The sequence below is a fragment of the Burkholderia sp. ABCPW 11 genome, from assembly GCF_001523445.1.
Taxonomy (GTDB): domain Bacteria; phylum Pseudomonadota; class Gammaproteobacteria; order Burkholderiales; family Burkholderiaceae; genus Burkholderia.
This window is the reverse complement of the sequence record NZ_LOVM01000083.1, coordinates 57,672-112,607: the sequence shown is the minus strand read 5'-3', so window position 1 is coordinate 112,607 and position 54,936 is coordinate 57,672. Positions and strand designations below refer to the sequence as shown.

Genomic DNA, 54,936 nt, shown 5'->3' with positions numbered 1-54,936 from the left:
CTTTCAGGTCGCCGTTCGCGTCGAACGAATAGGTGCCCGCGACACCCGCGTAGCTCGACTTCGCGAGCTGCGCGATCAGCTTCGCCTTGTCGGTGGTCGTGCCGGCCTTGACCATCGCGTCGGCGAGCAGCTTCACGCCGTCGTAGTAATTGACGCCGTAGACTTGCGTATCGGTGTGATAGGCGTCGTGGTATTTCTTCAGGAATTCGCGGCCGGCCGGCGTCTTCTCGAGCGCGACACCGCCCTGCGCGCAATAGACGATCGACGCCGCCTCGCCCGCGACCTTGCCCATGTCGGCCGAGCAGATGCCGTCGCCGCCGAGCAGCTTCGCGCGCAAGCCCCGCTGCTTCATCTGCCTGGCCATCGGCGCGCCCTGCGCCGCATAGCCGCCGAGGAAGATCACGTCGGGGTTGGCGGCCTTGATCTTGGTGAGAATGCCGAGGAAATCGGTGGCCGACGAATTCGTGTATTCCTGGTCGACGATCTTGATGCCGTTCGCCTTCGCGACGTTCATGAACTGCTCGGCGACGCCCTGCCCGTATGCGGTGCGATCGTCGATCACGGCGGCGGTTTTCGCGTTCAGCGTCTTCGCGGCGAACGTGGCCATCGTGCCGCCGAGCTGCTCGTCGCTCGCGCCGATCCGGAAGATGTTCTTGAAACCCTGCCGCGTGAGTGCCGGGTTCGACGCGACCGGCAGGATCGGCACGCCGGCGTTCGCATACACGCGCGAGGCCGGAATCGCGACGCCCGAGTTGTACGGCCCGAGCACCGCGACGACACCCTTGTCGACGAGGTTCTGCGCGACCTGTACGCCGGCTTTCGGATCGGCCTGATCGTCCTCGGAAACCAGTTTGAACGTAACGGTCTTCCCGCCGACCTTCACGCCGGCCTTGTTGAGCTCGTCCACCGCGAGCCGCGCGCCGTTTTCGTTGTCCTTGCCGTTGGCGGCCTGCGGGCCCGTCAGCGGCGCCGAATGGCCGATCGTCACGACTTCCTGCGCGTGCGCGGAAGTCAGCGCGCCGACGGCAGCAGCCACCGAGAGCACGGTCGTGAGGTGTCGCATGATGTCTCCTGATTGGTTTTGTGTGAAACCAATGTAGGACACACGTGGTCGCATCGCAAGCAATTTCAAAATAATTCCGGATATTTTGGTCATTTATAGGACCAGATAGAAGTGCGTGCAGGCGTGCTACTTCGGCGCGATATCGCGCCGCACGCGGCGAATGTGCTGTTCGACATAGAACGCGGCCGCATCGGCGTCGCCGGACACGATCGCCTCGTAGATCAGCCGGTGCTCGGATACATAGAGGCGGATCCGGCCCGCGTCGTAGATGCCGTCGTCCTTCAGCCGCTTCCACAGCGGCTGGTCCATCGTCTTCGCGACTTCGTCCGCGATCTTCACGATCAGCGCATCGCCGGTCATCAGCGCGAGCTGCCGGTGGAACAGCCGGTCGCTCTCGTTCCACAGCGCACGCTGGTGCGGATCGTCGACGTCGGTGATGGTTTCCATCTGCGCGAGATAGCGCTCGGCGCCGGCGTCGGCGCGGGCATGGGCGGCCGCGAGGCGCGCGATCGCGGGCTCCAGGATCAGCCGCACGTCGAGCGTCGACGTCGGGCTGAAGTCGGCCTCTGATGCCGTGTGCGCGTCGCCGCGCTGCGCGAGCACGTCGAGCGGCGCCGCGACGACGTAGGTGCCCGAATTGCGCTTCGTGAACACGAGCCCTTCGTTCTGCAGCGCGCCGAGCGCTTCGCGCACGGCCGGCCGGCCAACCTGGAACAGCGCCGCGAGCTCGCGCTCGGACGGCAGCCGCGATTCGGCCGCGTAGCGTCCCGCGCGGATCTCGTCGCGGATCTTTTCGGCTACCTGCTCGTAGATCTGCAGCGGCCTGAAACCGCCTTCGAGTGAGTCGGGACGCGCGGACATCATCGTATGGCTCCTGCCCGTTCGCGGGCGTGGATCTGGAATGGGTTCGCACTATACCGGAGCGGCGCGGCCAGCGCGGCAGCGGCGAGCCTTCTGGCCAGATATTAGAACCAAAATCCACGAAACGCTTTATTTTCTGGGTTGCGGGTGCGCCAGAAAGTGGTATAGATTCGATCCACTGCCCTGTGTCACGGTATCCGGCAGATCTGTGGCGGGCGCGGCATGCGTCCGCCGTTCACGCTCACCGACGCCCACGACGTACACGATGACCGCCTCTTCCCCGCTTCCCGTTTTCGACGCGACCGACACGGCCGCGCTGCTCGACTACCCGGCGCTGCTCGCCACGCTCAGGCAAGCGGTCGTCGAATATGCGGCGGGCGACATCGTCAGCCCCGAACGCCTGGTCGTGCCGCTGCAAGGCGGCGGCGTGATGCTGTCAATGCCGTCGAGCGCCCACGACCTGGCGAGCCACAAGCTCGTGAACGTGTGCCCCGGCAACGGCGCACGTGGGCTGCCGACGATCCTCGGCCAGGTCACCGCGTACGACGCCACCACCGGCGCAATGCGCTTCGCGCTCGACGGCCCGACGGTCACCGGCCGCCGCACGGCGGCGATCACCGCGCTCGGCATCCAGGCACTGCATGGCGCCGCACCCCGCGACATCCTGCTGATCGGCACCGGCAAGCAGGCGGCCAATCACGCGGAAGCGCTCGCGGCGATCTTTCCGGAAGCGCGCCTTCACGTGCGCGGCACGACAGCGGACAGCGCGGCCGCCTTCTGCGCCGCCCACCGCACGCATGCACCGCGACTCGTGCCGCTCGACGGCGATGCGGTTCCCGATGCGATCGACGTGGTCGTCACGCTGACGACGAGCCGCACGCCCGTCTACCGCGAAGCCGCGCGCGAAGGCCGGCTCGTGGTCGGCGTCGGCGCGTTCACCGCGGATGCCGCCGAGATCGACGCGAGCACGGTGCGTGGCAGCCGGCTCGTCGTCGACGATCCGGCCGGCGCGCGCCACGAAGCCGGCGATCTGATCGTTGCGCAGGTCGACTGGCGGCACGTCGCATCGCTCGCCGACGTGCTGAACGGCACGTTCGCCCGCGGCGGCCCGCTGTTGTTCAAGAGCGTCGGCTGCGCCGCGTGGGACCTGGCCGCGTGCCGCACCGCGCGCGACGCGCTGGCCGCGCGCCGCGCCGGCTGACCCGCACGCGCAACCGTTCACGCCGCACGCGCGGCATCGCATCGCCGGAGCCACGCCGGCGGTTTCCCGTACGCGGTGTAGGAAACGCCCTACACCGTGTCGACGCGGCCTACACGAAGTTCCAATTCGGCCGATTTCAATTTCGGCGGCGCAACACGATACTGCCGGCATGAATGCCAGCCTGTCACCCACCGCGCTCAGGGTGTTCCTCGTCGATCACGCAGTCGCCGTTCGCCAGCGGATCGCGCTGCTCGTCGGCGCGATCCGCGGCGTCGTCGTCGTGGGCGAAGCGGAAGACGGCCAGGACGCGTGGACGCATATCCGCAGCAGTCGCGCGGACGTGGTGATCGTCGACGTGCGGCTCGCGGACGGCAGCGGCCTCGACCTGATCGGGATGCTGTCGAAGGCCACGCCGCGCATCGTCACGATCGTGCTGACGAATCACTCGGCGCCGGCATTCAGGGAGGCATGCGCGACGGCGGGAGCCGACTATTTCTTCGACAAGACGGTCGAATTCGACGCCGCGTGCCGTGTCATCGAATCCCTGGTGCACGCTCGCGTGCACCGCCCCTGACGAGCCGGAGCGACTCATGTCCACCGCCACCGCCTGCGCCGCCGACGTGTCCGTCGTATCCCGGCCCACGATTGCCCTGCGCCCGGCCGCACGCGCCGACGCCATCAAGCATCCGGCCGCCCGCTGCTCGGCGTGCGCGATGCGCTCGATGTGCCTGCCGCCGCACCTGACGGCCGCCGAATACGGCCGTCTCGACGCGATCATCTGCACGACGCGACAGGTTCGCCAGGGCGACGCGCTGTTTCGCACCGACGATCCGTTCCAGAGCATCTATGCGGTGCGCGCGGGTTCGTTCAAGACGGTGATGATGCATCGCGACGGCCGCGAGCACGTGACGGGCTTCCAGATCGCCGGCGAAACGCTCGGGATGGACGGCATCGGCGGCGGCCAGCACTGCTGCGACGCGATCGCATTGGAAGACAGCGTGGTGTGCATCATTCCGTTCGGCGCGCTCGAAGCCGCGTGCCGCGAAATGAAGCCGATGCAGCACTTCCTCTACCAGATGCTGAGCAGCGAAATCGTCCGCGAATCGAGCCAGATGCTGCTGCTCGGCACGATGTCGGCCGAGCAGCGCGTCGCGCATTTCCTGCTGAACCTGTCGTCGCGGTTCGAGGCGCGCGGCTATTCGGCGACGGAATTCAACCTGCGGATGACGCGCGAGGAAATCGGCTGCTATCTCGGGATGAAGCTCGAAACCGTCAGCCGGATGTTCTCGCGGTTCCATCGCGAAGCGCTCGTCGAAACGCGCGGCAAGCGCGTGCGCATCATCGACGCGCAAGCGCTCGCGCAGGTCTGACGTACGGCGCACCACCGCCGGCGCGGCATTACCGCATCGTGTCGCCCGTCGCCGCGTCGCGCAGCGCCGCCGTTGCGGCGCCCGCCTGCCACGCGATCAACGCCTGCTCGGCCTGCGCGAACGCGCGGCGCAGCGCATCGTCCACGTCGGCGCCGACGCACGGCGGCAGCGATCGGAGCGCTGCGTCGTGCATCGTCAGGTCTAGCCGCACGTCGTACAGACGCACGCCATCGGCCACCATGCGCGATTCGATCGCGAGTTGGCAGCCATCGATCAACGCGCGAAACCGTTCGAACCGCACCAGTTGCGCGCCGGCTTCGGCTTCGATCGCTGCCGACCCCGTGAATCCGAGACAGGCGATCTGCATGCCCATGCCCATGTCGCCCTCCTGACGTGGCCGCCTGCTCGTCGACCGCCTTGCATGTGCCGGCCGCCTCACGATGGCGCAGCACGTGTTTCCCGTGGCGCGGCGCGCATGTTTCGATCGCGGCCGGCCGATGGCCTGCCCGCGCGTCGCCGGCGCGGAACCGTTCATACGTTGAAGGTCTGCGACGCCTTCATCTCGATCCACGTCATGCCGGCCCGCAACCCTTCGATCATCGCCTCGCGCTCCGTCGGATACGCGTGGCTGTGCTCGAACGTATGATGAAACCGCGCGGCGCCGGCGCCGTGCTCGACCGACACGCGGCAGCGGAACTCGCCCGATTCGCACGGGCGCGTCTCCACTTCGACCGACCAGTCGCGTTCGTGAATGTTGCCCTGCAGTGTCATGCGCCCTCCTGCGGTATCAGCCTTCGAGCCGAAAGTGCCCGCTGTGCAGCAGCACCGGCCGGCCGCCGATTTCCTCGAGCATTCGTCGTGCCATCGCCTCGATGGCCGGCCGGTGCGCGTCGAATGCGCTCAGCAGATCGCGTTCGAGCAGCGACCGCGCGCCGAAATGGTCTTCCAGCGCCTCGGCGGTGACCGCGCACTGGACACAACGCCCGTCGACCAGCGCGGAAAACGCGACGACCAGGTCGCGCGCGCAGTATTCCGGCGGCTCGGGCGGGAAAGTGATGTGCATCTGTCGGCCTGTCATCGTCGCGATGGCTCCATGACGAGAGCATAGTGGTGCGCGCGACCGCGCGCTTGACCCACGTCAACCGGTTCGCTGCACCGCACGATCGCGGTGCGGCCGCCCGACGCCGCTTCAGCCCGCGTCGGGCTCGATCGCCGCGCCGCGCTCCGCGAGCAGCTCGCGCAGCACGCTTCGGTGGCAACGGCGCTCGTCGTCGCAGTAGCAGCCGATCGAGAGCGCGGTGGTTGCCGACAGCGCGGCCAGCAGGTCCAGCACCTTCGCCGGATCGCCGTGCGCCATCTCCGCGCGGAAGTGGCGCTTGAACGCCTTCCATTCGGCGTCGGTTTCGGCGGCCTGCGCCTGCGCGACGAGCTCGGGGCTCGGCGACAGCGTCGGCAACCATACATCATAGTAGTTGCGCGACGCGAATTCCGCCTTCGGCACGCCGCGCGGCGGCCGCCGCACCGTGCCGATCCGCAGGCCTTCGCCGGCCGCGCGCGGCGTGCCGAGCTGGATGATCCGAATGCCCATGTCGCTCCTCTGCTCCCCTGTCTTGCATGCGATCCCGTGATCGTACCGCCGCGTCTGCCCGCGCGTCAGCCGGGCACCGCACATGACGGCCGCCCAACAAAAAACCGGCTGCTCCCGCGACGGGATACAGCCGGTTCCGCATCGTGCGTGGCGCGCCGCCGCGCCGCGTTCAGACGCCGCTCTTCAGCACCTTGCCGATCGCATCCGCGACGATGCCGACGTTCGAGTCGTTCAGGCCCGCGACGCACATCCGGCCCGAGCGCAGGATGTACACGCCGTGCACCTCGCGCAGCGCGTCGACCTGCGATTCGGTCAGGCCCGTATACGTGAACATCCCGCGCTGCTTCACGTAGCGCGTGAGCGCTTCGCCGCTCACGTGGTCGCGCAGGCCGTCGTGGATCGACTGGCGCATCCGCGCGATACGGCGGCACATCGCCGACAGTTCCTCTTCCCACTGCTTGCGCAGCGCCGGCGTGCCGAGCACGGCCGCGACGACCTTCGCGCCGTAGGTTTGCGGGTTACTGTAGTTCGAGCGCACGGCGCCGGCCAGTTGGCCGAGCACGCGGTCGGCCGCGGCCGCGTCTTCGCAGACGACGCTCAGGCCGCCCACGCGCTCGCCGTACAGCGAGAAATTCTTCGAGAACGAATTCGCGACGAGCGTCGGCACGCCGCGGCGGGCCAGCTCGCGCACCGCGAACGCGTCCGCGTCGAGGCCCGCGCCGAAGCCCTGGTACGCCATGTCGACGAACGGCAGCAGCCCGCGCGCCTCGATCACGTCGATCAGCTTCTCCCACTGGCCTTCGTCGAGATCGACGCCGGTCGGGTTATGGCAGCACGCGTGCAGCAGCACGATGCTGCGCGCCGGCAGCGCGTCGATCGCCGCGAGCATCGCGTCGAACTTCAGGCCGCCCGTCGCCTCGTCGTAGTACGGGTACGTGTTCACCGTGAAGCCGGCGCGCTCGAAGATGAAGCGGTGGTTCTCCCAGCTCGGATCGCTGAGCCACACCTGCGAATCCGGGAAATAGCGCTTCAGGAAATCGGCGCCGACCTTCAGCGCGCCCGAGCCGCCGAGCGTCTGCAGCGTCGCGATGCGGCCGGCCGCGCGGGCCGGGTGATCGGCGCCGAACACCAGCGATTGCACGGCGTCGCGGTACGCGGCCAGGCCGACCATCGGCAGGTACGGCTTCGGGCCGCTGTCGCGCTGCAGCGCGGTTTCGGCTTCGCGCACGGCGCCCATCACCGGAATCCGGCCTTCGGCGTCGAAATAGATGCCGATGCTCAGGTTGACCTTCCGATCGCGCGGATCTTTCTGGAAGTTCTCGTTGAGCGTCAGGATCGGGTCACCCGGGTACGCGTCGATGTGTTCGAACATGGCTTGAATCGGTCTCGTTTGGAAGAAGGGTCGGTCGTGGCCTGCGTCAGCGTGCGGAAGCGCCGTCGTGCACCGCAAAGCCCGCATTCTTCTGACGGAAGCGATACCCGATCGCGAGCACCGCGAGCCATACGGGAATCAGGTACACCGACAGGCGGAGATCCGGCGTCAGGTACATCACGACGAGAATGCCGGCCATGAACGCCAGGCACAGGTAATTCGTGAAAGGATAGCCCAGACTGCGGAAGGAAGTCTCCTTCCCGGCAGCACGCTTGGCCTGGCGGAACTTCAGGTGGATCAGGCTGATCATCGCCCAGTTGATGATCAGCGCCGACACGACGAGGCCCATCAGCACCTCGAACGCCTTGCCCGGCATGAAGTAGTTGACCAGCACGCACACGCCGGTCGCGAGCGCCGATGCGCCGAGCGCCGCGAGCGGGATGCCGCGCTTGTTCACCGAGCACAGCACCTTCGGCGCGTTGCCCTGCTGCGCGAGGCCGAACAGCATCCGGCTATTGCAGTACACGCCGCTGTTGTAGACCGACAGCGCGGCCGTCAGCACGACGACGTTCAGCACGTTCGCGACCAGGTTGCTGCTCAGCGCGTGGAAGATCAGCACGAACGGGCTGCCGCCGCTGACGACCTTCTCCCACGGATACAGCGACAGCAGCACGGCCAGTGCGCCGATGTAGAAAATCAGGATCCGATAGATGACCTGGTTGGTCGCGCGCGGGATGCTGCGCTTCGGATCGTCGGCCTCGGCCGCGGTGATGCCGACCAGCTCGAGCCCGCCGAACGAGAACATGATCGCGGCCATCGACATCACGAGGCCCGACACGCCGTTCGGGAAGAAGCCGCCGTGCTGCCACAGGTTCCGGACGGTTGCCTCCGGCCCTGCGTGACCGCTCGCGAGCAGCCAGCCGCCGAAGCCGATCATCCCGACGATCGCGGCAACCTTGACGATCGAGAACCAGAATTCCGTCTCGCCGTACGACTTCACGCTGGTCAGGTTGATCAGGTTGATCGCGACGAAGAACACCAGCGCCGACACCCAGGTCGGCACGCCCGGCCACCAGTACTGCACGTAGATCCCGACGGCCGACAGTTCGGCCATGCTGACGAGGATGTACAGCACCCAGTAATTCCAGCCGGACAGGAAGCCGGTGAAGTGGCCGAAGTACTTGTTCGCGAAATAGCTGAACGACCCCGCGACGGGCTCGTCGACCACCATCTCGCCGAGCTGGCGCATGATGAAGAACGCAACGATGCCGGCCACCGCATAGCCGAGCAGCACGGACGGGCCGGCCATCTTGATCGTCTGCGCGATGCCGAGGAACAGCCCCGTGCCGAGCGCGCCGCCGAGCGCAATCAGCTGGATGTGCCGGTTCTTCAGCCCGCGCTTCAGGCCGTCGCTCTCGTTTCCAGAAACCATGTCTTCTCCACTCTGTCCGCCTCCGCCTGACGCGGTGCGGCGCGCCTCGGTGTGCCGGGCGCTGTTTTGCTGTGCCGGCGGCCGTTCGTGGAGCCGCCGAGTTGGGGGACTGCAATCCTCGCGCGGGGCGTCCGATTCGCGTCGGCGGGCGGCCAGATCGACCGCCGACTCGTTGCCCGCGCCGCATTGCTGCGGCCGCACACGAAAATCCGGCGTCAGTTTAGCGTTGCGACGGCGAAATCGGGTTGCGTAACCCGCTCATGCAAACCCTACATTATGAGATAAGATTGCATCCAGGAGACAGATGAGGAAACAAAAATGCCTGAACCGGTCCTCGATCGCATCGATCGCCATTTGCTGTCGGTGTTGCAGGAGAACGGCCGCGCGTCGAACCTCGACCTGGCGAAGGCGGTCGGCCTGTCGCCCGCGCAGACCTTGCGACGCCACCGCCGGCTGGAGGAGATCGGCGCGATCCGCCGTTACGAAACGCGGCTGTGCCCCGATACGCTCGGGTTCGGCGTCACCGCGTTCGTGCACGTGACGATGGAGCGCGGCCATATCCGCGATTTGTCGAAGTTCCAGAAACTCGTGTCGGATCTCGCGCAGATCCAGGAATGCTTCTCGGTGACGGGCGACATCGACTATGTGCTGAAGGTCGTCGCGCACGATCTGAAAGGGCTATCGCGCTTCCTGCTCGAAACGCTGATGCGCATTCCCGGCGTGAGCGGCGTGCATTCGAGCGTGTGCCTCGACGAGATCAAGTGCACGAGCGCGATGCCGGTGGAAGGCTGACACGCCCGGCGCGCGGGGCCGATGCGTTCAGCTCGCCGCCTCGAACGCACCGATCAGCAACGCTCCCGCTGCAATCACCGCGCAACCGGCCGCCCGGCGCGGCGTCAGCCGCTCGCCGAGATAGACGCGCGCGATCAGCGCCGCGAACACCACGCTCGTCTCCCGCAGCGCCGATACCGGCCCCATCGGCGCGCGATCCATCGCCCAGATCACGATGCCGTAGGCGAGCGCCGCGAACACGCCGCCGCATGCGGCCTTCGCCGTCTCGCCGACCTCCTGCGTCAACCGCAGCGGCCCCGCCCGCAGCCGGTAGTACGCGGCCATCAGCGCGCCCGTCAGCACGAACATCCACGCGGTATAGCCGACCGTGCTGCCGCTCTCGCGCACCCCGATCCCGTCGACCACGCTGTACGCCGCGATCGACACGCCGGTCGCGAACGCGGTCGGCAGCACCTGCATCATCCGGTGTTGCGCGCCGCGCCGGCGTTCCAGCCCGATCGCCATGATCCCTGCGCAGATCAGCACGAGCCCGCATTGCGCGCCGATGTTCAGGCGCTCGCCCGCAAACGCCGCCGCGCCGAGCGTGACGAGCAGCGGCGCCGTGCCGCGCGCGACGGGATACGCGACGCTCAGGTCGCCGTGTTCGTACGCACGAACGAGCAGCAGCGTATAGACGACGTGGATCACGGCCGATGCGACGACGCAGAGCCAGCTCGCCGGCGCGATCGGCACGGCAGCCGGCAGGAACAGCAGCGCGAACAGCCCGATCGCGATCTGCAGCACCGTGGCCGAACGCAGCCGGTCGCCGCTGCTGCGCACCAGTGCATTCCATGACGCGTGCAGGAACGCCGCACACAGAACGGCGAACAGAACGGGGATCGGCACGCTGAACACTCCCTGACGGTCGAAGGCGCGCGATGCGCGGCAGGCGTTCATCGTATGAATGCGTCACCGGATTGTCAAAAAAGCGACCGACGGCCCGCCGTAAAGGATTCGGCTGCCTGCCCCGGTCGCCCGCCCTGCAACGCGTGCGCCGCACTCGGCCTGCACGCTGCCCCATGTGACGCGAAGGTTGCCGGCTATCCACCCCTTTCCGTTCTCTTTCGCCTCGCACCGCGGCGTAATGGAATCGATACCACAGCGCAACCGTCGCGAAAACACTCCGTCCCCATATCTTCATACGCAGCTGTTCCAATGCGCGTGCTCCCTCACGAGCTTCGCGCCGAACCGACACGGCGACGGGGCCGTTCTCCACCATCGAAGACCTTACCCTGGAGTTTCCCGATGTTCCGTCAAGCCTTGCTCGTCACTGCCTGCGCAGCCGCAGCGCTGGCGCTGTTCGCCTGCGGCGGCAGCGACGATTCCACGCCGACGCCCGCCGTGTCGTCGCAGGATGCGCTGCAGACCGCCACGCCGATCAAGCACGTCGTCGTGATCTACGGCGAAAACATCTCGTTCGACCACTACTTCGGCACCTATCCGAACGCGACGAACCCGTCGGGCGAACCGGCGTTCACCGCGAAACCCGGCACGCCGACGCCGAACGGCCTGACGGGCACGCTGCTCACCGCGAACCCGAACTTCACGAACACGGCCAACGGCACCGATGCGGCGAACCCGTTCCGCCTCGACCGCACGCAGGCCGCGACGGCGGACCAGAACCACGCCTACACCGCCGAACAGCAGGCCGAGGACAACGGCCTCGCGGACCTGTTCCCGAAATACACGGGCAAGGGCTCGTCCGGCGGCGCCGGCGCGTTCGGCACGAAGGGCCAGGTGATGGGCTACTTCGACGGCAACACGGTGACCGCGCTGTGGAACTACGCGCAGCGCTTCGCGATGAGCGACAACACGTACACGACGGTCTACGGTCCGTCGACGCCGGGTGCACTGAACGTCGTGGCGGGTCAGACCAACGGGATGCAGATCGTCAAGACGTCGAAGCAGCCGTCGACGCTCGCCGCCAGCTCGTACTACATCAACGACGGCCAGGGCGGCTTCACGATGATCAACGACGTCGACCCGGGCTTCGACGTGTGTTCGAGCACGACCGACCAGGCGATGATGACCGGCAAGAACATCGGCGACCTGCTGAACGCCGCGAAGATCACGTGGGGCGGCTTCATGGGCGGCTTCAACCTGTCGACGACGAACGGCAACGGCACGACGGGCTGCGCGCGCAGCACGGTCGCCACCGCCGTGAACGCCGCGACGGCCGACTACATTCCGCACCACAACTGGTTCCAGTACTACGCGTCGACCGCGAACCCGCAGCACACGCGCCCGAGCTCGATCGCGGCGATCGGTTCGAGCGTCGAGACCGACGGCAAGACCCCCGAACCGGCGAACCATCAGTACGACACGGACGACTTCTTCGCCGCCGTGAAGGCCGGCAACTTCCCGTCGGTCAGCTATCTGAAGGCGCCGGCCGCGCAGGACGGGCATGCGGGCTATTCGGATCCGCTCGACGAGCAGGCGTTCGTGACGAAGGTCGTCAACTTCCTGCAGCAGCAACCGGACTGGCAGAACACGGCCGTGATCGTCACCTATGACGACTCGGACGGCTGGTACGACCACGTGTACACGTCGCCCACGCATGCGTCGTCGGACCCGGTCGATCAGCTCAACGGCGCCGGCAAGTGCGGCACGGGCGGCACCACCGGCGTGAACGGCGCGACCGTGAACGGCCGCTGCGGCCCGGGCGTGCGCATTCCGCTGGTCGTGATCTCGCCGTATGCGAAGCAGAACTACGTCGATCACACGATGCTCGACCAGTCGTCCGTCGTGCGCTTCATCGAGGACAACTGGCTCGGCGGCCAGCGTATCGGCGGCGGCTCGTTCGATGCGACGGCGGGCGACCTGCGCAACCTGTTCGACTTCACGTCGAAGCCGAACACGACGCCGCTCTATCTCGACCCGACGCTCGGCACCGTATTGAGCGCCGCACCGTCGATCTGACCGTCGCGGCCTGACCGCATGGCCGGCGCATGCAGATGCGCCGGCCGTTTCCATTTCAACGCGCCGCGTTGCGCGACACCCGTTTTTCGACCGACAGCATGACAGCTCGCCCCGCGTTTCCGTCTCCCGATGCCGCCGGCACGCCCGCGCCGCGTGCCCCTTCCCGCCTGCTGCGCCGCGCCGCATTCGTGCTCGGCACGGCCGCGATCGGCTATGGCGCGTTCGCTATCGCGTTTCCCGCGCGGGTACCCGCGGCGATCGGCGCCTTGGTCGCCGACTGGACCGGCGCGAACCCGCACCCGGTCGTGCTGCAACGGCCCGCCGTGCAGCCGCTGTCGGCGGTCGCCCAGCTCGGGCGCGCGCTGTTCCACGATCCGTCGCTGTCGGCGTCGGGCAAGCAGTCGTGTGCGTCGTGTCACAGCCCCGATCATGCGTACGGCCCGCCGAATGCGCTCGACGTGCAGCCGGGCGGCCTCGCGATGACGCAGCAGGGCTATCGTCCGCCGCCGTCGCTGATGTATCTGTACCGCCAGCCGAATTTCAGCATCGGCCCCGATGCCGGGGAAAACGACGCCGCGCCGAGCGTCGCGCAGCAGGCCACGGCGGCGGCCGGTGTCGTCAAGGCGCAGAAGGTGGCCGGCACGTCGGCCGCGCCTCAGCTCGTGCCGCAGGGCGGGCTGTTCTGGGACGGCCGCGCCGATACGCTGCAGCAACAGGCGTTCGGCCCGCTGCTGAATCCGGTCGAAATGGCGAACGCGAGCATCGACGACGTCGCGCACAAGCTCGCGCAGTCATCGCATCGCGCGCAACTGGAACAATTGTTCGGCGCGCGCGTATTCGACAGCCCGCAGCTCGCGGTGTCGGAGGCGATGTTCGCGATCGCGCGCTATCAGGTCGAGGATCCCTCCTTCCATCCGTACGACAGCAAGTACGACCGCTGGCTCGAAGGCCGCGCGCGTCTCACGCAGGCCGAACTGCGCGGGCTGCGCCTGTTCAACGATCCGGACAAGGCGAATTGCGCGGGCTGCCACTTGTCGAAACCCGGCAAGGACGGGCTGCCGCCGATGTTTACCGACTACCAGTACGAGGCGCTCGGCGCGCCGCGCAACCGCGCGCTCGCGCAGAACCGCAACCCCGCGTTCTACGATCTCGGCGTGTGCGGGCCGTTCCGCGACGACCTGAAGGACCAGACCCAGTACTGCGGGATGTTCCTGACGCCGACGCTGCGCAATTCGGCGACGCGCCACGTGTTCTTCCACAACGGCGTGTTCCACACGCTCGACGAGGTGATGGCGTTCTACAACGAGCGCAGCATCTCGCCGCAGAAGTTTTATTCGCGCGGCGCGGACGGCAAGGTCGACGAATACGACGACATTCCGCCGAAATATCGCGCGAACGTCGACGTGACCGATGCACCTTTCGATCGCAAGCCCGGCGACAAGCCCGCGATGACGGCGCAGGACATCAAGGATATCGAAGCGTTTCTCGGCACGCTGACGGACGCGCCGGCGCAGCACTGAGCGCTTGCCGGGGGGCGTGCCGCGTCAGCGGCGCGCTGCATCAGCAATTCGATCCGGACGCTCGAATAGCGTCGGCGAAACGGCACGCGGCGCGCCGTTGCATCGCGCAACGGCGTTCGATCGCTACTGCGGCTTTGGCGGATGCTCGGCCCGGTAGGTACGATTCTGGCGCGATACGAGTTGCTTCGCCGCGGCGTCCAGTTCCTTGCCGTGATACAGATCGATGCACTTCAGGAAGTCGAACTTCACATCCGCGACTTCCGATTCGACAACCGGATTCCGGTAATCGCGAGCCAGATACTTCGCGACCAGCGCGTGAATGACGTCCGGCGCACGTTCCATGTCGTAGTAGGTCCAGTCGCGCAACGCACGGGTACTGCTGCCGATGTCCTTGCTCACGCCGGGCGTCTGCTCGTATGCGGTAGCCAGACACTCCGCGAGCGCCATGTCCTTGAAGTTCTGGAGGTAAGTGCGTGAACCGGCCCCGGGCGACACCTGTCCGGCGTCCTTCGCCACGACCATCGCAGGTTGAAACGCGAGGCACGCCAACGCCGCAGCGATCCGGACTCCCCTCATGACAGGCTCCAAAAATTTGCGCGATCGGTACGATACCGCGTGCCCGGTTCGTTGAAGTAACAATGGTCGTAACATGTCCGCCCGTTGAACAGCGTGGCGTGCCCCTGTGCATCGCTCCACCCCGACACCTCGAACAGAATGACGCCCTGTCGACCGGCAAGTGGCCCTCCGTTCGCCGGCGGATATTTGACGCCCTCAGCCTTTCCCCATCGTTGCTCGAGAAAACGGATCAAGTCCCTGACACGAAAAAAGTATTGCCGATTGCCTCTGCCCGACACCGTTTGTTCGGGGATTCTCGGCATCACCATACCGGCTTCACTCAGGATATAACTCATCCTCACCGCGCATGTGTTGCTCCATCGCTCTGTCGAATTCGGACTGTTGACGTTCTTCTCGACGTATCCACCTATCACTTTCGCGACGCGTTCACCGGAATTTGCCGGGTCGTAGATTCGCTGGGATGCCCGCCCACGCAATGGCAAATGGCGGTCGTTTCACTTTGTTGGCTCCTTGTCGTTGAAATGAATCCGACTCGAGGAACGCATCGAAAACTCGCGACAGCTCTCCGAGTATCTTCGAGTCCTCGAATCAGGGGGCATGATGCGCGATTGAAATATTTTTGTAAGGATGGCGACTTTCCCGACGCCGATCCTCCCTCTGCTTCACCCCCTCGTTTTCCCCGATCCCGTTCGACTTGACTCCTGCGCCCCGATCGACAAAACTTCGCCCATCGCGAGTGTGATCACAGATCGCAGATCAAACCCAGGAGAACCCGCCTTGCCGCCTCGTATCGTCCCGCCCGCACTGAAAGCCATCGAACAGGAAACGATGGCCGACAAGGTCTACCTGCAATTGCGCGAAGCGCTGATGAGCGGCCGCTTCGCGCCTGGTCAGGCACTGAGCCTGCGCAGCGTCGCGGAGGCGGTCGGCTCGTCGACGATGCCCGTGCGCGCCGCACTCACGCGGCTGCGCGCCGAACGCGCACTGGTCGACGGCCCGAATCGGGCGCTCGTCGTCCCGCCGATGACGCTCGACACGCTCGACGAGCTGCGCGACGTGCGGATCGCGCTCGAAGGCTGCATCGCCGAGCGCGCATGCGCCCGAATGACCGATACGCAGATCGCGGCCGTGCGCAAGACCTGCGAGACGATGCAGGCGCACGTCGAGGCCGGCCGCTCGCGCGCCTACCTGCAAAGCAATTTTGCGTTCCACAGCGCGATCTACGCGCACGGCGCCAGCGAAAACACGCTCGCGATCGTCGAGAACCTGTGGATGCGCGTCGGCCCGTTCCTCAACATGGTCGCGCTCGACATCCCGCACATGCGGCGCTCGATGGACGCGCACCGCGCGATCGTCGATGCGCTCGAACGGCGCGACGGCGCCGGCGTGCGAGCCGGCATCGCGCTAGACATCGGCGGGGCCGCACACGATCTCGCCGAGACGCTGCGGGCCGAACAGACGCCGCGAACCGCGAACGCGAAGCCGTAGCGGCCGCTTGCCACGGCCGGCCTTTGCACGAGCGGCCGGCCACCCCCACTAGATCAACGATGGAGACAACCCGGCATGACAGCTTCCGACCTGCTGAAACCCTATGACGGCCTGCGCGTCCTCGTGACCGGCGGCGCGTCGGGCATCGGTCTCGAAATCGCCGACGCGTTCGCCGAATGCGGCGCGCGCGTGCACGTGTGCGATGCGTCGCAAGCCGCGATCGCGGCGCTCGCCGATCGGCCGCCGCACGCCGCGACGAGCGCGATCAGCGCAACGTTGGCCGACGTATCCGATCCGGCGGCGGTCGACCGTGTGTTCGCCGACATATCGGCCACGCTCGGCGGCCTCGACGTGCTGGTCAACAACGCGGGCATCGCCGGCCCGACCGGCGGTATCGACGAAATCGACCCCGCTCAATGGGAACAAACGGTCGCGATCAACCTGAATGCGCAATTCCAGTTCGCGCGCCGCGCGGTGCCGCTGCTGCGCGAATCGAAACACGGCGGCGCGATCATTGCGCTGTCGTCGGTTGCCGGCCGGCTCGGCTACGCGTTCCGCACGCCGTATGCGGCCACCAAATGGGCGGTAGTCGGCCTCGTGAAGAGCCTCGCGATCGAACTCGGGCCGCTCGGCATCCGCGTGAACGCGATCCAGCCCGGCATCGTGCGCGGCCCGCGGATGCGCCGCGTGATCGAGGCGCGTGCACAGCAGCTCGGCATCGGCTACGACGAGATGGAGAAGCGCTATCTCGAGAAGATCTCGCTGCGGCGCATGACCGATCCGGCCGAGATCGCCGCGACCGCGCTGTTCCTGTGCTCGCCGGGCGGACACGGGATCACCGGGCAGGCGATCTCCGTCTGCGGCAACGTCGAAGTGCTCTGACGCCTCCTGCATCGCTCGTCGAAAGGAATCCATCCATGGCAAACGCTCGCAAAGTCATCATCACCTGTGCGCCGACCGGCGCGATCCACACGCCGTCGATGTCGCCGTACCTGCCCGTGACGCCGCACGAAATCGAAACGGCCGCGGTCGCGGCCGCGCAGGCCGGCGCGGCGATCCTCCACTTGCACGCACGCAACCCGTCCGACGGCAAACCGACGCAGGATCCGGCCGTGTTCGCCGAATTCCTGCCGCGCATCAAGGCGCAGACCGACGCGGTGATCAACCTCACGTCGGGCGGCAGCCCGCACATGACGGTCGACGAACGGCTGCAGCCCGCGCTGCATTTCCAGCCCGAGGTCGCGTCGTTGAACATGGGGTCGATGAACTTCGGGCTGTACCCGATGCTCGAGCGCTTCCGCGAGCTGAAGCATCCGTGGGAGCGCGAACATCTCGAGAAAAGCCGCGATCTCGTGTTCAAGAACACATTCGCCGACATCGAGACGATCCTCACGCGCTGCGGCGCGAACGGCACGCGTTTCGAATTCGAGTGCTACGACATCTCGCATCTGTACAACCTCGCGCACTTCGTCGATCGCGGGCTGGCGAAGCCGCCGTTCTTCGTGCAAAGCGTGTTCGGCCTGCTCGGCGGGATCGGCGCGCATCCGGAGGACCTGATGCACATGCGCCGGACGGCCGACCGTCTGTTCGGCAGCGATTACGTGTGGTCGATCCTCGGCGCCGGGCGCAACCAGATTCCGCTCGCGACGATCGGCGCGGCGCAGGGTGCGAACGTACGCGTCGGGCTCGAGGATTCGCTGTGGATCGCGCCGGGCAAGCTCGCGGAATCGAGCGCCGCGCAAGTCCTGAAAATGCGTCAGGTGCTCGAAGGCCTGTCGCTCGAGATCGCGACGCCGGCCGAGGCGCGCGCGATGCTCGCACTCAAGGGCGGCGACGCGGTGAATTTCTGAATTTCTCAGCGCCGGCTCGCGCCCGCAACACCCGTATCCGCAAGCGCAGTGACGAGGCGCCGGCCCGAGCCGGCCGGCGCCAGGACGCCCTTCATCGCCCCGCTCCGTTCGAGCGCCGCCGGCGCGGCTCCGTCGTCTGCCCATTCGCTGCCTGCACCGCAGCGGCATCTGCCGAACGCGGCGCGCCGTGCTTGCCGTGCGCGCCGGTTCGCCCTTACCGGAGTCGTCCGCATGTCCACTCATCACGCTCAGACCCTGTCGTCCGCCGCCGGCGACGCGAACGCGTCGCTGAACCGGCTGCTGTTCCGCAAACTCATGCCGCTGCTGATCGCCGCGTATGTGATCAGTTTTCTCGACCGCACCAATATCGCGTTCGCCAAACATTCGATGGGCGTCGATCTCGGCATTTCATCGGCCGCGTATGGGCTCGGCGCGGGGCTGTTCTTTCTCACCTACGCGCTCTTCGAAATCCCGAGCAACCTGATCATGCATCGCGTCGGCGCGCGCTTCTGGATCACGCGGATCATGATCACGTGGGGCGCGCTGTCGGTCGCGATGGCGTTCGTCGGCGGCGAGACGTCGTTCTACGTGATGCGCCTGCTGCTCGGCGTGGCCGAAGCCGGCCTGTTTCCCGGCGTGATGTTGTATTTGACGTACTGGTTCGGCCGCGAGGAGCGTGCACGCGCCACCGGCTATTTCCTGCTCGGCGTGTGCATCGCCAACATCGTCGGCGGGCCGCTGGCCGGCGCGCTGATCGAGCTCGACGGCACGCTCGGTTTCCACGGCTGGCAATGGCTGTTCGTCGTCGAAGGCATTCCGGCGATCCTGCTCGCGTTCGTCGTCTGGACGCGCTTGCCGGATCGGCCGAGCGCCGCGCCGTGGCTCGCCCCGGAAACCAGCCGCGCGCTCGAGCGCAGGCTGGCCGCCGAACAGGACGCGGGCATCGCCGCGCACGGCGGCCACGCGTTCGGCGCCGCACTGCGCGATCCGCAGATCTGGCTCGCGATTTTCGTGTACTTCTGCCACCAGTTGACCATCTATACGGTGATCTTCTTCCTGCCCGGCATCATCGGCGCATCGGGGCGCCTCTCGCCGGTCGCGGTCGGGTTGCTGACGTCGCTGCCCTGGCTCGCCGCCGCGCTCGGGGCCGGGACGCTGCCGCGCTTCGCACGCGGGTCGCACCACTCGCGCCGCATGCTGTGTGCGGGGCTGGTGGTCATGGCGGCCGGGATGATCGGCGCCGCGCATGCGTCGCCGTTGGCGGGACTGCTCTGCGTGTGCGTGGCTGCGTCCATGTTCTTCGTCGTGCAGTCGATCGTGTTCACGTTTCCGGCTTCGCGGCTCGCCGGCAGCGCGCTGGCCGGCGGGCTCGGGCTCGTGAATACGTGCGGGTTGCTCGGCGGCTTCGTCGGGCCGACCGTCATCGGCGCGATCGAGCAGGCGACCGGCAATGCGAAGAACGGGCTGACGCTGCTGGCGGCCGCACTCGTCGTCGCGGCATGTGCGAGCCTCGCGTTGCGTCACGGGCACGAGCGCGCCGACGTGCGCTCGCGCGACTGAAGGCGGACGAAACTCGAGCCGGCGGGATGCGGGCACGTCGCCGCCGGCATCCCGCCTCGCTTCGTCAGAACAGATACATCCCCGCGACGAACACCACACCCGAGAACAACAGCGTCGTCACGCAATAGCCCATGATGTCGCGCACGCCGAGCCCCGCGATCGCCAGCGCGGGCAGCGCCCAGAACGGCTGCGCCATGTTGGTCCACGCCTCGCCGTACGCGATCGCCATGGCCGCCTTGCCGAGATCGGCGCCGAGCGCCTGCGCGGCCGGCATCACGAACGGCCCCTGCACGACCCAGTGGCCGCCGCCCGACGGCACCGCGAAATTGATCACGGCCGAACTCAGGAACGCGAGCAGTGGGAACGTGTGGACGTTCGCGATATCGACGAACCATTTCGTGATCACGCCCGCGAGCCCGGAGTGATCCATCAACGCCTGGATGCCCGCGTAGAACGGGAACTGGATCATGATCCCGGACGCGCCGCGCGCCGCGCCGGCCACCGCGCGCGCATAGGCCATCGGCGTCCGGTGCAGCAGGATGCCGGCCGCGAGGAACGCGAGGTTCACCGTGTCGATGTCGAGCGCGAAGCCCTTCTGCGCGAAACGCAGCACGAGGAACGCCGCGCACAGCGCCGCGACGACGATCGAGAGCACGCGGCTCTCCTCCATCCGTTCCGCGAACGTCGCGTCGGGCGCGAGCTTGCGCTCGACGCTCGGCGGCTCGGCAAGCAACGCCGGATCGACGCTGACGACCTCGCCCGGCTTAGGCATCATCATCCGTGCGAGAAACGGCAGCATCACGATCAACCCGATCGTGATGAACGCGTTGTAGCCGGTGAAGATCGTGTCGGACACCGGAATCAAGCCGATGGTCTTTTCCATCGGATTGCCTTTCGTGGCCGCGACGAGCGGGACCGAACCCGACAGCCCGCCGTGCCAGCTCAGGAAGCCCATGTAGGCGGACGCGACGAGCAGCCGGTAGTCGCTGCCGGCCACGCGGCGCGCCACTTCGCGCGCCAGCATCGCGCGCCAGCATCGCGCCGAGCACGAGGCCGAAGCCCCAGTTGATCGCGCAGGCCAGCGCGCCGACGAACGCGACGAGCATCACGCCCTGCCCGGGCGTGCGCGCGGCGCTGGCGAGCGCGACGAGCAGGCGCCGCACGGGCGGCGAACTCGCGAGCGCGTGGCCCGTCACGAGGATCATGACCATCTGCATCGAAAACGCGAGCAGGTTCCAGAAGCCTGAACCCCACATCGTCGTGAGTTGCACGGGCGTGTTCGGTGTGAGCCCGAACGCGAGCGCGAACGTGACGATCGTCAGCAGGATCGCGAAAATCAACGGGTCGGGCAACACGCGGTGAACCACCTGCGTGAAGAAGCGGGAAATGCGCTGGATCAACTTGAGCTCCTCGTTTCCTGATAGGGACATCCGCGCGTATCGTTGTTGGTTGAGGCGCGGAAACGCGCGGATTCTTGCACAGAACCGTATTGCTTGCGTCGATGCCCCTGTCGGGAATCGGGTCGGTCGACTTCGGCAGGCTATCGAATTCGTTACATGGCCGCGACCGGCTCCGAAGCCGGGGCAGCCGAGTGACGAACGCCAATGGTGCGTATCGCTGCAGACTGGAATTCATGAAGGACGTGCGCATGCAAAAGCGCCCGCCTGACTGCGGATCAGGCGGGCGCTTCATGCGGCGATATTCGTCTCGTCGTGTGTCTCGCGAATCTCGACGGGTCAGCGAATCAAGGCTCCCAACGCCCGCGCTCCATCGCTTCCTCCATCATTCCGAGTGTCAGTGACCGCCCCCCCAGCGTCTCTCTCGCCTCTGGGTTGAACGGGGATTTGACGACCGTCGTGAGAAACGAACCGAGGCCGAGCTTCGCGAACGGATAGTAATAATGGAGGTCGAACGCGGACAAATCGACGCCGAACGTCGCACCCCATTGCCGAATGATTCTGTCGATGTCGTTCGGTTCGAGGTCGAGATCGTGATAAAGATCCGTGTCTCGCGACAGTTCGATGCGATCGATCCGGAGCCTTGCGACGTCAGTCGCGATGAACGCTTCGAGGCGTTTCCATGTGTCAGCCATATAAGCGATCCTCGGGCTTCACCATGCTGTTGTACGCGCCGATCGTACGATAAGTGATCAACGCGACGTCCGTCGCCAGGATCGCCCAACCGACTCCGGGAACCGCCCGCCCGACGAATGCGCCGATATTCTGCGTCAACTTGATGCGCAACATGATCAGGCTTCTGAATGAGGTAACGGTCTGCAAAATCCGGTGCTTCAATTCGTATGGCAGCAGCCGACGCGAAACGACGGACGCGATGGACGTGCCCTTGACCGCGTTCGCGAACTTGCCTCGCGTCGGGATAAAGCGCTGACCCAACAGTACCATCGCGACGCCGACCGCATCATCTACCCCCAACGCCTTGCCAGTCTCTTCGATAAAGATCAGGAAGAACAATGCATCGCGGCTCAAACCCTCGTGAATGCCGTATCTGTACGTGCTCGCCATTTTTTCTCTGATAGCTTGAATTTGAACGAGCAGAAAAGGCTAGCGTGAGTGGCGAAGGCGAAACAACGGGCTCACCGGTAGATTGCCGCGACAAGCGTCTGTCCGGATGTGATTGGCGGATCTCGTGCAGATCCTGTGAAGTACCGCGTGGCTCGCGCTTCCGACTGCCGCAGCCTCGTCGTTGCGCACGAATGCACCACGGCGGCGACAGGCATTTGAACGGATACAGAGTGTCAATTTTCAGCGGATCGTCCACCTTCAGGCCGCTCATGCATATCAACGCCCCACCGTCGCCGACGTACTCGCGGTCGCAACCATGCGCCCCCGCCGCTCCGCCAGCCGCTGCGCGAACCGGTACGCGACGAGCGACCCCGCCACGGCCAGCAGCATCGGCACGAGGCTGTCGTGATTCGCGCGCGTGAATTCGAGCAGCAGCACGACGGCCGTGATCGGCATCTGCATCGACGCGGCGAGAAACGCGGTCGCGCCGATCAGCGCGTATCCGCCGAGCGATGCGCCGGGCCACACGATGCTCCATAGTCCGCCGAGCACGACACCGAGCAGCGCGCCGTTCGCGAGTCCCGGCGTCAGCAGACCGCCTTCCGCGCCGGCCCGCAGGCTGCCGGCCTCGATCAGCACCTTCAGCACGAGCAGCGCCGCCGCGAGACCGATAGTCAGCGTGCCGTCGAAACTGAGCGACGCCGGGCCCTTGCCGTTGCCGAGCAGTTGCGGAAACCTCGTCGCGAGCACGCCGACCGCCGCGAAGTTGAGCAGCGCGAACACCGGCAGCCGCCAGTCCTTCGGCGCGTTCGCCCGCGCGCGGGTGGTGAGCCGCACGAAACCGTACGCGGCGACGCCGAACAGCGGCCCGCAGACGATCGACCATGCGACGAGCGGTGTGCTCGGCACGAACGCCGGCACCGTGTACTGGTGTTCGTTGCCGAGACCGATCCATGCGACGATCGCCGCGATCGCGGACGTCACGATCGCCACGACCAGCGCACGCCACTCGAACGTGCCGAGCAGCATCTCGAGCACGAAGATCGCGCCGCCGAGCGGCACGTTGTAGACGGCCGCGAGCCCCGCGCCGGCGCCACACGCGACCATCAGCCGGCAGTCGTCGGGCGTGAGCCCCGCCGCATGGGCAAACCGCCCGGCGAGCAGCGCACCGATCTCGCGCGGTGCGACTTCGCGGCCGAGCGGCGAGCCGAGCGCGACGGTGACGATCTGCAGCAGCGCATGGACCGTCGTGCTGACGAACGGCATCCGCGGATCGGCCGCGCGCACCGCGCGGCGGATGCCGACGAGTGGCCGGCCGTATCGGTAAAGCGCCCACCAGCCGCCGCCGGCGACGATCCCGCAGACCACCAGCACCGCGAGCCGGCGCAGCGGCTCGGCCCCGGTCACACCGCTGAGGAAGCTCTTGGCCCCGATCGCGTGCGCGACGTCGTAGCCGTACGCGACGTGCTGGATCGCATGCAGCATCAACGCGAGCAGCATGCCGCCGAGACCCGCGCCGATGCCGGTCAGGATCGTGACGACGGCCATGCGCGCGAATGGGCTGGCGGGCGACGGCGAAGCAGCAGGAGCGGACGGAAAATCGAGGCGCATGGGGGCGGCGAACGGGATCGGAAAGACGGCGCGCACCGTGCACGCCGTCGTCAGGACCGCATCGTAGGCCCGCGCTCATCATGAGACAAACGTATTTTTATAATCAACTCATGCATCGAATGCATGAACACGCCGACGGCCCGCGATGACCGCCTGCCGCGTCAGTCCGGATAGGTCAGGCGCTCCGGCTCGCGCCGCATGATGACCTTCCCGTGGCGCATCGACAGCGTGGCCTTCGCCTGCGTGCGCACGGCTTCGTAGTCGCTGTCCGCGTCGAGCACGACGAGATTCGCCGGACGCCCGACCGCGATGCCGTACCCGTCGCCGAGGTGCATCGCCGTCGCGCTATGGTCGGTCACGAAGTCGAGGCAGCGCTGCAGATCCTGATAACCCATCATGTGGCAGATATGGAGGCCCGCATCGAGCACGCGCAGGATGTTGCCGTTGCCGAGCGGATACCACGGATCCTTGATCGAATCCTGCCCGAAGCACACGTTGAGCCCGGCTCGGTCGAGCTCCGCGACGCGCGTGACCCCGCGCCGCTTCGGAAACGTGTCGAAGCGCCCCTGCAGATGGATGCTCTCGGTCGGGCACGAGATGAAATTCAGCCCCGCCCGCTTCAGCAGCCGGAACAGCTTCGAGCAATACGCGTTGTCGTACGAACCCATCGCGGTGGTGTGGCTCGCGGTGACGCGTGCGCCCATGCCGCGCACGCGCGCCTCTTCCGCGAGCACTTCGAGAAAGCGCGAATGCGGATCGTCGGTCTCGTCGCAGTGCACGTCGACGAGGCAGCCCGTGCGTTCCGCGAGATCCATCAGGAAGCGGATCGAGCTGACGCCCTGCTCCCGCGTGTTCTCGAAATGCGGAATCCCGCCGACGACGTCCGCGCCGAGCTCGATCGCCTGCGCCATCAGCGCGCGGCCGCCGTCGAACGATTCGATGCCCTCCTGCGGGAACGCGACGATCTGCAGGTCGATCAGCCCGCGCGCCTCGTCCTTCACCTCCAGCATCGCCTTCAGCGCGGCGAGCGTCGGATCGGTCACGTCGACGTGCGTGCGCACGTGCTGGATCCCGTGATCGCGCAGCATGCCGATCGCCGCATGCGCGCGCGCCTTCGTGTCCTCATGCGTGATCGTCGCCTTGCGCTCGGCCCAGCGCTCGATGCCCTCGAACAGCGTGCCGCTCATGTTCCACGCGGGCTCGCCGGCCGTCAGCACGGCATCGAGGTGGATATGCGGTTCGACGAGCGGCGGAATCGCGAGGCGGCCGCCGCCGTCGATATGGTCCGGGTTCGTCGACGCGATCGGCGCGGTCTGCGCATCGATGCGCGCGATCCTGCCGGCATCGATGCCGATCGTGAACAGGCCGTCGCGGCCGCGCAAGCGTACGTTGAACAGGTTCATGGAGAGGCCTCTTGTCGTATGCGTGAACACGACCGCGCGATCTGCGTCGGCGGCCGTGCGGTCCGGACGACCAGTATGGAGGAAAGCGGCGACGCGCACACGTGCCGCGCATGTTGCATCGACACGACAGCCGGGCCGCGCCGGACCGAAGCCGCGTGCCGGCCGCCGGCAGGAACCGCCGGCCCGGCGCGCACGCGCGTCGTCGTGTCGGTTTTGTGAACGACTCTTGCGGGATCAGGAACGGTGCGCTCGCGGCCGCTGCGTCCTTGCGCGTGCCGCGCATTCCTATACTTGCGCCGAACTTTGGTTTCCAGTCCCACACGCAGGAGCTTCACGATGAAAAAAAACCTGATCGCCGGCGCATGCGCCGGCGCCCTGTTCGCGCCGCTCGCCCACGCGCAAAGCTCGGTCACGCTGTACGGCCTGATCGACGCCGGCATCGCCTATACCAACAACGTGAACGGCGCGTCGCAATGGCGCATGACGACCGGCACGATCAACGGCAGTCGCTTCGGCCTGCGCGGCGCCGAGGATCTCGGCGGCGGCCTGAAGGCGTTGTTCGTGCTCGAAAACGGCTTCAACGCGAACAACGGCGGGCTCGGCCAGGACGGCAAGCTGTTCGGCCGCCACGCGTACGTCGGCCTGAGCCGCGCCGGCTACGGCACGCTGACGCTCGGCCGCCAGTACGACACGATGGTCGACTTCGTCGCGCCGTTGTCGGCGACGTCGGGCGATTTCGGCGATACGGGCTTCGCGCATCCGTTCGACAATGACAACCTGAACCATTCGCTGCGCATCAACAACGCAATCAAGTACACGAGCGACACGATCGCGGGCTTCAAGGTCGGCGCGCTGTACGCGTTCTCCAACTCGGCGAACTTCGGCGCGAACCGCGCATACAGCGTGGCCGCGAGCTACACGAACGGCCCGCTGAAGCTGGCCGGCGCCTACCTGCAGATGAACGGCACGAAGGGCTCGACGAGCGCGAGCCCCGGCGCGACCGATTCGGCCGAAGCGAAGAGCTTGAACCAAGGCGGCTGGTCGATCGGCTCGGACCGCATGCGCACCTACGGCGGCGGCGCCAGCTATGTATTCGGCCCGGTGACCGCCGGCTTCGTCTACACGCGCTCGCAGTACGACAACACGGGCTCGTTCGGCTCCAGCGGCCAGATCGCGTTCAACAACTACGACGTGAACGTGCGCTATGCGGTCACGCCGGCCGTCAGCGTCGGCGCGGCCTATGTCTATACGGACGCCAGCGTGTCGAATCCCGACAGCAAGCACGGAGCCGACCCGAAATGGCATCAGGTCGATCTGCAGGCCGTGTACAAGCTGTCGCGCCGCACCGACCTGTACGCGGAAGCGATGTTCCAGCATGCGTCGGGCCGCGGCTATCAGGCGTTCATCAATACGTCGGGTGGCGCATCGAGCACGGCGAACCAGGTGGTCGGCACGATCGGGATGCGCACGCGGTTCTGATCGGCGTCGCGCGACGTCGTCCCTCTGCACGGCGCCCGTCTGCACGGCGCCCGTGTTCGCACACGGGTTCGATCGCCGCGGGCGACGCCGTCAATGTTGTTCCTTCTGGAACGCAGCCCTCCTGGAATCAGGGTGTTTGCGCGTGGCAGCGCTGCGTAGACTGACGTCGAAGGTCGAAGCCGCGCGGCGCGCGCGGCGCCGGCCGCCTACCCCGTACCAGGAGAATCTCGTGAAATCGCTCGTCGTTACCGCCGCCGCTGCCGTCCTGCTTGCCGCACCGGCCCTGTCGTTCGCCCAGCAGGCAAAGTCGCCCGTCACGCGCGCGCAGGTACTGCAGGAGCTGATCGATCTCGAATCGGTCGGCTACAACCCGGCGCGCGGCGAAGTCGGCAACTATCCGGACGACATCCTCGCGGCGCAGGAGCGACTGCAGGCGAGACGTCTCGCCGAGCGGAAAGCGACGCAGGCCGCGTACGGCCCGGCCGGCGAGCCGGCAACCGAATCGGGCGCGGCGGCCAGGCCCGCGCCGTGACGGCGCGCGTCGCTCGCATCGCGCATGCATTGCGAACCGACGCGTAGTCGGCATTGGCGTGAAACGACCCGCCGCGCGCCGATGCGCGCACGGCGTTCAGGCGGCCTGCGTTCAGGCGGCCTGCGGTTCGCGGTCGATCGCGTTCAGCATCTCGACGTCGCGCGCGATCATCACCGGCACCTGGGCGCGCAGCATCTCGACCCAGGTCCGCACCTTCGCATCGACGAAGCGGCGCGACGGGTACAGCGCATGCACGTTCATCTTCTGCAGGATATGCGCGGGCAGCACACGGACGAGCGTGCCGTCGCGCAAGGCGTCGATCGCCGAATACAGCGGCAGCATGCCGATTCCGATGCCGTCGCGGATGGCGAGTGCGAGCGATTCGGCGGTATTGGTCTGCACCGGCCCGGCGACGTGAATATGCTCGACGCCTTCGGGGCCTTCGAGCACCCATTCATGCGTCGGGAATGCCGGCGTACACAGCGTCAGGCACGCGTGCGCGGCGAGGTCCTGCGGGCGGGCCGGCACGCCGTGCCGTTTCACGTAATCGGGCGATGCACACAGAATGCTGAACGTCGAGCCGAGCAGGTGCGACACGAGTTCCGAATCGGGCAGCGACGACGCGGTGACGACGGCCATGTCGCTCGTGCCGTCGAACAGGTCGGGCATGCGCTGCGACAGCGACAGCTCGATCGATACGTTCGGGAACTGCGCGTGATAGCGCGTCAGCGCGGGCAAGACGTAGTGGTGACCGACGCTCGCGAAGCTGTGCATGCGCAGCACGCCGGCCGGGCGCTCGTGCGCGCAGCTCGCCTCCTCTTCCGCGCGGTCCACGTCGGCGAGGATCTGGCGGCAGCGCCGCAGATAGCTTTCGCCGGCCGACGTGAGCGCGAGACGGCGCGTCGAGCGATTCATCAGACGGGTGCGCAGGCGCGCCTCGAGCTCCGACACCGCGCGCGACATCGCGCCCGTCGTCGAATTCAGCGATTGCGCGGCGGCGGTGAAGCTGCCCGTCTCGACGACGCGCGAAAACACCCGCATGTTTTGTAGGGTATCCATTCCTGTGAGCAACCTGTAGCGGAGCCGCCATTTTCCTCCACGGGATGCGACAGATTGTTACTTCGGCTGCAACTATCGTTTCCCCGCAACGGCGTTAATGCGCGCGCGCCGCCCTCCTACAATCGGCGCCTCCCCAGTCGAACGGGCCGTTCGGACGCGCCGCGGCACCGCGCCGGCCCCCTCTTTTCATGAAGCCACAACCTGCGATCGAGCGACCTTCCGTCGAACCGGCACGATGGAGCGCATGGCTCGACCCGCTCGGCAATGCGGCGCGCGACTGGGCCGCGACCGATGGGCTGATCTGGCTGCACCTCGCGAAAACCGTACTCGCAGCGCTGCTGGCGATGGGCATCGCGATGCGTCTGGAGATGTCGCAGCCGCGCACCGCGATGACCACCGTGTTCGTGCTGATGCAGCCGCTATCGGGCATGGTGTTCGCGAAGAGTTTCTATCGCGTGCTCGGCACGGCGGCCGGCCTCGTCGGCGCGCTCGCGCTCGGCGGGCTGTTTGCGCAGCAGCCCGAGCTGTACATGGCCGGCATCACGCTGTGGATCGGCGGCTGCATCGCACTCGCGGTGCGCAACCGCCATTTCCGCTGGTACGGCTTCGTGCTCGCCGGCTACACGGCCGCGCTGATCGGCCTGCCGGCCGTGATGACGCCTCAGACGCTGTTCCAGTCCGCGCTCACGCGTGCCGCGGAAGTCGCGCTCGGCATCGCATGCTCGGGCGCGGTCAGCGCGCTGATCCTGCCGTTGAGCTCCGCGAAGGCGCTGATGCGTTCGTTGAGCGCGCGCCATGCGACATTTGCCGCGTTCGCCGCCGGCGCGCTGTCAGGCGACGTCGCGCGCGGCGATTTCGAGCGACGCTTCGCCGATTTCGTCGACGACATCGTCGGCTTCGAAGCCAACCGCGCGTTCGCGTCGTTCGAGGAACCGCACATTCGCGCGCGCAGCCGCCGGCTTGCGCGGTTGAACAGCGAGTTCATGAACGCGTGCACGCGGCTGCATGCGCTGCATCAGCTCGTCAAACGGCTGCGCGCGAATCGCTCGGACGCGGTGCTCGATGCGCTGGCGCCGCACGTCGACGCGCTCGCGTCGCGCTTCTCCGCGTTGCAAGACGAACGCCGGCGCGGTCTCGCATCGGCGACCGGCGCATTGCTCGAACTGCGCCGCTTTCACGGTGCGTTGCCGAAGGCCGCGCGTGCGTCGCGGCGGGTGATCGAAGACCATGCGGCGGGCGGCCTGCTCGACTTCGATACCGCGATCGAGCTGCTGTACCGGTTCGTCGGCGAATACCTCGGCTACGTCGACACGTACGCGTCGCTCGACCAGGACGATCATGCGTTCGAGCGCTCGGTCACCCATTACGCGGTGAAAACCAACGTGTTCTTCGTCGGTTTCGCGTTCCTGCGCACGGTGGTCGCCGTCGGTGCGATGAGCGCGTTCTGGATCGCGTCCGAATGGCCGAGCGGCTCGCTCGCGGTGATCGCCACCGCGATCGCATGCGCGCTCAGCTCGACCTCGCCGCGCGCGCCGAAGTTCGTCGCGCAGATGGGGATCGGCGCAGCGTGCGCGACCGCGGTCGGCTACCTGTTCCTGTGCTACGTCTATCCGAATATCGACGGCTTTCCGCTGCTGTGCGCGGCGCTTGCGCCGGTGCTGGGCCTCGGCGCGTTTCTCGCGATGCGGCCCGGGCTGTCCGGCTACGGAATCGGCTTCGCGGTGTTCTTCTGCCTGCTCGCAGGCCCCGACAACGCGATCGCGTATACGCCTGAAGTGCTGATCAACAACGGGCTGGCGATCGTCGTCGCGATGCTCGCCTGCGCGCTCGTGTTCGCCGTCGTGTTCCCGACGCATATGCCCTGGCTCACCGGCCGGATCGCGCATGACTTGCGCCGCCAGGTCACGCTGGCGTGCGAAGGCGCGCCGGACGGCCTCGCGCAACGCTTCCAGTCGAGCACGCACGACCTGATGGCGCAACTGCGTACGCTGCTGGTGCGCCGCACGCGGCAGCATCGCGATGCGCTGCGCTGGATGCTGTCGACGCTCGAGGTCGGCCACGCGGTCATCGACCTGCGCGACGAGCTGCACGCGTTCCGTGCATCGAAACCGCCGCAGACGCTGCGCTGGACCGGTTCGATCGATACGGTGCTGCGCGAACTGCCGCGCTTCTTCGACGATCCGACGCCCGCTCGCCATGCACGCACGCTGAAATCCGTGAATCTCGCGATCCGCGCGGCGCAGCATGCGCTGCAGGCGTGGTACGCAGTGCCCGACGCACGTCGCAACATGCAGCGAATCGTCGGCTGCCTGCACTTCATGCGCAGCGCGCTGCTCGACAAGGACGCGCCGTTCAATCGGCATCGTCGTTGAAGTTCGATGCGCGCGCAACCGGATCGTTGTTCCGGATGGAAATAAGCTCTCCAGCCACGGCGATTAATCTTCAAGCAGTGCGAGCCTATAGTTTCCTCACTGCCAGCAAGACTGGCACTCACCCAGGAGAAACAAAATGAAGCCGCTGCACCTCGCCCTCGTTGCCCTGTCGCTCACCGCTGCCATCGCCCACGCGCAGCCGGCGCCGGCAGACGCCGCACCGCAACAGGCGAACCGCGCCGAGGCGATCAAGGCCGCCGGCCGCGTCGATCGCGCGCAATCGAAGCAGGAAGACCCGAACGCCTGCGTCGGCCCCGTCAGCTTCTGCAACATCTACTTCGGCAGCTGAGCATGACGTCGCGTCGTCACGGCCAGGCCCGCATCGCCCGCATCGCACGCATGACGTGCGCGGGCCGACGGCGGCCGGGCCGATCGCCGCATCGCCGCCCTGCTCCCCGCCGCTTCGATTGAAGCGGCGCTTGCCGTTTCAGGCGCCGCGCCCCGGCCGCCAGCCCACTTCGCGCAACGCATCCAGCAAGCGCGCCTGCCCGAGCCCTTCGACCCGCGCCCCGCGCGACTCGACGTCGCCGCCCGCGACCAGCGCATTCACGATCGCCTCCTCCACCGCTTCCGCCGCCGCGACGAACAGCGCGGAAATATGGTCGTTGTTGACCATCCGCACGTCGGCGGTCGGCGTGCCCTTGCTGCCGTAGTTCGCGGCCGGCAAGCCGTCGTTACCGGTTGCGAATGCAACGAAGATGTCGCCGCTAGAATCTTCGGTGCCGCCGCCCACGCGGGCGAGCCCGACGCTCGCGCGCTGCGCGAGACGCGTGCATTGATGCGGCAGCAACGGTGCGTCGGTCGCGATCGTGACGACGATCGAACCCATGCCGGCTTCGCCCTTCGCCTCTGCGTCGCGGAACGGCGAATGCACGTGCCGCAGCACTTCGCCGACCGGGTAGCCGGCCACGCGCAGCATCTCGCGCACGCCGTAGTTCGCCTGCACGAGCGCGCCAACGGTCCAGCCGCCCGCGTCGCGCGCCAGCACGCGCGACGCGGTGCCGATGCCGCCCTTGAACTCGTGGCAGATCATGCCCGTGCCACCGCCCACGCCGCCTTCGGCAACCGGCCCCGTCTGGGCGGCAGCCAGCGCGCGCCGGACGTGCGCGGCGTTCACGTGCTGCCCCCAGATGTCGTTCAGCAGTCCGTCGTAGGTTTCCATCACGACCGGCATGCACCAGTACACGCGGCCGGCCGCCGCTTCGCGTTCGTTCGCGACGAGCGCGTCGCGCACGGTACCGACGCTGTGCGTGTTCGTGTAGGCGATCGGCGTCGTCAGCAGGCCGGCTTCGCGGATCCATTCGAGCCCGGTTGCGTCGCCGTTGCCGTTCAGCACGTGCACGCCCGCGAAGCACGGCGAATCGTGCGCGGCGCCCGCGCGCGGCTCGATGACGGTGACGCCGGTGCGGACCGACGCGTCGCCGTTCTCGACGCTCAGCGTGCAATGTCCGACCCGCACGCCCGGCACGTCCGTGATCGCGTTGAAGCGGCCCGGCGTGCCGAGTCCGATACGGATGCCGAGATCCCTCGTGCGCATGATGCGATTCCTCCCGTCTTTCAATGGTTCGATGTGTCGATGGTACAAGGTGTCGATCCGGTGCTCAGAGCGCGCGGAACGCTTCGCTGTGGCGCGCCCAGGCCACGTACATCACGAGCGCCGCGACCAGCAGCCCCGCGATGATGATCAGGTCGGTCGGCTTCGTCGCCGTCGCCAACGTCGTGACCAGCGTATACGCGGCGCCCGCCACCGCGACGAGCGGCGTCGCGGGCCACAGCGGCATCCGGTAGTGATGCTCGACGTCGCGGCGCACGAACCGGCTCGCGAGCGCGGCCAGCCCGACGACGAGATAGATCAGCAGCAGCAAGTCGACCGTGAACGCGGTCAACTCGTCGAGGCTCGACACGAACACGAGCCCGGCCGACGGTATCGCGAGCGCGATCGTCGCGAGCCACGGCGATTCGAGGCGCGGATGAATCGTCGAGAACGCGCGGTTGCAGGTGCGCGACCAGAGCGCATGCCGGCCGCTGCTGTACAGCAGGCGGCCCATCGTGATCACGATCGCGATGATCGCGTTGAACACCGACAGGAAGATCCCGCCGCTGACCACGCGCGACACGGCCGGATTGCTCAGCGAGCGCACGACGTAGCCGATCGGATCGGCGCTCTTCGTCAGTTCGGTCAGCGACGGCGCACCCAGCACGATCGCGGTGAGCGGAACCAGTTCGACGGCGAGGATCACGAGCAGCGAATAGATCACCGCTTTCGCGACGTTGCGGTTGCCGCCACGCAGGTCTTCCGCGAGATAGGCTGCCGAACCGAAGCCGTTGTAGCAGACGATCGCGGTGCCGATCGCGGGCACGATGGCCGCGAGCGTCGCCGGCACGAGCGCATTGCCGCTCGCGACGACCGGTGCGATCAGCACGTCGGCGCCGCGGTGCGGCGACCCGAAACCGAGCCCCGCGATCAGCATCAGCACGCCGATTTCGACGACCAGGAACGCACCGGTGATCCATGCGTTCGTCTTGATGTTCAGCATGCCGAGCAGATAGCTGAGCAGCACGATCGTCAGCGCGACCGACTGGTTGCCGAAGTGCGTGCCGAGCGCGTTGTTCAGGTACGGCGCGGCGCCGCTCGCGAGCACGGCCGGGATGAACACGCTGACGGACAGCACCGTGATGAAGGTCAAGTAGCCGGGCAGCGTGCCGAACACGCGCTTGGCCATCACGTATTCACCGCCCGCGCTGCGGTGCGCGGCGCTGAGTTCCGCATAGCAGAGCGCGAACGCGAGCGCGAGCACGCCGCCGAGCACGAACGACAGCACCGCGCCGCTGCCGGCCTGCTGGATCGCGAACGGCGCGATCACGAAGATCGAGCTGGCCGGCGTCACGCCCGACACGGTGATCATCACCGCGTCGCGCACACTGAGCGTCTGCGACAACGCGCGCGGCGCGTCTTCCGTTGCAGGCGCCGCTTGCAGGCTGCCCGTCGATTCCGACATCATCGCCATTTCGTTCTCCTGTCGCTCCTATCCTGCGTATTTTTGAACACCCATACTCGGGCCCGATTGATTGCGTGGCAGTCTAGGAAGCCAATTTCAGGACCGCTATTCCCCCTTCGTGTTACGCCCTTCCGGTGGTGGTATGGATCGTCTCTTTTCCGAAATCGCGATGCACCAGGCGCTTGGCCGCGCAATCGATCATCTCGGCCAGCCGCGCTTCTGGCGGTTCCTCGTGCTGCTGCTCAACGAAATGACGCCGTTCGACAACGCGCTCGCGACCGCGATCGGCCGCGACGGCGTGCCGCTCGTGCTCGACGAATACGACACGGGCGGCACCGACGCCGCGTCGCCGGTGCCCCTTTACCTGAATGGGTTATATCTGCTCGATCCGTTCCTGCAGGCCGCGCACGACGGGCTCGCCGACGGCTGCTACCGGCTCGAGGAAGTCGCACCCGACCTGTTCCGGCAGAGCGAGTATTTCCTGAGCTATTTCCGCGACGCCGTCGGCGACGACGAGATTCAGATTCTCGTGCGGCCGAATGCCGACACGCTGCTGTCGCTGTCGCTCGGTGCATCCACGCGCTTCGACGTCGAGCCGCTCGGCAAGCTGACGGCCGCGATGCCGTGGGTGATCGCGGCGATCCGGCAGCATTGGCGACTGGTGGGCGACGCCGCACGCGCGACGCCCGACGCGGGCCTCGGCGTGCGCGTCGAGCAAGCGCTCGCCCGCTTCGGCGCGGGGGTGCTGACCGATCGCGAGATGGCGATTGCACGCATGGTGCTGCGCGGCAATTCGTCGAAGGCGATCGCCGAGCGGCTCGCGATCTCACCCGAAACGGTGAAGGTGCATCGGCGGCACCTTTACGCGAAGCTCGGGATCGCGTCGCAGCCGGAGCTGTTTTCGCGGTTCATCCAGGCGCTGGGCGAGGACGACGCAGCCGGTTGAGCGGAACGCACGCCGGCACACGCCATACGTCGCCGCCGACGGCCTAGTGGCCGAGCAGCTTGGCGCCGATGAAATTGGCGACACGCTGCTGTGCGTCCGCGCGTGCGGCCGGCTCCGTGCCTGTAATCGGCACGACGCCGGCGCGCGTCGTGAACGACGCGATCGCGTGCACCGGCATGTTCGGCCAGTCGAAATCGTGATACGCACCCGGATACGCATGGAAAGTCGCGTCCGTGCCCGGCGCGACCGAATCGAACAGCGTTTTGCAGGCGGCGTACGGCGTCCACACGTCGCCCTCGCCGATCAGTACGAGCAGCGGCACGGGGCTCTGCCAGGCGGGCCCCTGCGCGGTCGTGTTGCAACTGGCCGGATAGAACGCGACGGCCGCGCGGAAGTCGCCGTCCGGCAGCGATGCCGGCCGGGCCGGGCTGGACGCCCGGATCGCGTTCAGCACCGTGCCGCCGCCCTGCGACCAGCCGAGTACGCCGATCCGGTCGGGTTGCACGGTGTCGAGCGTCTGCAGATACCGCAGCGCGCCATACGCGTCGAACGGCCGCGCCCGATAGATGTCGCCGACGAAATGCGCGGGCGCGCACATCTCGCCGTGACCGCGCGGCGTGAAGCTGTCGACTTCGAGCACGGTGACGCCGGCCGCGTTGAAGCGTTCGGCCCAGTCGCGATCGCGCGCGTAGATCTTGCCGGACTTGGCGAACATCCCCCCGCAGCCGTGCAGAAACACGAGCGCCGGATGGCGGCCGGCGCCGGGCGCAGGAAACAGATAGCCGTCGAGCATCGTCGTCGGGCCGTCGGTCGACGGGAAGTGGACGACGGTCTGCGCACCGGCGATCGCGGAGGCACAACCCAGTAACATCGCCGTCAGCAACTTGCGCATCGATCGCTCCCGCGTGGTTGGATGACACGACAACGGCAACGGGATGGCCGCGGTTGACACACCCCGGCGGGCGGCCCTTCGCGGGCGGCGCGCGACGGCAAAACGTCAGCTTCGCGCCGCGCGACTGCGTTCACCTGCCCGATTCGATGAATCCGCCATCCGGCGCCGGATGCGGCACGTACCAGCCGAAATACACTTCGGCCTCGATGATCCGGCCATCGCGCATGCGCAACCGTTCGGCGTTGCGGAACCGCCTGCCGGCGGTCGTGACGGCTTCGTACACGACGAACACGTATTCGCCGTGCACGGCGACGTCGACGAATTCGAAACCGGCGAGCATCGCGCTGTTCGGCCAGCAGCGTGCGAGATACGCATCGCGGTCGAGCCGGTTGTCGAGCGGGCTCGTGAAATGGAAATCCGGCGCGATCAGCGCTTCGATCGCGCCGCGGTCCTTGTCGACATACGCGCGATAGCTGGCGCGCGCAACATTGCCTGGCTCCTGAAGCATCGTCGTTACCTCCCGGAAGGCTCGGCGCGAGCCCGGCTCGCGCTGACGAAGATATTCCGGCGGAATGCGCGCGATGTCATCCACGCAAACCCGTATCGGGGTCGTTGCCCCCGCAACGCACGCGCGGCGCGGGCTCGGGGACGGATGCCGAATACCCCGGCACCTCGACGATCGTCGCGCCGTCGCGCGAGGCCTGCGTGCCGCCGATATGCCCCCCGATCTTCTCGCAGCGCCGCCAAAAACCGCCTATCGTGAATAAGGCGCCCCGTTTGTCGCCATTCGCCCCGGCATCGCTCGCGCAGGCGGGCGATCGGCGACGGCGCCGTGCTCCGGCACCATTCATCGCGATTCCGGCGCACGCTCGCCCGTGCGCGATCGCGGCCGCCCACCGGACCATCAGGAGGCACTCATGAAAGCCGCGCTGCTCGTCAGCTCCGCCCTGCTCGCCATTGCGTCAGCTTCGGCCACGGCCCAGGGATCCATCACGAAGGAAGAAAATGGCGCGCTCGTCGCCGCCAACGGGATGACCGTCTACACGTTCGACAAGGACAAACCCAACGCCGGCACCAGCGCCTGTACGGGCCCATGCGAAACCCTCTGGCCGCCGTACAAGGCCAGCGCGACCGACGTGCCGGTCGGGCCCTACACGATCGTCAAGCGCGACGACGGCAGCCCGCAATGGGCGTACAAGGGCAAGCCGCTGTACTTCTTCTCGAAGGACATGAAACAGGGCGAGCGCAACGGCGACAACTTCAAGAACGTGTGGCACGTGGTCGCGCCGTAAGCCTTCTTTCGCCGCGTTCCGCGCATATCGCCCGGACGTAAAAAAAGCCCGCCCCGATCGCCGATCGAGGCGGGCCTCGGCAGCCTCGCACGCCGCACTGGCTGCATGCAGCCGGTGCGCGCGTCGCGTCAGCGATTCGACGGGAAGCTGAACACCGTCCCTTCGCGCACGCCGGCCGACGGCCTGCGCTGCGTGATCGTCTTGCGCTTCGTGTAGAACCGCACGGCATCCGGGCCGTATGCATGCAGGTCGCCGAACAGCGAACGCTTCCAGCCGCCGAACGAGTGGTACGCGACCGGCACCGGCAGCGGCACGTTGATGCCGACCATGCCGATCTGGATGTTGTCGCTGAAATACCGTGCGGCCTCGCCGTCGCGCGTGAACAGGCACGTGCCGTTGCCGTATTCGTGCGCGTCGATCAGCGCCATGGCCTCGTCGAGCGACTTCAGCCGGATCACGCCGAGCACCGGCCCGAAGATCTCGTGCTGGTAGATCGGCATGCCGGGCTTCACGTTGTCGAACAGGCACGGGCCGAGGTAGTAGCCGCCGTCATGGCCGTCGACCTTCACGCCGCGACCGTCGACGACGAGCGTCGCGCCCGCCGCCACGCCCGCTTCGACGAAGCCCGTCACCTTCTCGAAATGCTGCTGCGTGACGAGCGGCCCCATGTCGACGCCCGCGCCGTTGCCCGGCCCGACCTTCATCTTCTCGATCTCGGCCTTCAGCCCCGCGACAACCTTGTCGCCCGTTTCGTCGCCGATCGCGACGACCAGCGGAATCGCCATGCAGCGCTCGCCGCACGAGCCGTACGCCGCGCCCATCAGCGCATTCACCGCGTTGCCGATGTCGGCATCCGGCATCACGACCGCGAAGTTCTTCGCGCCGCCGAGCGCCTGCACGCGCTTGCCGTGCACGCAGCCGGTCGAATAGATGTATTCGGCGATCGGCGTCGAGCCGACGAAGCTCACGGCCTTCACGCGCGGATCGGTCAGGATCGTGTCGACCGCTTCCTTGTCGCCGTTCACGACGTTCAGCACGCCCGGCGGCAGGCCGGCTTCGAGCGCGAGCTCGGCCATGCGCAGCGTCGACGACGGCGTACGCTCGGACGGCTTCAGCACGAACGTGTTGCCGCACGCGACGGCCATCGGCCACATCCACAGCGGCACCATCACCGGGAAGTTGAACGGCGTGATGCCGGCCGCGACGCCGAGCGCCTGGAACTCGCTCCACGAATCGATCGCGGGGCCGACGTTCTTGCTGTGCTCGCCCTTCAGCAGTTCGGGCACGTAGGTCGCGTATTCGACGTTCTCGATCCCGCGCTGCAGCTCGCCCATCGCGTCGGCGAGCACCTTGCCGTGCTCGGCCGTGATCAGCGCGCAGAGTTCTTCCGCGTGCTCCTCGAGCAGCGTCTTGAAGCGGCTCATCACGCGGGCGCGCTTCAGCGGCGGCGTGTTGCGCCATGCCGGGAACGCGGCCTGCGCGGACGCGATCGCGGCTTCGACGGTCAGCTTGTCGGCGAGCGCGACGCTCTTGTGCGATTCGCCGGTCGCCGGGTCGAACACCGGCTGGACGCGGCTGCCGCCGTCGACGCGCTTGCCGTCGATCAGGTGGCCGACGGTGGAGGTCACATTGCTGTCGTGTTTCATCGTTCAGGCTCTTTCGTGAATTCGGTTGTCGCTTGGAACGAGCGTGGGCTCAGTCCACTTCGTTCAGTGCGTCGGACAGCGCGTTGACCAGGTTGTCGATCTCGCGCTTCTCGGCGATGAACGGCGGCGCGAGCTGGATCGTGTCGCCGCCGTAGCGCACGTAGAAGCCCTTCGCCCAGCAGCGCATCGCGATCTCGTACGGGCGCCGTGCCGGCTCGCCCGGCAACGCGGCGATCGTCAGGCCGGCGGCCAGCCCGTAGTTGCGGATGTCCGCGACGTGGCGCTGGCCCTTCAGCCCGTGCACGGCCGCCTCGAAATGCGGCGCGAGATCGCGCACGCGCGCCACCGCGTCTTCCTTCACCAGCAGGTCGAGCGCCGCGACGCCGGCCGCGCATGCGACCGGATGCGCCGAATACGTGTAGCCGTGCGGGAACTCGAGCATGTACTCGGGGCCGCCCGCGGCCATGAACGTGTCGTAGATCTCCTTCGTCGCGATCACGCCGCCGAGCGGCTGCGCGCCGTTCGTCACCTGCTTCGCGAAGTTCATGATGTCCGGCACCACGCCGAAGGCGTCGGCGCCCGTCATCGCGCCAGCGCGGCCGAAGCCCGTGATGACCTCGTCGAAGATCAGCAGGATGTCGTGCGCAGTACAGATCTCGCGCAAGCGCTTCAGATAGCCCTTCGGCGGCACGACCACGCCCGCCGAACCCGAGAACGGCTCGACGATCACGGCCGCGATGTTCGATGCGTCGTGCAGCGCGATCAGCTCGAGCAGGCGGTCGGCCAGCTCGGCGCCGTGCTCGGGCATGCCGCGCGAGAATTTGTTCTCGGCCAGTTGCGTATGCGGCAGGAAATCGGCGTCGATGCCCTGACCGAACAGCTTGCGGTTCGGCCCGATCCCGCCGACCGAGATGCCGCCGAAATTCACGCCGTGGTAACCCTTCTCGCGGCCGATCAGGCGCGTTTTCGTGCCCTTGCCCTTCGCGCGCCAGTACGCGCGGGCCAGCTTCAGCGACGTGTCGGCCGCTTCCGAGCCCGAGCCCGTGAAGAACACGTAGTCGAGGCCGGCCGGCGTCAGTTCCTTGATCTTGTTGGCGAGCTCGAACGATTTCGGATGGCCGAACTGGAACGCCGGCGCGTAGTCGAGCTGCGCGACCTGGCGGCTCACGGCTTCGACGATTTCCGTGCGGCCGTGACCGAGGCCCGTGCACCAGAGCCCCGACAGGCCGTCGAAGATCTTGCGGCCTTCGCCGTCGGTGTAATACGCGCCCTTGCCGGACACGATCATGCGCGGATCGGCCTTGAACTGGCGGTTGGCCGTGAACGGCATCCAGTGCGCATCGAGCCACGCGGCGTCGGTGCGGAGATTCGTGTCGTCGTGCTGGGCGGTGGTGATGTCGGTCATGTCGGTCGGCGCGGCGCGCCCCTCCTCCTCGTGATGATGTTGCACATTGTCGGGACGACAATTAGTCTTTTGAATATCGCAATATCAATGTTCACTTGCTCGATGATGCAAGCAAAGAAACCGAAGAGCCGCGCGCTGCTCGGGCAGCTCAGCGACATGGATCTGCGCCTGCTGCGGGTCTTCAAGGGCGTCGTGCAGTGCGGCGGGATGGCGGCCGCCGAACTGGAACTGAATATCGGCATCTCGACGATCAGCCGGCACGTGAAGGATCTGGAAACGCGGCTTGGCCTCGTGCTGTGCCGGCGCGGCCGCGCGGGCTTCACGCTGACGCCCGAGGGCCAGACGGTGTACGAGGAGACGCTGCGGCTACTCGCTTCGATGGAAGCTTTTCGCAGCAGGATCGACGGCATTCACGACAAGATGGGCGGAGAACTCCACATCGCGGTGTTCGACAAGACGGCCACCAACGCGAATGCCCGGCTCGGCGACGCGATCCGCCAGTTCGCCGACGAAGCGCCCGACGTCGCGCTGAACCTGCACGTCGCGTCGATCAACGAGGTCGAGCGCGGGGTGATCGACGGCAGCTATCAGATCGGGATCATTCCCGTGCACCGCAACTCGGGCAGCCTCGTCTATTCGGCGTTGTTCGACGAACGGATGCTGCTGTACTGCGGCCGCCAGCATCCGCTCTTCGATGCGCCGCACGGCAAGCTCACGTGGACGACGATCCGCAACCATGCGTTCGCGGGGCTCGGCTTCCATTCGCCGAACATGGAGCTGAGCCATCGCGCGAAGCTCACGCGCAGCGCGACCGCGTCGGATCAGGAGTCGATCGCGACGCTGATTCTGTCTGGCCGCTATCTCGGCTTCCTGCCCGATCACTACGCGGAGAGTTTCGAAAGCAAGGGGCTGATGCAGCCGATCGCGCCGCACCGGTTCAATTACCGGTGCCGGTTCGTGAGCTTGCTGCGACGCTCGCCGCAGCCGTCGCGGGCCGCGCTGCTGTTCCAGTCGTGCCTCGACGCCGCGCACGCGGCAACGCGGCCGGCGGCATAGCGGCGGCGTTCGTTTCGATCAGGCCGCGCCGTCGCCCGCCCGCGGCGACGCCCGCTTGCGTGCGACGAAATGGGTCGCGACGAGCGCCGCCGCAAAACCGGACGCCGCACCGACCCCGAGCGCCCAGCGCGGGCCGAGATGGTTCGCGACCCAGCCGGCCACCGGCGCGCCGATCGGCGTGCCGCCGAGCGCGACCGCGAGGCGCAGCGCCATCACGCGGCCGCGCATCGCCGGCTCGGTGGACAGCTGCATCAGGCTGTTGGTCGAATTCATGAAGGTGATCGCGGCGATCCCGGTCAGCACCAGCGCGGCGGCGAACGACCAGTAACCGGGCGCCAGCGCGGCGAACGTGCAGCCGAGCCCGAACAGCGCCGCGCCGATCCACAGATGGCGGAACCGCGGCTGCTCGCGGCGCGCGGCGAGCAGCGCGCCCGAGATCGTGCCCACCGCCATCATCGACGACAGGAAACCGAACCCGCGCGCATCGACGTGGAACACGCTGGCGGCCATCGTCGAAATGTACAGCTGGAAATTGAGCCCGAACGTGCCGATCAGGAACAGCATCGCGAGAATCGCCGTCAGGTCCGGCCGGCGCCACACGTAACGGAACCCGTCGAGCAGGCTGCTGCGAGAGCGGTTTGCCCGCACGTTCGCGCGCAGCTCGTCTTCCCGAAGCCGCGACAGCGACGCCAGTACCGCGAAGAAACTGAGCCCGTTCGCGAGAAACGCCCAGCCGGTGCCGACCGATGCGATCAGGAAGCCCGCCGCCGCCGGACCGACCATCCGCGCGGCGTTGAACGACGTCGAATTGAGCGCCACCGCGTTCGCGAGTTCGCGGTCGCCGACCAGTTCGGCGACGAAGGTCTGCCGCACCGGCGCGTCGAACGCCGATGCGCAGCCGAACAGGAACGCGAACACGTACACGTGCTCGAGCCGCACCGCGCCGGTAACCGTCAGCACGCCGAGCACGAGCGCCAGTGCACCCATCAGCGCCTGCGTCGCCATCAGCAACTTGCGCTGGTCGTAGCGGTCGGCCGCGTAGCCGGTCCACGGCAACAGCAGCAGCTGCGGCCCGAACTGCAGCGCCATCACCGTGCCGACCGCCGACGCGTCGTGATGCGTGAGCTGCGTGAGGACGAGCCAGTCCTGCGCGGTACGCTGGATCCACGTGCCGATGTTCGACACCAGCGAGCCGATCGCCCACACGCGATAGTTGAAGCTGCGAAGCGAGCGGAACACGCCCGCGGCCGGCACGCTCATCGCCGCTCCCGGTCGGGCGTGTTGCCGCCGTGCAGTTCGCCGAAGTGCCGCGCGAGAAACAGCCCCAGCACCAGGATGCCGAGCCCGAACGCCGCCGCGTCGGCCGTGACCTTCAGGTCGAAATCGCCGACCCGGCACACCAGCGAATAAGCAATGACGAGGTTCACGACGCCCCACACCACGTTCACGGTGGACGACGACAGCCCCCGCCCGGGCGGATGCGCGAACGGCGTCTGGAACGGCTCGCCGCGCAGCCCGCTGACGAGATGCGGCACGGCGTTCGCGAGAAACGCGCCGCCGAAGAAGTACGACACGAGATGCAGGAGGTTCATGTACGGGCCATCCTTTCGGCGAGCGGGCCGATACGGTTCACGGACGCGCCGGGTCCTGGAATTCGGCGAGCCGCTGCAACAGCTTCACGGCCGCCGCCAGCTCGGCCTGTTCCGCCGCCGACAGTTGCGCGTGCAGCGCGCGAAACAGCCAGTCGTCCTTGGCCGCGCGGTTCGCTTGCAGCACCTTGCGGAAACCGGGCGTGAGCGCGATCAGCGTCTGCCGGCCGTCGCGGGGATCGGGCGCGCCGGCGACCGCGCCGAGCGCCTCGAGCGTCGCGACCGTCACGCGCATCGACTGCGGGCGCACGCTTTCGGCACGCGCGAGCGCCGACACGGTCGCCGGGCCGTCGCGATCGAGCCGCAGCAACACCGATTTCTGCGAGGACGTGAGGTCGTTCGGATGGGTCTGCTCGCGCATGCGCCGCATCAGCTTGCCGACCGAGATACGGAGTTCGCCGGCGAGGCCGGCCAGCGGGAGCGTGTCGGGAGGGGACGATGGCGGGTTCATGAATTCAAGATAGCATGTCGACAGTCAAACTGTACAGTTTGACTGTATATTTCAGCGCGTAAGGGTCGGCCCGTCGCGCACGTGTTCGGCGCGGCGCCGCATCCGTTCGGCCGCGCGATCCGGCTCTGCGATAATGCGGGCTTCCCGTTTTCGCTCCGCCTTCCGCCATGACGCAGCCGTCCGCCCCGCTCTCCACCGACCTGCCGCCGATCTCGTGCCTGCCCGGCGATGCGCTGCCGTGGCTGCCGATGAGCGCCGACCTGCCGGGGCTCGCGATCAAGTACCTGCACATCAATGCGGCCGAGGACACGCTGACCGCACTGCTGAAGATGCCGGCCGGCGGCACGCTGCCGCGCCACCGTCACGACGGCGAGGTGTTCGTCCATACGTTGCAGGGTGCGTGGCGCTACCGCGAATACGACTGGATCGCGCACGCCGGTTCGACGGTGCTCGAACCGGCCGGCTCGGTGCACACGCCGGAAACGCTCGGCGCGCCGGGCGAGGACGTGATCACGCTGAACGTGATGCGCGGCGATCTCGTGCTGCTCGACGACGACGGCCGCGAAACGGCGCGCGAGAATTGCCGCGTCGCGCTGCTGCGCCAGCGCAAGCATGCGCGTACGGCGCCGGATGCCGCCACGGCGTTCGTTACGCGGTAAGCCAGGCGGCGCGATCCGCATCGGCCGCTCCCGTCCCGCGTGAGCGAGGTCCGGTGCAGGTTTGCGCCCGCCTGCTTGCCTCCCGTTACCGGAAGCGCCTGAAAAACCGCCGAATATCGTCGGCCAGCAAGTCCGGCTCCTCCATCGCCGCGAAATGGCCGCCGCTCGGCATGTCGGTCCACTGCACCACGTCGAATACGCGTTCGAGCCAACTGCGCGGCGGCCGGCTGATCTCCTTCGGAAAGCGCGCGAACGCGACCGGCACCGCCACGCGCTGCCCGGGCGCGAAGCGCATCGGCTGCAGCCGGTTCTCCCAATACATCTGCATCGACGAGCCGATGCAGCCGGTGAACCAGTAGAGCGATATGCCGGTCAGCAGCGTGTCGTGCGAAAAACGGCGCGCGACGTCGCCGTCGCAATCGCTCCACGCACGGAATTTCTCGGCGATCCACGCGGCCAGCCCGAGCGGCGAATCGTTGAGCGCGACCGCCAGCGTCTGCGGTTTCGTCATGTGGACGTACGCGTATCCGCCTTCGAGCGCCGCCCAATCGCCGCGCTGCTTCAGGAACGCCTGCTCGTCGTCGGTCGGCGGCAGCGCCGCATCGATCGGCGGGTCGTAGTTGCCCGGCAGGTAGTTCAGATGGATGCCGTCGACCACGCCCTCGTGCCGCGCACCGAGCGCGATCGACACGCCTGCGCCCAGATCGCCGCCCTGCGCGCCGAACCGGCGGTAACCGAGGCCGGCCATCAATTCCGCCCAGCAGTCGGCGACCTGAAGCGCGGACGTGCCGGGCGCCGCCGGTGCGGGAGAGAACAGGAAGCCGGGCAGCGACGGCGCGACGATGTCGAACGCGTCGTCCGGATCGCCGCCGAACGCGGCCGGATCGCACAGGCGATCGATCAGCGCGTGGAATTCGAATGCGGAACCCGGCCAGCCGTGCGTGACGACGATCGGATAGGGTTTCGGCCCCGTACCGCGCCGATGCACGAAATGCACACGCCGCCCGCCGACGTCCGCGACGAACTGCGGCAGCCGGTTCAGCGCGCGTTCCGCCGCGCGCCAATCGAAGCCGTCGGCCCAGTACGCGGCCAATTCGCGCAGCCACGCGCCGTCGATGCCCTGCTGCCACGGTTCGGCGGGCGTCAGGTTCGGCGGGCGGGTGTCGCGCACGCGCCGACGCAAATCGTCGAGCGCGGGCTCGGGGATCGCAATGTCGAACGGTACAGCGTGCATGGTGTCTCCTCGCGACGAACGTCGATGGAGATTCTGCGCGATTTTTCCGGCACGCGTCGAACGGCGCCTGCCGCCCCGCCGGCTCGTCAGCCCGCTGCCGGCGCGTCCGCCCGCGCATCGCGCCGCAACGCCTGCGGCGGCACGCCGAACCCGCGCACGAACGCGTCGCGCATGTGCCGGCGGTCGCGAAAACCGTTTTCCTTCGCGATCACGTCGAGCGGATGACGGCTCTGTTCGATCATCAGCCGCGCCGATTCGAGCCGCAGCCGCTCGATCGCCTTCGCGGGCGACTGCCCGGTTTCGAGCGTAAACACGCGGCTGAACTGGCGCGGGCTCAGATGGACGGCTTCGGCCAGCGCCTCGACGGTCAGCGCGCGACCGAGATTCCGGCGCGCGTAGTCGAGCGCGTTCTGGATCCGGTCGGATTTCGGCGCGAGATCGAGCATTTCCGAATGCTGCGACTGGCCGCCGGCCCGGCGCTGATGCATCACCAGCTTGTGCGCGACCGACCGCGCGGCGTCGGTGCCGAGGTCCTTTTCCACCATCGCGAGCGCGAGATCGAGCCCGGCCGTCATCCCGGCCGACGTCCAGATCGGGCCGTCGACGATGAAGATCCGGTCGTCCTCGACGCGAATCTCCGGGTAGTGCCGCTGCATGTCGCGACCGAACGCCCAATGCGTGGTCGCGCGACGCTGCGCGAGCAGCCCGGCTTCCGCCAGCACGAACGCGCCCGTGCAGATGCCGGCAATCCGCCGCGCATGCGCGCTCGCGCGGCGCAGGTAAGCGACGACGCCGGCCGGCGCCGGCGCGGCGAGCGGATCGTTGACGCCCGCGACGATCCACGTATCGACGCCGAGCCGGCCGCGCAACGCGCGCGTGGCGACCGGCAGCCCGAGCGACGAGCGGACGTCGCCGCCGTCGACCGAGTAGTTGCCCATCGCATAGAACGGCGTATCCAGCCCCATGTTCGCGTACTCGAACACCGACTGCGCGGCGAGCGCCATGATCTGAAAGCCGTCGCTGATCAAGAAGCCGATTCGGTGCATGTGCGTTCTCCGGTCGCGTGCCGATTGGCCCGATGTCCGGAATCATACCCATCTACGTCATTTGCGTCGCAACGCTTCGAGGCCAGAATGCGTTCACGCCATCCGGCCATCCTCAGCGAAACGGAGTACATCATGACGCAAGCACATCGCGGTACCGCCCTCATTACCGGCGCATCGTCGGGCATCGGCGCCGTCTACGCGGATCGCCTCGCGCGCCGCGGCTACGACCTGATCCTCGTCGCACGCAGCCGCGACCGGCTCGGCGCCCTCGCCGACCGCATCACGAACGACACGCAGCGCAGCATCGAGATCGTCGACGCGGACCTCAACGACCGCACGGCGCTCGCCGCTGTCGAAACCAAGCTGAAACAGGACGCGAGCATCACGCTGCTCGTGAACAACGCCGGCATCGGCACGCATGCGCCGCTGCTCGACAGCGACGTCGATGCGATGACGCGGATGATCGACCTGAACGTGACCGCGCTCACGCGCCTGACCTATGCGGCCGTGCCCGGTTTCGTCGCACGCGGCCACGGCGCGGTGATCAACATTTCGTCGATCGTCGCGATCTCGCCGGAAACGCTGAACGGCGTGTACGGCGGCAGCAAGGCGTTCGTGCTCGCATTCAGCCAGTCGCTGCACCACGAGCTCGCCGGCCAGGGCGTGCAGGTACAGGCCGTGCTGCCCGGCGCGACGGCCACCGATTTCTGGCAGACGGGCGGCCTGCCGCTCGAGCACCTGCCCAAAGAGATCGTGATGAGGGCGACGGACCTGGTCGATGCGGCGCTGGTCGGGTTCGATCGCGGCGAACTCGTGACGATCCCGTCGCTGCACGCGGGCGACGAATGGGAGGCGTACGAGGCTGCGCGCCGCACGATGGCGCCGCATTTGTCGGCCGATACGCCCGCGCCGCGGTACGCGCCGGCTCGCTAGGCGCGCTCCGGGACCGCCGGCGGATCGTACGCGCAAGCGCGTCGATCGTCAGCGGGCCCTTGCGCCGCTCGTCGAATGGGGGACCGTCTGCCGAGTGGCGCGTGCGCCTTTCGGCACGCCCAGCAGCATCGCGACCGCGCACGCGGCCAGCAGCGCCGCAATCATCAGCATCGCCGGATCCATGCTGCCGGTTCGCGTGCGGATCAACCCGACGAGCCAGGGTGTGATCATCCCGCTCGACACGCCGATGCTGCTGATCAGCGCGATCCCGCCCGCCGCGCCGGCGCCCGAGAAATACGCGGACGGGACGGCCCAGAACACCGGATGCGCGGCGAAGATCAGCATGGCCGCGACCGACAGCAGCGCCATCATCGCGACGATGCTCGGCAGGTGCAGCGTCAGCAACGCGAGCGCCAGCGCGCCGCCGAACGCACACGCGGCGAAATGCCGGCGCCGCTCGCACTTGCGATCCGAGCGCCGCGCGATCGCGATCAGGCCAACCGCGCCGATCGCATTCGGCACGACCGACAACAGGCTGATCTGCACGACGTCGTGGATGCCGAATTCGCGAATCATCAGCGGCATCCAGAACAGCAGCATCAGCAGCGCGGTGGTCAGCGAGAAGTAGATGAACGCGAACAGGTATGTACGCGGTTCGGCCAACACCTGTCGCAGCGAATGCGGCGCCTGCGTGCCGGCGCCGATGCGATCGGCGGCCAGGTCGGCCGCGAGCCGCTGCCGGTCGGCGTCGGACAGCCAGCGTGCGTGCTCCGGACGATCGCACAGCCAGAACCACGCGATCACGCCGAGCAGGATCGCGGGCGCGCCTTCGATCGCGAACATCCATTGCCAGCCATGCAGACCGAGCACGCCGGACATCCCGCGCATGAGCCAGCCCGACAGCAGCCCGCCGACCATCCCGGCCACCGCGACACCCGCGTAGAAAATCGACAGCACCGCCGCGCGTCGCCGCGCCGGATACCAGTACGTCAGGTAGAACACCACGCCCGGAAAGAACCCGGCCTCGAACAGCCCGAGCAGGAAACGCAGCACGTAGAAGTGCTTCGCGCTGTCGACGGCGATCATCGCGACCGACACCGCACCCCACAGGAACATGATCCGCGCGAACGTACGGCGCGCGCCGTAGCGGCGCAGCAGGGCATTGCTCGGCACCTCGAACAGCACGTAGCCCACGAAGAACAGCACCGCGCCGAGGCTGTACATCGCATCGGTCAGGCCGAGGTCCTGCCGCATCTGCAACTGCGCGAAACCGATGTTGCTGCGATCCAGAATCGACACGATGTAGCAGATGAACAGGAACGGCACGATCCGCGCGCCGATGCGGCGGTACAACGCGTCGTCGGTCGCGCCGTCGCGCGCGACGTGTGCTTGCAGAGGGGCTGACATCGATCGTCTCCTCGACGGATTCCGGTGCGGACGGGGATGAACGCCGGTCGCCGCCGCCCGCGGGCGACGACCGGCCATTGCCCGTTCAGCCGCGCCGCGCGCCTTCGCCCTTCACGCCGACCATCAGCGCCACGCCGCTCGCGACCAGCAGCGCGGCGAGCAGATACACGGCCAGATCCATGCTGCCCGTGCGCGTGCGGATCATCCCGATCACCCACGGGCTGACGATGCCGCTCGTGATCCCGATGCTGCTGATCAGCGCGATCCCGGCCGCGGCCGCGTTGCCGGACAGGTAGCGGGTCGGCACGGCCCAGAAGATCGGCAGCGCGGCGAAGATCAGCGTGGCCGCGATCGACAGGCACGCGAGCATCGCCACGAAGCTGTGCAGGTGCAGCGTCAGCGCCGCGAGCGCGAGCCCGCCGCCTATCGTGCAGCACGCGAAGTGCTTGCGGCGCTCGCCGGTCCGATCCGAGCGGCGCGCGATCAGGATCAGCCCGACCGCTCCCACCGCGTTCGGCACGACCGTGTAGAGGCTCACGGCGACGACGTCGGTCACGCCGAAGTCGCGGATCATCAGCGGCATCCAGAAGTTGAGCGTCAGCGACGCGCAAGTCAGCGAGAAATACACGAACGCGAACAGGTACACGCGCGGGTTCGCGAGCGCGGCCATCACGCTGCGCCCGTCGTGCGCGCCGCCGTGTGCGCGGCCTTCGGCGCACAGCGCGGCGACGCGCGCCTTTTCGTCGGACGTGAGCCACGCGGCGTCGCGAGGCCGGTCGACGAGGAACGTGAACGCGGCGAATGCGAGCAGAATCGCCGGCGCACCCTCGATCGCGAACATCCACTGCCAGCCGTGCAGGCCGAGCACGCCGCTCATGTCGCGCATGATCCAGCCGGACAGCAACCCGCCGAGCACGCCGGCCACCGCGACGCCCGCGAAGAACACGGAGATCGCCGCCGCACGCCGGTTCGCGGGAAACCAGTAGGTCAGGTACAGCACGATGCCGGGGAAGAAGCCGGCCTCGAACACGCCGAGCAGGAAGCGCAGCACGTAGAAATGCGACGGCTGCGACACGAACATCATTCCGGTCGACGCGATGCCCCACAGCAGCATGATCCGCGTGAACGTGCGGCGCGCGCCGAACCGCGCGAGCAGCATGTTGCTCGGCACTTCGCAGAACACGTAGCCGACGTAGAACACCGCGGCGCCGAGCCCGTACATCGCATCACTGAAGCCGAGATCGTGCTTCATCTGCAACTGCGCGAAGCCGATGTTGATGCGGTCGAGAAACGACACGACGTAGCAGAGGAACAGGAACGGGACGATCCGCCACGCGATCTTGCGGAACAGCAGCGCATCGTTCGATGCGGATGCGGAAGTCGACGCCGAAGCGCTCGCGTGCGCGAGCGTCGCTTCGGCGGGAAGCGATTGAGGCATGTCTCTCTCCAAACGGGCCGCGCGCCGTCGAGCGCGCAGCAGTCTCCGAGGGCGTGCATGCGCCCTGCTTTCTTGTGAGACCGGATACGGCCGCGTGCACCGCGGCGCGATGCCACCGCGAATGCCGCAACCCTCAGAAAAACGGCGATGCGGTCATGTGAACGCCGCCCCGCCGCCGTGCGCCGCTCAATCCTGCAGCGCGGCCCACATTTCCTTGTCGCGCTGCGCGGTCCAGATGCGCGGATGCGTGATGCCGCTCGCTTCGTCGAACGCGCGCGACACGTCGAACGGCAAACAGTGCTCGTAGATGAACACGTGGCCGAACTTCGGATCCATCGCTTCGCGCGTGAGCGCCATCGCCGCCTTCAGGTCGAGATTGCGCTCGACCGCCTTGCGGCCCTGCGCGAGCAGCGTCGTGACGAAATCCTTCGTGTAGTCGAGGCCCTTGTCGACCTCGGCCGGATTCAGCAGCGCGGGGCCGCGGCCCGGCACGAGCTTCTCCGCGCCGAGCGCGCGCAGCGCCTCGAGCGTGGCCGGCCACTGTTCGAGCTGGGCGTCGCCGCAATAGCACGCGGCGTCGTATTCGACGAGGTCGCCCGAGAACAGCACCTTCTGCGACGGCAGCCACACGATCGTGTCGCCCTTCGTGTGGCCCGAGCCGACGTGCATGATCTTCACTTCGAGCTTGCCGAGGAACAGCGTGATCTCGCGCTCGAACACGAGCGTCGGCCAGGTCAGGCCCGGCACCGTCTCGACGCCGGCGAACAGGCGCGGGAAGCGCTCGATCTCCGACTTCATGTCGGCCTCGCCGCGCTCGACGATCATCTCGTACGTGCCGCGGCTCGCGATCACGTGCTGCGCGCCTTCGGCGAAATACGCGGACGCGCCGAGCACGCGCACCGCGTGGTAGTGCGACAGCACCACGTGCTTGATCGGCTTGTCGGTCACGCTGCGGATCTTCGCGATCAGGTCCTGCGCCATCGCGGGCGTCGCGGTCGTATCGACGATCAGCACGCTGTCGTCGCCAATGATCACGCCCGAATTCGGGTCGCCTTCGGCCGTGTACGCGTACGCGTTCTCGGACAATTGCGTCCAGGTGACTTTCTTCTCTTCCAGATCGGCTTGGGAGGCGAATGCTTTGGCCATTGTGCGTTCCGTGGCTGCGAGCCATGTGTTGAGGGGAATGAGCGGATCATCTGCCTGCCCCGAATATTTGTCAATGACAAACACGCTTGTTATTGTCTAATACGGGTAAACCTGCGGGCTGGCGCGAGAAATGGCGTCGGATACCATGCGGGGTTTCGTCAACGGAAGAATCATCGCGTGCAGAACCACGAAGTCAGCGCGGACGATGCGCCGCCCAAGGCGCAGCGCGGTATCCAGAGTGTCGAGGTCGGCGGCAGGCTGCTCGACGCGCTCGCGCGCCGGCGCAAGCCGCTCGGGCTGTCGGAGCTGGCCGCGGCGGCCGATCTTTCCACCGCGCAGGCGCACACCTATCTCGTGAGCCTGACGCGGCTCGCGCTCGTCAAGCGCGATGCGATCACCGGCAACTACGAGCCCGGCCCGCTGTCGCTGCGGCTCGGGCTGATGTCGATCGAGCGCCAGCCGGCCTACCGCGCGACGCTGCCGCACGCGGCGCGGCTTGCGGAAACGGTCGGGCTGAGCGTCGCGCTGTCGGTGCCGGGCGTGCTCGGCCCGACGATCGTGCGCATCGAGCGCGGCGGCTATCCGCTGCACATGAACCTGCACGTCGGTTCGGTGATGTCGCTCGACACGACGGCGACCGGCCGGGTGTTCCGCGCGTTCGGCGACGCTGCGCAACTCGACGCGATGGCGGCTAGCCAGGCCGGCGCGGGCGATACGCTCGCCGGCGCCGACAGCGCGTCGGGCGCGCCACAAGGCGATGCGCAACACGTCGAACTCGACACGATTCGTACGCGCGGCATCGAACGCAGCATCGACCGGCCGAGCCCGGGTGTCAGCGGGATGTGCGTGCCCGTCTTCGATGCGCACGGGCGCCTGCAACTCGCGTTGACGGTAATCGGTTCGACGGGATCGATCGATGTCGACTGGGACGGCCCGATCGCGGCGGCCTTGCGCGATGCGGCGCGGCAGGCCACTGCGTCGCTCGGCGCCGCGCGTGCGGAACCGGCGCCCGCGCCGGCGCCGGGCGCCGCGCGCGTCCCGCCCGCGCTGGCCGACGACGCAAAAGCGCAGCGCGGAATCAATGCGCTCGACAGCACCGGCGAGTTGCTGCTCGCGCTGGTGTCGGCCGGCCGCGCGCTGCCGCTGCGCGATCTCGCGACGGCGGCCGGCATGCCGGCCGCGAAGGCGTTTCCGCATCTCGTGAGCCTGCAGAAGATCGGCTTGCTGAGCCGCGACGACGCCGGCTGCTTCGATGGCGGCCCGCTCGCGCAGGCGCTCGGCCTGATCGCGATGCAGCGCGTATCGCCGACGCGCGACGCGGAAGCCGAGATCATCGCGCTCGCCGCCGCGACCGACATGAGCGTGGCCGCCGCGACGCTCGGGCCGCTCGGGCCGACCGTGATCCGGCTCGAGGAATCGGCGCGGCCGCAGCACGTGAGCCTGCAGGTCGGCACCGTGATGTCGCTCGTCAATACGGCGATCGGCAGGGTTTTCGCGTCCGGCATGTCCGACGACGTGCTGGCCGACCTGCTCGTCAACGAGCCCGTGCGCCTCGCCGGCGCGCCCGTCGCACCGGACGACGCGACCTTCCGCGCCCGGCTCGCGACGATCCGCGCGGACGAACTCGATTTCGCGTTCGACGCGCCGGTGCCGGGCATCGGGACGATTGCCGCGCCCGTGTTCGATCACACCGGCAGCATCCGGCTCGTGATCGCGATCATCGGCTCGTCGCGCGGCTTTCCGCGCGGGCCGGACAGCGAGCTGGCGCAGACGCTGCGGGCCGCGACGCGGCGATTGTCATGGCGATTCGGATGGATCGGCCAGTAATCGCGCCCGTTCCGTACGCTCGAATTCCTTTTTCCTCCACGCGCAGCCGTGCCGGCACGGCCGCGTCGCGCCTGTCCGGCACGCCGGCGCAGCCGACGTTCATGTTGCGTGGCAGCAACAGGAATTGTCAGTAATTCTCATATAACGAAATCGCATTTCACAAGACGGCAGCCCTTCGCTATGATTAGGGTTATCCCTAACTCGCCACCTACATGGGGCTTCGTCATGCAAACGTCTAATGTCTCCGATCGTTCCGCCCAATCCACTGGCTGGCTCGCACGCGTGGGCGAGCTGCTGGCAGAAGCCTGGGCACTGCATCTCGCGAACTGCGAAGTCATCGCCGAAGCACACGCGCGCCTGCCGCGCTGAGCCGACTGCCGGCCGCTTGATTCGCTTGCGGTAACGCACGCCGACAGCGGCTGTTGCGCCGGGCAACCGACGGTCGTGCCGGTCAGATAGCAAGCGGCCGGGTTCGTCCCGGCCGAATACGCTCGCCGTGCGGCGAGCGTTTCTAGATTGTCTCGAGGCGGTGTTTCAGGCCGTGTGCAGCCCGAGATCGGCGCCGACCGATACGGATCGATGTGGATTGCCGGCAGCCGCGTGCCTCAAGCCGGAAGCCATTCCCCGCCAGCCCGCGATCGTGCCCGGCCATCGCGGGCGGAAGATTCTTCCGTTTTTGCGTGTCCGCCGGCCGCCCCCCGGCGAGCCCCGGCCGTTCGCCGGTTTCGTCCGCGCCAGCGCCTCGCCGCCTACGCCCCTCGTTGCAACGACGGCCGCGCGCCCGTCTCCGCTCCGTCACACTTGAATCGAAGGCACGTCCTTCATGCATCGCAGCGCGAACATGGAACGGCTGTGCCGGATGCTCGAAATCCGGTACAGCTTTTCGCGCAGGAAGCGTTCGTAGCCGGCCGTGCCGTCCACCGCCACCTTGATCCAGTAGTCGTACTCCCCCGACACCAGATACGCCTCGAGCACCTCCGGCAGCGCCGCCAGTTCGGCGCCGAAGCGCGCCAGCGCGTCGTCCTCGTGGCGATCGAGCGTGACTTCGAGGATCACGATGTCCGCGTAGCCGAGCTTGCGCTGGTTGACCAGCGCGACATAGCCGTCGATGTAGCCGTCGAGTTCGAGTTGCCGCGTGCGGTTCCAGCAGGCGGTGGTCGACATGCCGATCTGTTCGGCCAGTTCGGCGTTCGACAGACGCGCATTTTTCTGCAATGCACTCAGGATCTTGCGGTCCTGATTGTCGAGCGTTTTCGGCGTGCGTTCGCGAGTAGCCATGACGAGAAGAATCTTCTACTGAAAATCGGCATTCTATCTGAACAGGATTCCGGTTACAGGTGCGTTTTGCCAGAAAACAGGAAGCCTTTTAACCGGGCCGCTTGATACATTTTCTCCATGCCTGCTGGCCGGCACGCTCCCCGCGACACCCCTCGCAGCGGGACGCACGGCCGCAATCACGAGTTGCGGTGCCGGCCCGCAGGCATGCGATTCCCCGCCGCCCGCACGCCTATCCGACCGCGTGCGGGGCCGGTGCCTGCCTCCCCGTTCCTGCCCGTCCGTCATGTCGTTCAAGCTTTATCTGTCGTTCCTCGCCGCTTCCGTCGTCCTCATCTACGCGCCCGGCCCCGTCAACCTGCTCACGATGAACCAGGCGTTGCGCACCGGCTGGCGCCGCGCGCTGCCGTGCGTCTGGGGCGGCACGCTCGCCGTGCTGCTGCAACTCGCATTGACCGCGCTGTGCCTGAATTCGCTGGTCCACCTCGACGAACACGCGCTGACCGTGCTTCGCTGGGCCGGCGCCGCGTATCTCGTATGGCTCGGCGGCAAGCAATGGCTGAGCCGTGCGCCGGGCGGCGCAGCCGCGGCACCGGTCGACGCCGGCGCCGGAACGGCAAGCGCCGCGCCGGATACCGACACCGGGCGCGCGCTGTTCTGGCGCGGCGTCGCGACTTCCGGGCTGAATCCGAAGACGCTGCTGTTCTTTCCGTCGTTCTTTCCGCAGTTCATCAGCCCGAATGCCGACTGGAGCCTGAACCTTCAATACCTGCTGCTCGCCGCGACGTTCGCGCTGCTGTTCGCGGGCGGCGTCGCGTCGATGGCGCTGTTCTCGCACCGGCTGAGCCGCGCGTTGCAGCGGCCGGCGCGCATGCGTGCGATGAACCGCGTGACGGGCGGGTTGCTCGTCGGGATGGGCGCGATCATGGTCGGCTGGAATTGAACGGCCGCGCGGACGGTCGTGCG

At 67.5% G+C, this 54,936-nt stretch carries 53 protein-coding genes and 1 pseudogene (1 of these 54 cut by a window edge); 22 read left to right on the top strand and 32 right to left on the bottom strand.

The window, feature by feature from the left end; genetic code table 11:
• On the bottom strand, positions 1–1,063 hold the 5' portion of the coding sequence (locus tag WS61_RS27585; RefSeq protein ID WP_059505216.1) for a branched-chain amino acid ABC transporter substrate-binding protein. It extends 59 nt beyond the left edge of the window; 1,063 of the gene's 1,122 nt are visible here — the first part of the coding sequence; its start codon is at positions 1,061–1,063; its stop codon lies off the left edge, out of view.
• A 126-nt stretch (positions 1,064–1,189) separates the two neighbouring features.
• Positions 1,190–1,927 (bottom strand): FadR/GntR family transcriptional regulator, encoded by a 738-nt coding sequence (locus WS61_RS27580; RefSeq protein WP_059505215.1) that lies wholly within the window; start codon positions 1,925–1,927, stop codon positions 1,190–1,192.
• A gap of 262 nt (positions 1,928–2,189) precedes the next feature.
• Here WS61_RS27580 and lhpI point away from each other — a divergent pair, with 262 nt between their 5' ends.
• From lhpI to WS61_RS27565, 3 genes are all read left to right on the top strand, one after another.
• The gene (gene lhpI / locus WS61_RS27575; protein WP_059505213.1) at positions 2,190–3,125 is read left to right on the top strand and encodes a bifunctional Delta(1)-pyrroline-2-carboxylate/Delta(1)-piperideine-2-carboxylate reductase; all 936 of its coding nucleotides are present in this window, start codon (positions 2,190–2,192) and stop codon (positions 3,123–3,125) included.
• A gap of 169 nt (positions 3,126–3,294) precedes the next feature.
• Positions 3,295–3,699, top strand: coding sequence for a response regulator transcription factor (locus WS61_RS27570; RefSeq protein WP_059505211.1), 405 nt, complete (start codon positions 3,295–3,297; stop codon positions 3,697–3,699).
• A 16-nt stretch (positions 3,700–3,715) separates the two neighbouring features.
• Positions 3,716–4,495 (top strand): helix-turn-helix domain-containing protein, encoded by a 780-nt coding sequence (locus tag WS61_RS27565; RefSeq protein WP_059505209.1) that lies wholly within the window; start codon positions 3,716–3,718, stop codon positions 4,493–4,495.
• A gap of 28 nt (positions 4,496–4,523) precedes the next feature.
• On the opposite strand, the gene WS61_RS27560 is transcribed toward WS61_RS27565, so the two are convergent.
• From WS61_RS27560 to WS61_RS27535, 6 genes are all read right to left on the bottom strand, one after another.
• Complete coding sequence (locus WS61_RS27560) at positions 4,524–4,874, bottom strand: hypothetical protein (RefSeq protein WP_059505207.1); 351 nt, start codon at positions 4,872–4,874, stop codon at positions 4,524–4,526.
• Between the two features lie 152 nt (positions 4,875–5,026).
• Positions 5,027–5,266 carry a hypothetical protein gene (locus WS61_RS27555; RefSeq protein ID WP_006479066.1) on the bottom strand — a complete coding sequence of 80 codons (240 nt, stop codon included), beginning with the start codon at positions 5,264–5,266 and terminating at the stop codon, positions 5,027–5,029.
• 16 nt (positions 5,267–5,282) lie between these two features.
• Positions 5,283–5,573, bottom strand: a complete 291-nt coding sequence (locus WS61_RS27550) for a DUF1488 domain-containing protein (RefSeq protein WP_034204866.1) — start codon at positions 5,571–5,573, stop codon at positions 5,283–5,285.
• Between the two features lie 111 nt (positions 5,574–5,684).
• The gene (locus WS61_RS27545) at positions 5,685–6,083 is read right to left on the bottom strand and encodes a DUF488 domain-containing protein (protein ID WP_059505205.1); all 399 of its coding nucleotides are present in this window, start codon (positions 6,081–6,083) and stop codon (positions 5,685–5,687) included.
• Positions 6,084–6,252: 169 nt separating this feature from the next.
• Positions 6,253–7,455: an amino acid aminotransferase gene (locus WS61_RS27540; RefSeq protein ID WP_059505203.1), complete on the bottom strand. Its 1,203-nt coding sequence runs from the start codon at positions 7,453–7,455 to the stop codon at positions 6,253–6,255.
• Positions 7,456–7,501: 46 nt separating this feature from the next.
• Positions 7,502–8,887: an amino acid permease gene (locus tag WS61_RS27535; RefSeq protein WP_059505201.1), complete on the bottom strand. Its 1,386-nt coding sequence runs from the start codon at positions 8,885–8,887 to the stop codon at positions 7,502–7,504.
• A gap of 318 nt (positions 8,888–9,205) precedes the next feature.
• Here WS61_RS27535 and WS61_RS27530 point away from each other — a divergent pair, with 318 nt between their 5' ends.
• Complete coding sequence (locus WS61_RS27530; protein ID WP_059505199.1) at positions 9,206–9,679, top strand: Lrp/AsnC family transcriptional regulator; 474 nt, start codon at positions 9,206–9,208, stop codon at positions 9,677–9,679.
• A 27-nt stretch (positions 9,680–9,706) separates the two neighbouring features.
• Here WS61_RS27530 and WS61_RS27525 read toward each other — a convergent pair whose 3' ends face one another.
• On the bottom strand, positions 9,707–10,615 hold the full coding sequence (locus WS61_RS27525; RefSeq protein WP_059505197.1) for an EamA family transporter: 909 nt from the start codon (positions 10,613–10,615) through the stop codon (positions 9,707–9,709).
• A 348-nt stretch (positions 10,616–10,963) separates the two neighbouring features.
• Here WS61_RS27525 and WS61_RS27520 point away from each other — a divergent pair, with 348 nt between their 5' ends.
• Complete coding sequence (locus WS61_RS27520; protein ID WP_059505195.1) at positions 10,964–12,637, top strand: phospholipase C; 1,674 nt, start codon at positions 10,964–10,966, stop codon at positions 12,635–12,637.
• Between the two features lie 98 nt (positions 12,638–12,735).
• A complete protein-coding gene (locus tag WS61_RS27515; protein WP_059505494.1) occupies positions 12,736–14,157 on the top strand; it encodes a cytochrome-c peroxidase in 1,422 nt (473 codons plus the stop codon).
• Between the two features lie 123 nt (positions 14,158–14,280).
• On the opposite strand, the gene WS61_RS27510 is transcribed toward WS61_RS27515, so the two are convergent.
• Together WS61_RS27510 and WS61_RS34290 are read right to left on the bottom strand one after the other, a co-directional pair.
• Positions 14,281–14,733, bottom strand: coding sequence for a type VI secretion system amidase immunity protein Tai4 (locus WS61_RS27510; protein WP_059505193.1), 453 nt, complete (start codon positions 14,731–14,733; stop codon positions 14,281–14,283).
• Positions 14,730–15,068, bottom strand: a complete 339-nt coding sequence (locus WS61_RS34290) for a type VI secretion system amidase effector protein Tae4 (RefSeq protein WP_257127372.1) — start codon at positions 15,066–15,068, stop codon at positions 14,730–14,732. Before WS61_RS34290 ends, WS61_RS27510 begins: the two co-directional genes overlap by 4 nt.
• A 442-nt stretch (positions 15,069–15,510) precedes the next feature.
• Here WS61_RS34290 and WS61_RS27505 point away from each other — a divergent pair, with 442 nt between their 5' ends.
• The 4 genes from WS61_RS27505 (at position 15,511) to WS61_RS27490 (ending at position 19,631) form a co-directional block, all read left to right on the top strand.
• Entirely contained in the window at positions 15,511–16,221 is a 711-nt protein-coding gene (locus WS61_RS27505) for a GntR family transcriptional regulator (RefSeq protein WP_059505192.1), read from the top strand.
• Positions 16,222–16,296: 75 nt separating this feature from the next.
• Positions 16,297–17,103, top strand: a complete 807-nt coding sequence (locus WS61_RS27500; protein WP_059505190.1) for an SDR family oxidoreductase — start codon at positions 16,297–16,299, stop codon at positions 17,101–17,103.
• 35 nt (positions 17,104–17,138) lie between these two features.
• Positions 17,139–18,071 (top strand): 3-keto-5-aminohexanoate cleavage protein, encoded by a 933-nt coding sequence (locus tag WS61_RS27495; RefSeq protein WP_006482842.1) that lies wholly within the window; start codon positions 17,139–17,141, stop codon positions 18,069–18,071.
• A 231-nt stretch (positions 18,072–18,302) separates the two neighbouring features.
• Positions 18,303–19,631 carry an MFS transporter gene (locus WS61_RS27490; RefSeq protein WP_059505189.1) on the top strand — a complete coding sequence of 443 codons (1,329 nt, stop codon included), beginning with the start codon at positions 18,303–18,305 and terminating at the stop codon, positions 19,629–19,631.
• Positions 19,632–19,695: 64 nt separating this feature from the next.
• Here WS61_RS27490 and WS61_RS27485 read toward each other — a convergent pair.
• The 5 genes and pseudogenes from WS61_RS27485 to codA all read right to left on the bottom strand — a co-directional run bounded on the left by WS61_RS27485 (position 19,696) and on the right by codA (position 25,167).
• Positions 19,696–21,031 (bottom strand): annotated as a pseudogene (locus WS61_RS27485) (TIGR00366 family protein).
• Between the two features lie 344 nt (positions 21,032–21,375).
• Positions 21,376–21,723: a DUF1493 family protein gene (locus tag WS61_RS27480; protein ID WP_059505187.1), complete on the bottom strand. Its 348-nt coding sequence runs from the start codon at positions 21,721–21,723 to the stop codon at positions 21,376–21,378.
• Positions 21,716–22,153 (bottom strand): STM2901 family protein, encoded by a 438-nt coding sequence (locus tag WS61_RS27475; protein WP_059505185.1) that lies wholly within the window; start codon positions 22,151–22,153, stop codon positions 21,716–21,718. Before WS61_RS27475 ends, WS61_RS27480 begins: the two co-directional genes overlap by 8 nt.
• A gap of 276 nt (positions 22,154–22,429) precedes the next feature.
• Complete coding sequence (locus WS61_RS27470) at positions 22,430–23,764, bottom strand: chloride channel protein (protein ID WP_059505183.1); 1,335 nt, start codon at positions 23,762–23,764, stop codon at positions 22,430–22,432.
• A gap of 161 nt (positions 23,765–23,925) precedes the next feature.
• Positions 23,926–25,167 (bottom strand): cytosine deaminase, encoded by a 1,242-nt coding sequence (gene codA / locus WS61_RS27465; RefSeq protein ID WP_059505181.1) that lies wholly within the window; start codon positions 25,165–25,167, stop codon positions 23,926–23,928.
• 336 nt (positions 25,168–25,503) lie between these two features.
• Between codA and WS61_RS27455 the strand changes: the two genes are divergently transcribed.
• Together WS61_RS27455 and WS61_RS27450 are read left to right on the top strand one after the other, a co-directional pair.
• Positions 25,504–26,646: a porin gene (locus WS61_RS27455; protein ID WP_059505176.1), complete on the top strand. Its 1,143-nt coding sequence runs from the start codon at positions 25,504–25,506 to the stop codon at positions 26,644–26,646.
• Between the two features lie 229 nt (positions 26,647–26,875).
• Positions 26,876–27,178 (top strand): DUF4148 domain-containing protein, encoded by a 303-nt coding sequence (locus WS61_RS27450; protein WP_059505492.1) that lies wholly within the window; start codon positions 26,876–26,878, stop codon positions 27,176–27,178.
• Between the two features lie 111 nt (positions 27,179–27,289).
• Here the strand turns inward: WS61_RS27450 and WS61_RS27445 are convergent, their stop codons facing one another.
• Positions 27,290–28,237 carry a LysR family transcriptional regulator gene (locus WS61_RS27445; RefSeq protein WP_059505174.1) on the bottom strand — a complete coding sequence of 316 codons (948 nt, stop codon included), beginning with the start codon at positions 28,235–28,237 and terminating at the stop codon, positions 27,290–27,292.
• Positions 28,238–28,425: 188 nt separating this feature from the next.
• On the opposite strand from WS61_RS27445, the gene WS61_RS27440 reads away from it, so the two are divergent.
• Together WS61_RS27440 and WS61_RS27435 are read left to right on the top strand one after the other, a co-directional pair.
• Entirely contained in the window at positions 28,426–30,609 is a 2,184-nt protein-coding gene (locus WS61_RS27440; protein ID WP_059505172.1) for an FUSC family protein, read from the top strand.
• A gap of 136 nt (positions 30,610–30,745) precedes the next feature.
• Positions 30,746–30,958: a hypothetical protein gene (locus WS61_RS27435; protein ID WP_059505170.1), complete on the top strand. Its 213-nt coding sequence runs from the start codon at positions 30,746–30,748 to the stop codon at positions 30,956–30,958.
• 138 nt (positions 30,959–31,096) lie between these two features.
• On the opposite strand, the gene WS61_RS27430 is transcribed toward WS61_RS27435, so the two are convergent.
• A complete protein-coding gene (locus WS61_RS27430) occupies positions 31,097–32,206 on the bottom strand; it encodes a P1 family peptidase (RefSeq protein ID WP_059505168.1) in 1,110 nt (369 codons plus the stop codon).
• A 64-nt stretch (positions 32,207–32,270) separates the two neighbouring features.
• On the bottom strand, positions 32,271–33,677 hold the full coding sequence (locus tag WS61_RS27425; protein WP_059505167.1) for an APC family permease: 1,407 nt from the start codon (positions 33,675–33,677) through the stop codon (positions 32,271–32,273).
• Between the two features lie 133 nt (positions 33,678–33,810).
• Between WS61_RS27425 and WS61_RS27420 the strand changes: the two genes are divergently transcribed.
• A complete protein-coding gene (locus WS61_RS27420) occupies positions 33,811–34,614 on the top strand; it encodes a helix-turn-helix transcriptional regulator (protein ID WP_059505165.1) in 804 nt (267 codons plus the stop codon).
• A gap of 43 nt (positions 34,615–34,657) precedes the next feature.
• Here the strand turns inward: WS61_RS27420 and WS61_RS27415 are convergent, their stop codons facing one another.
• Both WS61_RS27415 and WS61_RS27410 read right to left on the bottom strand, forming a co-directional pair.
• Complete coding sequence (locus WS61_RS27415) at positions 34,658–35,506, bottom strand: dienelactone hydrolase family protein (RefSeq protein WP_059505163.1); 849 nt, start codon at positions 35,504–35,506, stop codon at positions 34,658–34,660.
• 130 nt (positions 35,507–35,636) lie between these two features.
• Positions 35,637–36,014: a nuclear transport factor 2 family protein gene (locus WS61_RS27410; RefSeq protein WP_059505161.1), complete on the bottom strand. Its 378-nt coding sequence runs from the start codon at positions 36,012–36,014 to the stop codon at positions 35,637–35,639.
• Positions 36,015–36,423: 409 nt separating this feature from the next.
• Between WS61_RS27410 and WS61_RS27405 the strand changes: the two genes are divergently transcribed.
• A complete protein-coding gene (locus tag WS61_RS27405) occupies positions 36,424–36,798 on the top strand; it encodes a hypothetical protein (RefSeq protein ID WP_027782957.1) in 375 nt (124 codons plus the stop codon).
• A gap of 128 nt (positions 36,799–36,926) precedes the next feature.
• Here WS61_RS27405 and WS61_RS27400 read toward each other — a convergent pair whose 3' ends face one another.
• Together WS61_RS27400 and WS61_RS27395 are read right to left on the bottom strand one after the other, a co-directional pair.
• Positions 36,927–38,444, bottom strand: coding sequence for a CoA-acylating methylmalonate-semialdehyde dehydrogenase (locus tag WS61_RS27400; RefSeq protein ID WP_059505159.1), 1,518 nt, complete (start codon positions 38,442–38,444; stop codon positions 36,927–36,929).
• A gap of 49 nt (positions 38,445–38,493) precedes the next feature.
• Complete coding sequence (locus WS61_RS27395; RefSeq protein ID WP_059505489.1) at positions 38,494–39,849, bottom strand: aspartate aminotransferase family protein; 1,356 nt, start codon at positions 39,847–39,849, stop codon at positions 38,494–38,496.
• 105 nt (positions 39,850–39,954) lie between these two features.
• Between WS61_RS27395 and WS61_RS27390 the strand changes: the two genes are divergently transcribed.
• The gene (locus WS61_RS27390; protein WP_059505491.1) at positions 39,955–40,905 is read left to right on the top strand and encodes a LysR family transcriptional regulator; all 951 of its coding nucleotides are present in this window, start codon (positions 39,955–39,957) and stop codon (positions 40,903–40,905) included.
• 18 nt (positions 40,906–40,923) lie between these two features.
• On the opposite strand, the gene WS61_RS27385 is transcribed toward WS61_RS27390, so the two are convergent.
• The 3 genes from WS61_RS27385 to WS61_RS27375 are packed head-to-tail and all read right to left on the bottom strand — an operon-like array spanning position 40,924 to position 43,005.
• A complete protein-coding gene (locus WS61_RS27385) occupies positions 40,924–42,165 on the bottom strand; it encodes an MFS transporter (RefSeq protein ID WP_059505157.1) in 1,242 nt (413 codons plus the stop codon).
• The gene (locus WS61_RS27380) at positions 42,162–42,497 is read right to left on the bottom strand and encodes a hypothetical protein (protein WP_059505155.1); all 336 of its coding nucleotides are present in this window, start codon (positions 42,495–42,497) and stop codon (positions 42,162–42,164) included. Before WS61_RS27380 ends, WS61_RS27385 begins: the two co-directional genes overlap by 4 nt.
• Positions 42,498–42,534: 37 nt before the next feature.
• The gene (locus WS61_RS27375) at positions 42,535–43,005 is read right to left on the bottom strand and encodes a MarR family winged helix-turn-helix transcriptional regulator (protein ID WP_059505153.1); all 471 of its coding nucleotides are present in this window, start codon (positions 43,003–43,005) and stop codon (positions 42,535–42,537) included.
• A 167-nt stretch (positions 43,006–43,172) separates the two neighbouring features.
• Here WS61_RS27375 and WS61_RS27370 point away from each other — a divergent pair, with 167 nt between their 5' ends.
• Positions 43,173–43,664 carry a 2,4'-dihydroxyacetophenone dioxygenase family protein gene (locus WS61_RS27370; protein WP_034202382.1) on the top strand — a complete coding sequence of 164 codons (492 nt, stop codon included), beginning with the start codon at positions 43,173–43,175 and terminating at the stop codon, positions 43,662–43,664.
• An 85-nt stretch (positions 43,665–43,749) separates the two neighbouring features.
• On the opposite strand, the gene WS61_RS27365 is transcribed toward WS61_RS27370, so the two are convergent.
• Both WS61_RS27365 and WS61_RS27360 read right to left on the bottom strand, forming a co-directional pair.
• A complete protein-coding gene (locus WS61_RS27365; RefSeq protein WP_059505151.1) occupies positions 43,750–44,898 on the bottom strand; it encodes an epoxide hydrolase family protein in 1,149 nt (382 codons plus the stop codon).
• 86 nt (positions 44,899–44,984) lie between these two features.
• Positions 44,985–45,944 carry a GlxA family transcriptional regulator gene (locus WS61_RS27360; protein ID WP_059505149.1) on the bottom strand — a complete coding sequence of 320 codons (960 nt, stop codon included), beginning with the start codon at positions 45,942–45,944 and terminating at the stop codon, positions 44,985–44,987.
• A gap of 132 nt (positions 45,945–46,076) precedes the next feature.
• Here WS61_RS27360 and WS61_RS27355 point away from each other — a divergent pair, with 132 nt between their 5' ends.
• Positions 46,077–46,877, top strand: coding sequence for an SDR family oxidoreductase (locus WS61_RS27355; protein WP_059505487.1), 801 nt, complete (start codon positions 46,077–46,079; stop codon positions 46,875–46,877).
• A gap of 48 nt (positions 46,878–46,925) precedes the next feature.
• Here WS61_RS27355 and WS61_RS27350 read toward each other — a convergent pair whose 3' ends face one another.
• The 3 genes from WS61_RS27350 to WS61_RS27340 form a co-directional block, all read right to left on the bottom strand.
• Entirely contained in the window at positions 46,926–48,284 is a 1,359-nt protein-coding gene (locus WS61_RS27350) for an MFS transporter (protein WP_059505146.1), read from the bottom strand.
• An 85-nt stretch (positions 48,285–48,369) separates the two neighbouring features.
• Positions 48,370–49,722: an MFS transporter gene (locus WS61_RS27345; protein WP_059505145.1), complete on the bottom strand. Its 1,353-nt coding sequence runs from the start codon at positions 49,720–49,722 to the stop codon at positions 48,370–48,372.
• 186 nt (positions 49,723–49,908) lie between these two features.
• Positions 49,909–50,868: an MBL fold metallo-hydrolase gene (locus tag WS61_RS27340; protein ID WP_059505143.1), complete on the bottom strand. Its 960-nt coding sequence runs from the start codon at positions 50,866–50,868 to the stop codon at positions 49,909–49,911.
• A 177-nt stretch (positions 50,869–51,045) separates the two neighbouring features.
• On the opposite strand from WS61_RS27340, the gene WS61_RS27335 reads away from it, so the two are divergent.
• On the top strand, positions 51,046–52,695 hold the full coding sequence (locus WS61_RS27335) for an IclR family transcriptional regulator (protein ID WP_059505141.1): 1,650 nt from the start codon (positions 51,046–51,048) through the stop codon (positions 52,693–52,695).
• A 225-nt stretch (positions 52,696–52,920) separates the two neighbouring features.
• Complete coding sequence (locus WS61_RS27330; RefSeq protein WP_257127371.1) at positions 52,921–53,064, top strand: hypothetical protein; 144 nt, start codon at positions 52,921–52,923, stop codon at positions 53,062–53,064.
• 426 nt (positions 53,065–53,490) lie between these two features.
• Here WS61_RS27330 and WS61_RS27325 read toward each other — a convergent pair whose 3' ends face one another.
• Positions 53,491–53,973: an Lrp/AsnC family transcriptional regulator gene (locus WS61_RS27325; protein WP_059505137.1), complete on the bottom strand. Its 483-nt coding sequence runs from the start codon at positions 53,971–53,973 to the stop codon at positions 53,491–53,493.
• A gap of 283 nt (positions 53,974–54,256) precedes the next feature.
• Here WS61_RS27325 and WS61_RS27320 point away from each other — a divergent pair, with 283 nt between their 5' ends.
• Complete coding sequence (locus tag WS61_RS27320; RefSeq protein WP_059505135.1) at positions 54,257–54,913, top strand: LysE family translocator; 657 nt, start codon at positions 54,257–54,259, stop codon at positions 54,911–54,913.
• Positions 54,914–54,936 lie beyond the last annotated feature (23 nt).

What these genes read in the sequence shown, in the direction of transcription:
- WS61_RS27400 (WP_059505159.1), bottom strand. Translation starts at nt 38,444, where the DNA reads ATGAAACACGACAGCAATGTGACCTCCACCGTCGGCCACCTGATCGAC.
- WS61_RS27565 (WP_059505209.1), top strand. Translation starts at nt 3,716, where the DNA reads ATGTCCACCGCCACCGCCTGCGCCGCCGACGTGTCCGTCGTATCCCGG.
- WS61_RS27545 (WP_059505205.1), bottom strand. Translation starts at nt 6,083, where the DNA reads ATGGGCATTCGGATCATCCAGCTCGGCACGCCGCGCGCGGCCGGCGAA.
- WS61_RS27415 (WP_059505163.1), bottom strand. Translation starts at nt 35,506, where the DNA reads ATGCGCAAGTTGCTGACGGCGATGTTACTGGGTTGTGCCTCCGCGATC.
- WS61_RS27430 (WP_059505168.1), bottom strand. Translation starts at nt 32,206, where the DNA reads ATGCGCACGAGGGATCTCGGCATCCGTATCGGACTCGGCACGCCGGGC.
- codA (WP_059505181.1), bottom strand. Translation starts at nt 25,167, where the DNA reads ATGAACCTGTTCAACGTACGCTTGCGCGGCCGCGACGGCCTGTTCACG.
- lhpI (WP_059505213.1), top strand. Translation starts at nt 2,190, where the DNA reads ATGACCGCCTCTTCCCCGCTTCCCGTTTTCGACGCGACCGACACGGCC.
- WS61_RS27540 (WP_059505203.1), bottom strand. Translation starts at nt 7,455, where the DNA reads ATGTTCGAACACATCGACGCGTACCCGGGTGACCCGATCCTGACGCTC.
- WS61_RS27435 (WP_059505170.1), top strand. Translation starts at nt 30,746, where the DNA reads ATGAAGCCGCTGCACCTCGCCCTCGTTGCCCTGTCGCTCACCGCTGCC.
- WS61_RS27425 (WP_059505167.1), bottom strand. Translation starts at nt 33,677, where the DNA reads ATGGCGATGATGTCGGAATCGACGGGCAGCCTGCAAGCGGCGCCTGCA.
- WS61_RS27480 (WP_059505187.1), bottom strand. Translation starts at nt 21,723, where the DNA reads ATGGCTGACACATGGAAACGCCTCGAAGCGTTCATCGCGACTGACGTC.
- WS61_RS27360 (WP_059505149.1), bottom strand. Translation starts at nt 45,944, where the DNA reads ATGCACCGAATCGGCTTCTTGATCAGCGACGGCTTTCAGATCATGGCG.
- WS61_RS27320 (WP_059505135.1), top strand. Translation starts at nt 54,257, where the DNA reads ATGTCGTTCAAGCTTTATCTGTCGTTCCTCGCCGCTTCCGTCGTCCTC.
- WS61_RS27330 (WP_257127371.1), top strand. Translation starts at nt 52,921, where the DNA reads ATGCAAACGTCTAATGTCTCCGATCGTTCCGCCCAATCCACTGGCTGG.
- WS61_RS27570 (WP_059505211.1), top strand. Translation starts at nt 3,295, where the DNA reads ATGAATGCCAGCCTGTCACCCACCGCGCTCAGGGTGTTCCTCGTCGAT.
- WS61_RS27390 (WP_059505491.1), top strand. Translation starts at nt 39,955, where the DNA reads ATGCAAGCAAAGAAACCGAAGAGCCGCGCGCTGCTCGGGCAGCTCAGC.
- WS61_RS27550 (WP_034204866.1), bottom strand. Translation starts at nt 5,573, where the DNA reads ATGACAGGCCGACAGATGCACATCACTTTCCCGCCCGAGCCGCCGGAA.
- WS61_RS27420 (WP_059505165.1), top strand. Translation starts at nt 33,811, where the DNA reads ATGGATCGTCTCTTTTCCGAAATCGCGATGCACCAGGCGCTTGGCCGC.
- WS61_RS27520 (WP_059505195.1), top strand. Translation starts at nt 10,964, where the DNA reads ATGTTCCGTCAAGCCTTGCTCGTCACTGCCTGCGCAGCCGCAGCGCTG.
- WS61_RS27455 (WP_059505176.1), top strand. Translation starts at nt 25,504, where the DNA reads ATGAAAAAAAACCTGATCGCCGGCGCATGCGCCGGCGCCCTGTTCGCG.
- WS61_RS27510 (WP_059505193.1), bottom strand. Translation starts at nt 14,733, where the DNA reads ATGAGGGGAGTCCGGATCGCTGCGGCGTTGGCGTGCCTCGCGTTTCAA.
- WS61_RS27525 (WP_059505197.1), bottom strand. Translation starts at nt 10,615, where the DNA reads ATGAACGCCTGCCGCGCATCGCGCGCCTTCGACCGTCAGGGAGTGTTC.
- WS61_RS27395 (WP_059505489.1), bottom strand. Translation starts at nt 39,849, where the DNA reads ATGACCGACATCACCACCGCCCAGCACGACGACACGAATCTCCGCACC.
- WS61_RS27410 (WP_059505161.1), bottom strand. Translation starts at nt 36,014, where the DNA reads ATGCTTCAGGAGCCAGGCAATGTTGCGCGCGCCAGCTATCGCGCGTAT.
- WS61_RS27380 (WP_059505155.1), bottom strand. Translation starts at nt 42,497, where the DNA reads ATGAACCTCCTGCATCTCGTGTCGTACTTCTTCGGCGGCGCGTTTCTC.
- WS61_RS27345 (WP_059505145.1), bottom strand. Translation starts at nt 49,722, where the DNA reads ATGCCTCAATCGCTTCCCGCCGAAGCGACGCTCGCGCACGCGAGCGCT.
- WS61_RS27555 (WP_006479066.1), bottom strand. Translation starts at nt 5,266, where the DNA reads ATGACACTGCAGGGCAACATTCACGAACGCGACTGGTCGGTCGAAGTG.
- WS61_RS27580 (WP_059505215.1), bottom strand. Translation starts at nt 1,927, where the DNA reads ATGATGTCCGCGCGTCCCGACTCACTCGAAGGCGGTTTCAGGCCGCTG.
- WS61_RS27530 (WP_059505199.1), top strand. Translation starts at nt 9,206, where the DNA reads ATGCCTGAACCGGTCCTCGATCGCATCGATCGCCATTTGCTGTCGGTG.
- WS61_RS27370 (WP_034202382.1), top strand. Translation starts at nt 43,173, where the DNA reads ATGACGCAGCCGTCCGCCCCGCTCTCCACCGACCTGCCGCCGATCTCG.
- WS61_RS34290 (WP_257127372.1), bottom strand. Translation starts at nt 15,068, where the DNA reads ATGAGTTATATCCTGAGTGAAGCCGGTATGGTGATGCCGAGAATCCCC.
- WS61_RS27535 (WP_059505201.1), bottom strand. Translation starts at nt 8,887, where the DNA reads ATGGTTTCTGGAAACGAGAGCGACGGCCTGAAGCGCGGGCTGAAGAAC.
- WS61_RS27365 (WP_059505151.1), bottom strand. Translation starts at nt 44,898, where the DNA reads ATGCACGCTGTACCGTTCGACATTGCGATCCCCGAGCCCGCGCTCGAC.
- WS61_RS27500 (WP_059505190.1), top strand. Translation starts at nt 16,297, where the DNA reads ATGACAGCTTCCGACCTGCTGAAACCCTATGACGGCCTGCGCGTCCTC.
- WS61_RS27325 (WP_059505137.1), bottom strand. Translation starts at nt 53,973, where the DNA reads ATGGCTACTCGCGAACGCACGCCGAAAACGCTCGACAATCAGGACCGC.
- WS61_RS27440 (WP_059505172.1), top strand. Translation starts at nt 28,426, where the DNA reads ATGAAGCCACAACCTGCGATCGAGCGACCTTCCGTCGAACCGGCACGA.
- WS61_RS27445 (WP_059505174.1), bottom strand. Translation starts at nt 28,237, where the DNA reads ATGGATACCCTACAAAACATGCGGGTGTTTTCGCGCGTCGTCGAGACG.
- WS61_RS27490 (WP_059505189.1), top strand. Translation starts at nt 18,303, where the DNA reads ATGTCCACTCATCACGCTCAGACCCTGTCGTCCGCCGCCGGCGACGCG.
- WS61_RS27350 (WP_059505146.1), bottom strand. Translation starts at nt 48,284, where the DNA reads ATGTCAGCCCCTCTGCAAGCACACGTCGCGCGCGACGGCGCGACCGAC.
- WS61_RS27340 (WP_059505143.1), bottom strand. Translation starts at nt 50,868, where the DNA reads ATGGCCAAAGCATTCGCCTCCCAAGCCGATCTGGAAGAGAAGAAAGTC.
- WS61_RS27515 (WP_059505494.1), top strand. Translation starts at nt 12,736, where the DNA reads ATGACAGCTCGCCCCGCGTTTCCGTCTCCCGATGCCGCCGGCACGCCC.
- WS61_RS27405 (WP_027782957.1), top strand. Translation starts at nt 36,424, where the DNA reads ATGAAAGCCGCGCTGCTCGTCAGCTCCGCCCTGCTCGCCATTGCGTCA.
- WS61_RS27475 (WP_059505185.1), bottom strand. Translation starts at nt 22,153, where the DNA reads ATGGCGAGCACGTACAGATACGGCATTCACGAGGGTTTGAGCCGCGAT.
- WS61_RS27560 (WP_059505207.1), bottom strand. Translation starts at nt 4,874, where the DNA reads ATGGGCATGGGCATGCAGATCGCCTGTCTCGGATTCACGGGGTCGGCA.
- WS61_RS27375 (WP_059505153.1), bottom strand. Translation starts at nt 43,005, where the DNA reads ATGAACCCGCCATCGTCCCCTCCCGACACGCTCCCGCTGGCCGGCCTC.
- WS61_RS27470 (WP_059505183.1), bottom strand. Translation starts at nt 23,764, where the DNA reads ATGCGCCTCGATTTTCCGTCCGCTCCTGCTGCTTCGCCGTCGCCCGCC.
- WS61_RS27495 (WP_006482842.1), top strand. Translation starts at nt 17,139, where the DNA reads ATGGCAAACGCTCGCAAAGTCATCATCACCTGTGCGCCGACCGGCGCG.
- WS61_RS27385 (WP_059505157.1), bottom strand. Translation starts at nt 42,165, where the DNA reads ATGAGCGTGCCGGCCGCGGGCGTGTTCCGCTCGCTTCGCAGCTTCAAC.
- WS61_RS27355 (WP_059505487.1), top strand. Translation starts at nt 46,077, where the DNA reads ATGACGCAAGCACATCGCGGTACCGCCCTCATTACCGGCGCATCGTCG.